The 57,671-nt window shown below is 71.7% G+C and carries 50 protein-coding genes (1 of these 50 cut by a window edge); 30 read left to right on the forward strand and 20 right to left on the reverse strand.

The genetic code is table 11. The features are described 5' to 3' along the window. The first annotated feature begins 34 nt into the window (after positions 1-34). The 4 genes from qcrC to AC07EQ_RS07610 all read left to right on the forward strand — a co-directional run bounded on the left by qcrC (position 35) and on the right by AC07EQ_RS07610 (position 4,129). The gene (gene qcrC, locus AC07EQ_RS07595) at positions 35-841 is read left to right on the forward strand and encodes a cytochrome bc1 complex diheme cytochrome c subunit (RefSeq protein WP_478387172.1); all 807 of its coding nucleotides are present in this window, start codon (positions 35-37) and stop codon (positions 839-841) included. Beyond that, positions 838-1,962, forward strand: a complete 1,125-nt coding sequence (qcrA, locus tag AC07EQ_RS07600) for a cytochrome bc1 complex Rieske iron-sulfur subunit (protein WP_358570382.1) — start codon at positions 838-840, stop codon at positions 1,960-1,962. The genes qcrC and qcrA overlap by 4 nt, the downstream gene beginning before the upstream one ends. Then, positions 1,959-3,611: a cytochrome bc1 complex cytochrome b subunit gene (gene qcrB / locus AC07EQ_RS07605; RefSeq protein ID WP_478387174.1), complete on the forward strand. Its 1,653-nt coding sequence runs from the start codon at positions 1,959-1,961 to the stop codon at positions 3,609-3,611. The genes qcrA and qcrB overlap by 4 nt, the downstream gene beginning before the upstream one ends. Positions 3,612-3,703: 92 nt before the next feature. After that, positions 3,704-4,129: a PPOX class F420-dependent oxidoreductase gene (locus AC07EQ_RS07610; protein WP_478387176.1), complete on the forward strand. Its 426-nt coding sequence runs from the start codon at positions 3,704-3,706 to the stop codon at positions 4,127-4,129. A gap of 40 nt (positions 4,130-4,169) precedes the next feature. On the opposite strand, the gene AC07EQ_RS07615 is transcribed toward AC07EQ_RS07610, so the two are convergent. Further along, complete coding sequence (locus AC07EQ_RS07615; RefSeq protein WP_478387178.1) at positions 4,170-5,888, reverse strand: DEDD exonuclease domain-containing protein; 1,719 nt, start codon at positions 5,886-5,888, stop codon at positions 4,170-4,172. Between the two features lie 132 nt (positions 5,889-6,020). On the opposite strand from AC07EQ_RS07615, the gene AC07EQ_RS07620 reads away from it, so the two are divergent. The 3 genes from AC07EQ_RS07620 to AC07EQ_RS07630 all read left to right on the forward strand — a co-directional run bounded on the left by AC07EQ_RS07620 (position 6,021) and on the right by AC07EQ_RS07630 (position 10,130). Next, positions 6,021-7,337 (forward strand): NYN domain-containing protein, encoded by a 1,317-nt coding sequence (locus AC07EQ_RS07620; protein WP_478387180.1) that lies wholly within the window; start codon positions 6,021-6,023, stop codon positions 7,335-7,337. A gap of 451 nt (positions 7,338-7,788) precedes the next feature. After that, positions 7,789-8,760 (forward strand): C40 family peptidase, encoded by a 972-nt coding sequence (locus AC07EQ_RS07625; RefSeq protein WP_478387182.1) that lies wholly within the window; start codon positions 7,789-7,791, stop codon positions 8,758-8,760. Positions 8,761-8,855: 95 nt separating this feature from the next. Further along, on the forward strand, positions 8,856-10,130 hold the full coding sequence (locus AC07EQ_RS07630) for a basic secretory protein-like protein (RefSeq protein ID WP_478387184.1): 1,275 nt from the start codon (positions 8,856-8,858) through the stop codon (positions 10,128-10,130). Positions 10,131-10,273: 143 nt separating this feature from the next. Here the strand turns inward: AC07EQ_RS07630 and AC07EQ_RS07635 are convergent, their stop codons facing one another. Beyond that, positions 10,274-12,082: an AMP-dependent synthetase/ligase gene (locus tag AC07EQ_RS07635; RefSeq protein WP_478387186.1), complete on the reverse strand. Its 1,809-nt coding sequence runs from the start codon at positions 12,080-12,082 to the stop codon at positions 10,274-10,276. 247 nt (positions 12,083-12,329) lie between these two features. Here AC07EQ_RS07635 and AC07EQ_RS07640 point away from each other — a divergent pair, with 247 nt between their 5' ends. From AC07EQ_RS07640 to AC07EQ_RS07660, 5 genes are all read left to right on the forward strand, one after another. Then, entirely contained in the window at positions 12,330-13,118 is a 789-nt protein-coding gene (locus tag AC07EQ_RS07640; protein ID WP_358570577.1) for a metallophosphoesterase family protein, read from the forward strand. Between the two features lie 64 nt (positions 13,119-13,182). Continuing rightward, a complete protein-coding gene (locus AC07EQ_RS07645) occupies positions 13,183-13,626 on the forward strand; it encodes an SRPBCC family protein (RefSeq protein ID WP_132482786.1) in 444 nt (147 codons plus the stop codon). Positions 13,627-13,637: 11 nt separating this feature from the next. Then, positions 13,638-14,855, forward strand: a complete 1,218-nt coding sequence (locus AC07EQ_RS07650) for an ArsA family ATPase (protein WP_478387189.1) — start codon at positions 13,638-13,640, stop codon at positions 14,853-14,855. A 14-nt stretch (positions 14,856-14,869) separates the two neighbouring features. Continuing rightward, positions 14,870-15,238, forward strand: a complete 369-nt coding sequence (locus AC07EQ_RS07655) for a hypothetical protein (RefSeq protein ID WP_478387451.1) — start codon at positions 14,870-14,872, stop codon at positions 15,236-15,238. Next, positions 15,232-16,167, forward strand: coding sequence for an ROK family protein (locus tag AC07EQ_RS07660; protein WP_478387191.1), 936 nt, complete (start codon positions 15,232-15,234; stop codon positions 16,165-16,167). Before AC07EQ_RS07655 ends, AC07EQ_RS07660 begins: the two co-directional genes overlap by 7 nt. Positions 16,168-16,290: 123 nt before the next feature. On the opposite strand, the gene AC07EQ_RS07665 is transcribed toward AC07EQ_RS07660, so the two are convergent. Further along, positions 16,291-16,770, reverse strand: coding sequence for a DUF308 domain-containing protein (locus tag AC07EQ_RS07665; protein ID WP_478387193.1), 480 nt, complete (start codon positions 16,768-16,770; stop codon positions 16,291-16,293). Beyond that, positions 16,767-17,534, reverse strand: a complete 768-nt coding sequence (locus tag AC07EQ_RS07670) for an alpha/beta hydrolase (protein WP_478387195.1) — start codon at positions 17,532-17,534, stop codon at positions 16,767-16,769. Before AC07EQ_RS07670 ends, AC07EQ_RS07665 begins: the two co-directional genes overlap by 4 nt. A gap of 198 nt (positions 17,535-17,732) precedes the next feature. On the opposite strand from AC07EQ_RS07670, the gene AC07EQ_RS07675 reads away from it, so the two are divergent. The 4 genes from AC07EQ_RS07675 (at position 17,733) to AC07EQ_RS07690 (ending at position 21,987) form a co-directional block, all read left to right on the forward strand. Next, positions 17,733-18,482, forward strand: a complete 750-nt coding sequence (locus AC07EQ_RS07675) for a lysophospholipid acyltransferase family protein (protein ID WP_478387197.1) — start codon at positions 17,733-17,735, stop codon at positions 18,480-18,482. A gap of 45 nt (positions 18,483-18,527) precedes the next feature. Next, positions 18,528-19,028 (forward strand): polyadenylate-specific 3'-exoribonuclease AS, encoded by a 501-nt coding sequence (locus AC07EQ_RS07680; protein ID WP_132482799.1) that lies wholly within the window; start codon positions 18,528-18,530, stop codon positions 19,026-19,028. Between the two features lie 167 nt (positions 19,029-19,195). Continuing rightward, positions 19,196-20,221: a 6-phosphofructokinase gene (locus AC07EQ_RS07685; protein ID WP_478387452.1), complete on the forward strand. Its 1,026-nt coding sequence runs from the start codon at positions 19,196-19,198 to the stop codon at positions 20,219-20,221. A gap of 305 nt (positions 20,222-20,526) precedes the next feature. After that, positions 20,527-21,987 (forward strand): MFS transporter, encoded by a 1,461-nt coding sequence (locus tag AC07EQ_RS07690; protein ID WP_478387200.1) that lies wholly within the window; start codon positions 20,527-20,529, stop codon positions 21,985-21,987. 1 nt (position 21,988) lies between these two features. Here the strand turns inward: AC07EQ_RS07690 and AC07EQ_RS07695 are convergent, their stop codons facing one another. Then, positions 21,989-22,771 carry a hypothetical protein gene (locus AC07EQ_RS07695; RefSeq protein WP_478387202.1) on the reverse strand — a complete coding sequence of 261 codons (783 nt, stop codon included), beginning with the start codon at positions 22,769-22,771 and terminating at the stop codon, positions 21,989-21,991. A 164-nt stretch (positions 22,772-22,935) separates the two neighbouring features. Here AC07EQ_RS07695 and AC07EQ_RS07700 point away from each other — a divergent pair, with 164 nt between their 5' ends. Continuing rightward, positions 22,936-23,412: a PPOX class F420-dependent oxidoreductase gene (locus AC07EQ_RS07700; protein WP_132482807.1), complete on the forward strand. Its 477-nt coding sequence runs from the start codon at positions 22,936-22,938 to the stop codon at positions 23,410-23,412. Positions 23,413-23,493: 81 nt separating this feature from the next. Then, the gene (locus tag AC07EQ_RS07705) at positions 23,494-24,882 is read left to right on the forward strand and encodes a class II 3-deoxy-7-phosphoheptulonate synthase (RefSeq protein ID WP_132482809.1); all 1,389 of its coding nucleotides are present in this window, start codon (positions 23,494-23,496) and stop codon (positions 24,880-24,882) included. Between the two features lie 130 nt (positions 24,883-25,012). On the opposite strand, the gene AC07EQ_RS07710 is transcribed toward AC07EQ_RS07705, so the two are convergent. The 3 genes from AC07EQ_RS07710 to pknB form a co-directional block, all read right to left on the reverse strand. Further along, a complete protein-coding gene (locus AC07EQ_RS07710) occupies positions 25,013-25,708 on the reverse strand; it encodes an aspartate/glutamate racemase family protein (protein WP_478387205.1) in 696 nt (231 codons plus the stop codon). Between the two features lie 128 nt (positions 25,709-25,836). Then, a complete protein-coding gene (mptB, locus tag AC07EQ_RS07715) occupies positions 25,837-27,426 on the reverse strand; it encodes a polyprenol phosphomannose-dependent alpha 1,6 mannosyltransferase MptB (protein WP_478387206.1) in 1,590 nt (529 codons plus the stop codon). A gap of 224 nt (positions 27,427-27,650) precedes the next feature. Beyond that, on the reverse strand, positions 27,651-29,633 hold the full coding sequence (gene pknB / locus AC07EQ_RS07720) for a Stk1 family PASTA domain-containing Ser/Thr kinase (protein WP_478387208.1): 1,983 nt from the start codon (positions 29,631-29,633) through the stop codon (positions 27,651-27,653). Positions 29,634-29,804: 171 nt separating this feature from the next. Between pknB and AC07EQ_RS07725 the strand changes: the two genes are divergently transcribed. Then, complete coding sequence (locus AC07EQ_RS07725) at positions 29,805-30,170, forward strand: Rv2175c family DNA-binding protein (RefSeq protein WP_207954243.1); 366 nt, start codon at positions 29,805-29,807, stop codon at positions 30,168-30,170. Positions 30,171-30,297: 127 nt separating this feature from the next. Here AC07EQ_RS07725 and crtI read toward each other — a convergent pair whose 3' ends face one another. Then, on the reverse strand, positions 30,298-31,761 hold the full coding sequence (gene crtI, locus AC07EQ_RS07730; protein WP_478387210.1) for a phytoene desaturase family protein: 1,464 nt from the start codon (positions 31,759-31,761) through the stop codon (positions 30,298-30,300). Then, a complete protein-coding gene (locus tag AC07EQ_RS07735; RefSeq protein WP_478387212.1) occupies positions 31,761-32,891 on the reverse strand; it encodes a polyprenyl synthetase family protein in 1,131 nt (376 codons plus the stop codon). The genes crtI and AC07EQ_RS07735 overlap by 1 nt, the downstream gene beginning before the upstream one ends. Positions 32,892-32,994: 103 nt before the next feature. Between AC07EQ_RS07735 and metF the strand changes: the two genes are divergently transcribed. Continuing rightward, entirely contained in the window at positions 32,995-33,873 is an 879-nt protein-coding gene (metF, locus tag AC07EQ_RS07740) for a methylenetetrahydrofolate reductase [NAD(P)H] (protein ID WP_478387214.1), read from the forward strand. A 36-nt stretch (positions 33,874-33,909) separates the two neighbouring features. Here the strand turns inward: metF and AC07EQ_RS07745 are convergent, their stop codons facing one another. Then, on the reverse strand, positions 33,910-34,575 hold the full coding sequence (locus tag AC07EQ_RS07745) for a DUF3153 domain-containing protein (protein WP_478387216.1): 666 nt from the start codon (positions 34,573-34,575) through the stop codon (positions 33,910-33,912). A 318-nt stretch (positions 34,576-34,893) separates the two neighbouring features. On the opposite strand from AC07EQ_RS07745, the gene AC07EQ_RS07750 reads away from it, so the two are divergent. Continuing rightward, positions 34,894-36,576: a DUF885 domain-containing protein gene (locus tag AC07EQ_RS07750; protein WP_478387218.1), complete on the forward strand. Its 1,683-nt coding sequence runs from the start codon at positions 34,894-34,896 to the stop codon at positions 36,574-36,576. A 121-nt stretch (positions 36,577-36,697) separates the two neighbouring features. Here AC07EQ_RS07750 and AC07EQ_RS07755 read toward each other — a convergent pair whose 3' ends face one another. Continuing rightward, positions 36,698-37,267 (reverse strand): GNAT family N-acetyltransferase, encoded by a 570-nt coding sequence (locus tag AC07EQ_RS07755; RefSeq protein ID WP_132482821.1) that lies wholly within the window; start codon positions 37,265-37,267, stop codon positions 36,698-36,700. A gap of 316 nt (positions 37,268-37,583) precedes the next feature. On the opposite strand from AC07EQ_RS07755, the gene AC07EQ_RS07760 reads away from it, so the two are divergent. After that, the gene (locus tag AC07EQ_RS07760; RefSeq protein WP_478387220.1) at positions 37,584-38,030 is read left to right on the forward strand and encodes an SAV_6107 family HEPN domain-containing protein; all 447 of its coding nucleotides are present in this window, start codon (positions 37,584-37,586) and stop codon (positions 38,028-38,030) included. Beyond that, positions 38,027-38,797, forward strand: a complete 771-nt coding sequence (locus AC07EQ_RS07765) for a maleylpyruvate isomerase N-terminal domain-containing protein (RefSeq protein ID WP_478387222.1) — start codon at positions 38,027-38,029, stop codon at positions 38,795-38,797. Before AC07EQ_RS07760 ends, AC07EQ_RS07765 begins: the two co-directional genes overlap by 4 nt. Before the next feature lie 151 nt (positions 38,798-38,948). Here the strand turns inward: AC07EQ_RS07765 and AC07EQ_RS07770 are convergent, their stop codons facing one another. After that, the gene (locus AC07EQ_RS07770; protein ID WP_478387224.1) at positions 38,949-43,565 is read right to left on the reverse strand and encodes an ATP-dependent helicase; all 4,617 of its coding nucleotides are present in this window, start codon (positions 43,563-43,565) and stop codon (positions 38,949-38,951) included. 124 nt (positions 43,566-43,689) lie between these two features. Here AC07EQ_RS07770 and AC07EQ_RS07775 point away from each other — a divergent pair, with 124 nt between their 5' ends. Next, positions 43,690-45,513, forward strand: a complete 1,824-nt coding sequence (locus AC07EQ_RS07775; RefSeq protein ID WP_478387226.1) for an Hsp70 family protein — start codon at positions 43,690-43,692, stop codon at positions 45,511-45,513. 13 nt (positions 45,514-45,526) lie between these two features. Here the strand turns inward: AC07EQ_RS07775 and AC07EQ_RS07780 are convergent, their stop codons facing one another. Further along, positions 45,527-45,658, reverse strand: a complete 132-nt coding sequence (locus tag AC07EQ_RS07780; protein ID WP_478387228.1) for a hypothetical protein — start codon at positions 45,656-45,658, stop codon at positions 45,527-45,529. Between the two features lie 37 nt (positions 45,659-45,695). Between AC07EQ_RS07780 and AC07EQ_RS07785 the strand changes: the two genes are divergently transcribed. Beyond that, positions 45,696-45,890 carry a DUF3046 domain-containing protein gene (locus tag AC07EQ_RS07785; protein WP_132482831.1) on the forward strand — a complete coding sequence of 65 codons (195 nt, stop codon included), beginning with the start codon at positions 45,696-45,698 and terminating at the stop codon, positions 45,888-45,890. On the opposite strand, the gene AC07EQ_RS07790 is transcribed toward AC07EQ_RS07785, so the two are convergent. Beyond that, entirely contained in the window at positions 45,887-46,657 is a 771-nt protein-coding gene (locus AC07EQ_RS07790) for a DUF4383 domain-containing protein (RefSeq protein ID WP_478387231.1), read from the reverse strand. The genes AC07EQ_RS07785 and AC07EQ_RS07790 overlap by 4 nt on opposite strands. Positions 46,658-46,915: 258 nt before the next feature. Between AC07EQ_RS07790 and recA the strand changes: the two genes are divergently transcribed. From recA to AC07EQ_RS07805, 3 genes are all read left to right on the forward strand, one after another. Continuing rightward, entirely contained in the window at positions 46,916-47,956 is a 1,041-nt protein-coding gene (recA, locus tag AC07EQ_RS07795) for a recombinase RecA (RefSeq protein WP_190817403.1), read from the forward strand. Between the two features lie 38 nt (positions 47,957-47,994). Continuing rightward, a complete protein-coding gene (locus tag AC07EQ_RS07800) occupies positions 47,995-48,603 on the forward strand; it encodes a regulatory protein RecX (RefSeq protein WP_478387233.1) in 609 nt (202 codons plus the stop codon). A gap of 233 nt (positions 48,604-48,836) precedes the next feature. Then, positions 48,837-49,496: an HAD family hydrolase gene (locus AC07EQ_RS07805; protein WP_478387235.1), complete on the forward strand. Its 660-nt coding sequence runs from the start codon at positions 48,837-48,839 to the stop codon at positions 49,494-49,496. Positions 49,497-49,499: 3 nt separating this feature from the next. Here the strand turns inward: AC07EQ_RS07805 and AC07EQ_RS07810 are convergent, their stop codons facing one another. The 5 genes from AC07EQ_RS07810 to AC07EQ_RS07830 form a co-directional block, all read right to left on the reverse strand. Continuing rightward, positions 49,500-50,240, reverse strand: a complete 741-nt coding sequence (locus AC07EQ_RS07810; RefSeq protein WP_478387237.1) for a hypothetical protein — start codon at positions 50,238-50,240, stop codon at positions 49,500-49,502. Further along, a complete protein-coding gene (locus AC07EQ_RS07815) occupies positions 50,228-51,562 on the reverse strand; it encodes a polysaccharide deacetylase family protein (RefSeq protein ID WP_478387239.1) in 1,335 nt (444 codons plus the stop codon). The genes AC07EQ_RS07810 and AC07EQ_RS07815 overlap by 13 nt, the downstream gene beginning before the upstream one ends. A 372-nt stretch (positions 51,563-51,934) precedes the next feature. Continuing rightward, complete coding sequence (gene eda, locus AC07EQ_RS07820) at positions 51,935-52,561, reverse strand: bifunctional 4-hydroxy-2-oxoglutarate aldolase/2-dehydro-3-deoxy-phosphogluconate aldolase (protein WP_478387241.1); 627 nt, start codon at positions 52,559-52,561, stop codon at positions 51,935-51,937. 105 nt (positions 52,562-52,666) lie between these two features. Then, positions 52,667-54,514 (reverse strand): phosphogluconate dehydratase, encoded by a 1,848-nt coding sequence (gene edd, locus AC07EQ_RS07825; RefSeq protein ID WP_478387243.1) that lies wholly within the window; start codon positions 54,512-54,514, stop codon positions 52,667-52,669. Between the two features lie 135 nt (positions 54,515-54,649). Continuing rightward, positions 54,650-56,161, reverse strand: coding sequence for an MFS transporter (locus AC07EQ_RS07830; protein WP_478387245.1), 1,512 nt, complete (start codon positions 56,159-56,161; stop codon positions 54,650-54,652). A 172-nt stretch (positions 56,162-56,333) separates the two neighbouring features. Here AC07EQ_RS07830 and AC07EQ_RS07835 point away from each other — a divergent pair, with 172 nt between their 5' ends. Next, positions 56,334-57,458 carry a questin oxidase family protein gene (locus tag AC07EQ_RS07835; RefSeq protein WP_478387247.1) on the forward strand — a complete coding sequence of 375 codons (1,125 nt, stop codon included), beginning with the start codon at positions 56,334-56,336 and terminating at the stop codon, positions 57,456-57,458. A gap of 22 nt (positions 57,459-57,480) precedes the next feature. Continuing rightward, positions 57,481-57,671: the 5' portion of a helix-turn-helix transcriptional regulator gene (locus tag AC07EQ_RS07840; protein ID WP_478387249.1), read on the forward strand. The gene runs 2,476 nt beyond the window's last position; 191 of the gene's 2,667 nt are visible here — the first part of the coding sequence; it begins with the start codon at positions 57,481-57,483; the stop codon falls past the right edge of the window.

The raw sequence follows: 57,671 nt of genomic DNA on the forward strand, positions 1-57,671 counted from the left end.
CACCCCGAACCGGACAGCAAGGGTTGCCGCTCTCATGACCACCAACAAGAAACGGAACCGCGCGGGCTCGAAGCTTAAGCGGCGGATCTCCGGTGTACTGGCGCTGGGCATCGCGCTGGTGGGTGCCGGTGGGCTGTACACCGTCGTGACTCCCGAGCCGCAGACCGCGCACGCCGCCGCGGACCCGGCTCTGGTGAGGCAGGGCGAGCAGCTCTACAACAACGCCTGCATCTCCTGCCACGGCTCGAACCTGCAGGGCGTCCAGGACCGCGGCCCGAGCCTGGTCGGCGTCGGCGAGGCCGCCGTGCACTTCCAGGTCGCCTCCGGCCGGATGCCGATGGTCCGCCAGGAAGCGCAGGCGACGCGCAAGCCGCCGAAGTTCAACCCGGAAGAGATCGACGCGCTCGCCGCCTACGTGCAGACCTACGGCGGTGGGCCGGAGTCGCCGAAGCAGACGGGCGAGGCTCTGCAGGGCAGCAACACCGCGCGCGGCGGCGAGCTCTACCGGCTCAACTGCGCGTCCTGCCACAACTTCACCGGGCGCGGCATCGCGATGTCCTCCGGCAAGTTCGCGCCGAACCTCCACGAGGCCACCGAGCGCGAGATCTACGAGGCGATGCTCACCGGCCCGCAGAACATGCCGAAGTTCTCGGACCGGCAGCTCACGCCGGAGGAGAAGCAGGACATCATCGGCTACATCAAGTCGGTCACCGACGGAAACAACAACCCGGGTGGCAACGACCTGGGCGGCTACGGGCCAGGGCCGGAAGGCGTCATCGCCTGGGTGGTCGGGCTCGGCGCGCTGATCGGCCTCACCCTGTGGATCGGAGCCAGGGCATGAGTGAGCAGAAGAAGGAATACACAGAGGCCGAACTGGCCGAGATGAGCCGCGACGAGAAGGTCCGGCTGGGCTTGGCGCTCGACGACGTCGAGCTCGTCGAGTACCGGGACAACTTCCCCGTCCAGGGGACCCGGGCCGAGCGCCGCGCGGAGCGCGCGGTCGCCGCCTGGTTCACCCTCGCCGGGCTGTCGGCGCTGGCGTTCATCGCGGTCTTCGTGTTCTGGCCGTGGAGCTACCAGCCGCCGTCGGACGAGCGCGCGCACTTCATCTACTCGCTGTACAACCCGCTGATCGGTTTCTTCTTCGGCCTGTCGATCCTGGCCGTCGGCATCGGCGTCGTGCAGTACCAGAAGAAGTTCATCCCGCACGAGGTCGCCGTCCAGCAGCGGCACGACGGTCACGGCTCCGACGAGGTCGACCGGCAGACCACCGCCGCGCTGCTCGCCGACTCGGGCGTCCGCAGCGGCATCTCCCGCCGGTCGATGATCCGCCGCACCGCGGGCTTCGGCGCCGGTGCGTTCGGCGTCGGCGCGGGCGTGTTCGCGATCGGCGGCCTGGTCCGCAACCCGTGGGCGACCGAGGGCCCGGAGTCGCTGCAGCACACCGAGTGGCTGTCGGAGAACGGCGAGAAGACCTACCTGCGCCGCAACACCGGCAACCCGCACGAGATCTCCCTGCTGCGGCCGGAGGACATCGACGCGGGTGGCTTCGAGACCGTCTTCCCGTTCCGCGAGTCCATGCGGCACGACGAGCACGAGCTCGAGGCCTCGATGAAGAAGGGCGACGCGCCGGTCATGCTGATCCGGCTTCGCCCCGGCAGCCAGCCGGTCAAGCGCAAGGGGCAGGAAGACTTCAACTACGGCGACTACTACGCCTACTCGAAGATCTGCACCCACGTCGGCTGCCCGACCTCGCTGTTCGAGCAGCAGACCGGGCGCCTGCTCTGCCCGTGCCACCAGTCGCAGTTCGACGTGGTCAACACCTACGCCAAACCGGTGTTCGGTCCGGCCACCCGGGCACTGCCCCAGCTGCCGATCGCGGTGGACGAAGAGGGCTATTTCGTGGCCAAGGGCGACTTCATCGAACCGGTCGGCCCGGCATACTGGGAGCGTAACGCATGAGTTCGATCACTCGACCGACGAAGTCGGAGAGCGCTGCGTACCGCAAGGTGGCCACGGCGGCCGACGAGCTCGACTCGCGGTTCCAGCTGGCCAAGGGCATGCGGCGGCAGCTCAACAAGGTCTTCCCCACGCACTGGTCGTTCCTGCTCGGGGAGATCGCGCTCTACACGTTCATCATCCTGATCGTGACGGGCGTCTACCTGACGCTGTTCTTCGACCCCTCCATGGAGGAGGTCGTCTACAACGGCGTCTACCAGAACCTCCAGGGCGTCCCGATGTCGCGGGCGATGGAGACGACGCTGAACATCTCGTTCGAGGTGCGCGGCGGCCTGTTCATCCGCCAGCTGCACCACTGGGCGGCGCTGCTGTTCGTCGCGGCGATGGCGGCGCACATGTTCCGGGTGTTCTTCACCGGTGCGTTCCGCCGCCCGCGCGAGAGCAACTGGACCATCGGTGCCCTGCTGTTCATGCTGGGCATGTTCGAGGGCTTCTTCGGCTACTCGCTGCCGGACGACCTGCTCTCCGGCACCGGTATCCGGGCGACCCTTTCCGGCATCGTGCTGTCGATCCCGGTGCTCGGCACCTGGATCCACTGGGCGCTGTTCGGCGGTGAGTTCCCGGGCACGGAGATCATCCCGCGGTTGTACGTGCTGCACGTGCTGGTGATCCCGGGCGTCATGCTCGGCCTGGTCGCGGTGCACCTGGCGCTGGTCTGGTACCAGAAGCACACCCAGTTCCCCGGCGTGCGGCGCAAGGAGAACAACGTCGTCGGCGTCCGGATCATGCCGACCTTCGCGCTCAAGGGCGGTGCGTTCTTCGCGCTGGTCACCGGCGTCTGCGCGATCCTGGCCGGCGTCTTCCAGATCAACCCGGTCTGGAACATCGGCCCGTACAACGCCTCGCAGGTGTCGGCGGCCTCGCAGCCCGACTGGTACCTGATCTGGGCGGACGGCATCCTGCGGATCTGGCCCGCGTGGGAGCTCTACCTCGGGCCGTACACGGTTCCGCCGGTGTTCTTCGCTGGTGTCATCGGCATGGGCATCCTGTTCACGCTGCTGATGGCCTACCCGATGATCGAGCGCAAGCTCAGCAAGGACAACGCGCACCACAACCTGCTCCAGCGGCCGCGTGACGCGCCGGTCCGCACCAGCCTCGGCATGATGGCGCTGACGCTGTTCGGCGTGCTGATGATCTCGGGTGCGAACGACATCGTCGCGTTCCAGTTCAACATCTCGCTGAACGCGATGACCTGGGCCGGCCGCATCGGCCTGCTGGTGCTCCCGCCGCTGGCGTACTACATCACCTACCGGGTCTGCCTGGGCTTGCAGCACAGCGACCGCGAGGTGCTGGACCACGGCGTCGAGACGGGCATCATCAAGCGCCTGCCGCACGGCGAGTTCATCGAGGTCCACCAGCCGCTGGGCCCGGTGGACGACCACGGTCACCCGGAGGCGCTGCCCTACCAGGGCGCTCCGGTGCCGAAGAAGATGAACAAGCTCGGCGCGGCCGGCCACCCGGTGAAGGGCAGCCTGCTCAGCCCGGACCCGTCCGAGGAGACCGCAGCGCTGGAGCGCGCTCGGCACGACGACGTGGCCCGCGACGCGGAGCGCGAGCTGACGGCCGGCAAGCCGCAGCAGCCCACCGAGTAAGGCGAGTACGAGCGAGGCCCGGTACCCGAGAGGGTGCCGGGCCTCGTCGTTTCCGGGGGCGCGGCGGGCTAGAGGCGACTACGTTCTCCGGCGTGGCAACGATCAAGGATCCAGAAATCCGCGCCTTCCTCGAAGCGGGCACCCGCACCGGCAAGCTCGGCTTCACCGCCGGCGATGGGCGACCGCTGGTCGCACCGGTGTGGTTCGTGCTGGACGGCGACGAGGTGGTGTTCAACACCGGCAAGGACACCGCGAAGGGCCGTGCGATCGCCCGCGATCCCCGGCTCGTGCTGTGCGTCGACCTGCCCGAGCCGCCTTACGCCTTCGTGCAGGTGCAGGGCGTCGCGGTGACGTCAGAGGAGCCCGGCGAGCTGCTGCGGACGGCGACCGAGATCGGCGGCCGCTACATGGGGCGGGACCGGGCGGAGGAGTTCGGCCGCCGCAACGGGGTGCCCGGCGAGCTGGTGGTCCGCATCCGGCCGACGAAGGTGATCGCCGCCCTGGACATGACCGGGTGAGGCGGAAGTCGCAGTAGGCCACGCATGCAGCCGGAAACGTTCAGTCGATGGCGGCGTAGGGGGTCCGGCCGGTGGTGGCCTTCTCCAGCCAGGTGCGCCAGGAGCCGGCGGCACCGGCCGGTTCGGCCCACGGGATGCTGCAGCGGACCATGCGGGTGCCCCCGGTGGTCAGCCAGCGGTAGACGACGCGAGCCTCGTCGGCGGTCGTGCCGTGCAGCGGCCCGGCGCCGGGGATGACGGTCTCCGCCGATGCCTGCAGCAGGTCCACGATCGGCATCGGCGGGACGCCGCGCCGCGCGTTGCCCGCGGCCGCGAGCCGCCCGTGCCGGATCACCGACAGGTGCCAGCCGCCGCGGCCGTCCGGCCGGGCCGCCACGAGCTCGGGTACGCCGGTCAGGGCGGCCAGCCGCTGCCCGCGGTCCAACGACCGCACGAGCGCGGCCAGCTGGTCGCGGTGCACGGCGGCGTCTTCGAAGCGCTGTGCCTCGGACAGCCGGTCGAGCTCGCCCCGCAGCTGCTCCAGCAGATCGGAGCTGCGGCCGCGGATGACGTCCTGGATGGAGATGACCGCGGGCTCGTACTCGGCGGCGCTCTGCCGCCCCGCGCAAGGCGCTCCGCAGCGCCCCAGCTCGTACAGGGCGCACGGGCGGCCGCTGGGGTCGCGCGCCGAGATGCGTTCAGTGCACCGGCGCACCGGCACGGCGGATTGCAGCGCCTCGACGGCGGCGGCCGCCGCCTGGCGGGAGCCGAACGGCCCCAGCGCATCGGGTTTCGGGACGCGCACCACCGACAGGCGGGGGAACGGTTCGTCGGTCAGCACCACCCACCAGGCCCGCTGCGGGAACTTCGACCGCCGGTTGTAGCGGGGCTGATGCGCGGCCAGCAGCCGCAGCTCCCGCACCTCGGCCTCCAGCGGGTGAGCGCACTCCACGTGATCGACCCGCTCGGAGATCAGCACCATCTCCTTGACGCGGCTGCGCCGCTCTCCGGCGGTGAAGTACTGCCGGACCCGCCGCCGCAGGTCGGTCGCCGTGCCCACGTAGAGCACCTCGTCCTTCGGCCCGCGGAAGAGGTAGACGCCCGGCGAGTTCGGCAGCCCGTCGGCGAGGCCGCGCTTTCGCCGCTGCTGCGGCGCGACGTCGGGCAGATGACCGAGCAGGTCCTCCAGCGTTCGCACCCCGAGCGGGCCCACTCGCTCCAGCAGGGCGTGCAGCACGTCCACGGTGGCGCGCGCGTCGTCCAGCGCGCGGTGCACCGGAACGGTGCGGGCGTTGAGCACCCGGGCGAGGGTGCCGAGCTTGTGGTTGGGCGTCTCGTCCCTGGTCAGCACCCGGCGGGACAGCCGCACGGTGTCCACCACCTGCGGCTTGGGCCACCGCAGCCCGAGCCGCTCGCAGTTGGCGCGGAGGAACCCGATGTCGAACGGCGCGTTGTGGGCCACCAGCACGCTGCCGCTGCTGAACTCGAGGAAGGCGGGCAGCACCGTGTCGAAGCGGGGCGCTTCGACCACCATCGCCTCGGTGATGCCGGTGATCGACACTACTGCGGGCGGGATGCCGCGCTCCGGGTTGACCAGCGTGGCGAACTCGCCGAGCACTTCGCCGCCGCGGACCTTGACGGCGCCGATCTCGGTCACCGCGTCCTCGTTGCGGTCACCGCCGGTGGTCTCCAGGTCGACGACGACGAAAGTCACCTCGTGCAGCGGGACTTCCTCGGCGGTGAGCAGCTCGTCGAAGGACAGTTGCGGGTGCGCGGACATCGGCGATCACGTTACGTCCCGCTACCGACAGGCCCGGTGGATGCGGGGTTCTGGGACCTGGGCCATTAGCCTGTGGGGGTGGTACCGCCGAAGCCAGGGGCAACCGACGCCCCAACGCCCGACGAGTCTGCTGTGGACAGTGCACAGCAGGCCGGCGGTGGCCCGCCCGTCGACTGGGACGCGCTGCCCGGTCCGCTGCGCCTGCGGCTGGCGGAACTCGCGGCCTGCTCGCTGGGCGAGATGCGCGCGTCGGACGTGCCGGCCCAGCTCCGCCCGGTGGTCCGCTTCGCGCCGGCCAAGCGGGCCAAGCTCGGCCAGCCGGCGCTGATCGCGGCGCTGCGCGACTCCGGGGTGTTCCGCACCGCGGTCGTGGACTGGTGCGGCAACCACCGCCCGGAGGCGCTCGCCCTGGACGCCCCCGATCCGGTCGTGGTCGCCGCGGCCGCCGTGCTGCTCGGCTCGCCGATCGCGCCGCACTACGTGGAACTGATCGCGTTCCGCGCGGAGCAGGGCCAACTGCGCGGCGAGCGCGACTCCGCGACGGCGCGGGTCGAGCGGCTGACCGCCGACGTCGAGCGCCTGCGCGGAGAGCTCGCCGAGGCCAAGCACGCTGCCGAGCGCGTAGGCGACGAGAACAGCTCGGAGGCGGATCGGCTGCGCAAGCGCCTGCGCGAGCAGGGCGTGCGGCTCAAGGAAGCCAAGGACGCCGCGGAGCACGCGCGCGGCGAGCTGGAGAAGATCCGTGCGGAGCACGAGGCGGAGATCGAGGAGATCGCCGCGGAGCGCGACCGCGAGCGGACGCGAGCGCAGGACGAGCGGCGGCGCGCGGAGCGCGCGAGCTCCGAGGTCGAGGTGGCGCGGCAGTCCGCCCGAGAAGCCCGTCAGGGCGACGAGGTGCGGTTGGCGCTGCTGCTGGAGACGCTGGAGGGCGCCGTAGGCGGCCTGAGGCGCGAGCTGGGGGCGAGCGGGAGCGGGCCTCGGCCCGCGGACGTCGTGCAGCGCGTCAGGGCGCATTCCGGCGCGACCGGTGAGGTGCCGGACGTCGCCGCGCTGGACCGGTTGCTGGCGCTGCCCGCCGTGCACCTGATCGTCGACGGCTACAACGTGACCAAGACCGGGTACCCGGAGTTGCCGCTGTCCGATCAGCGGGACCGGTTGGCGCACCAGCTCGCCGCGTTGTCGGCGCGGACCGGCGCCGAGGTCACCGTCGTCTTCGACGGCGCCGACGTGCTGGCGGTGCCGACCGCCGGCCCGCGCGGGGTCCGGGTGCTGTTCAGCGAGCCCGGAGTGCAGGCCGACGACGTGATCCGGGACCTCGTTTCCGCCGAGCCGAAGGGGCGGCAGGTGGTGGTCGCGACCTCGGACCGGGCCGTGGTCACCTCGGTCCGCCGGCGCGGCGCCTACGCCGTTTCGTCCGCGATGTTGCTGGCCCGGCTCAACCGCGTCTAGCAGCTTGCCGACGCAATCGACCGCCTGGCGATTCGCGGGCACGTGGCCGATGTCATACCCGATCACCAGCGTGTCGTGCGTCTCTCGATCGAGTGGGTTCGAATACAACAATTCCAGGTGACCGGCCTGCATGATCCGTCACCGTGAGCGCATGACTCTCGTCCGTTAGAGGTCTTGTGCACGAAGGCACAAATTTTTGGACCCACTTCTGGACCTTGCGGCTCACCTTTCGTAACCTACTCGGGACCTCGTGGCGATCAGTTGCCCAGACCGGGCGGCCCGCGGGGCACCGTTGAACCGGCTTGTCGGGGAGTCGGGCCGTGTCGGGCAGGGGGCAACCGACCGGTAAGCGGGCGAAGCAGAAGGAGCAGTGCGCGACGTGGAGTCGCACCGACTTAAGCGCTCTTTGCGAGGTGCCCTGGCCGCAACCGCGGTCGCAGCCGTCGTTGGCATGACCTCCGGGCCGGCGCTCGCAGACCCACAACTCCCGAACAACGCGTCGGACGCGGCGAAGCAGGTGCAGGAACTCCAGCACCAGGCCGAGCAGCTCACCGAAGAAGCGAAGAAGGCCGAAGACGACCACGACGCCAAGAAGGCGGAGCTGGATCGGGCGAACCAGGAGGCCGGCCAGGCCGAGCAGGTCGCCAACCAGGCCCGCGCCGAGGAAGAGCGGTTCCGCGGCCAGGTCGACCAGCTCACCCACGCGTCCTACCAGGGTGCCCGGCTGAACAAGCTGTCGGCGCTGCTGGTGAGCGAGACCCCGGAAGACTTCCTCAACCGCGCGTCCGCGCTGGACGCGCTGGCCAAGGACAACAACGACGCGGTCAAGGCGCTGTCCACGGCCCGGCAGCAGGCGGAGACCGCCGAGCGCGCCGCGCAGGACGCCCGCAACCGCGCCGTGCAGGCCGAGGCCGATGCCGCGCGCATCGCCGGCGAGCTGGACCAGAAGACCAAGGCGATGAACGACCAGATCGCCAAGGCCAGGCAGCGCTACAACCAGCTCAGCGGTGCGGACCAAGCCTCGCTGAGGTCCGACGGCGACACCGGTGTCGGTTCGATCGCCGGTGCCGGTGCGGCGGTCCAGGCGGTCAACGCCGCGCTGGGCAAGCAGGGCTCCGACTACGTGTGGGGCGCCAAGGGGCCGTCGGACTTCGACTGCTCCGGGCTGACCTACTGGGCCTACAAGCAGGCCGGCGTGACCATCGGCGGCTCGACCAAGACCCAGGTCACCCAGGGCCGCAGCGTGTCGGCCGGCGACCTCAAGCCGGGCGACCTGATCTTCTACTACAGCCCGGTCAGCCACGTCTCCATGTACATCGGCAACGGCAAGGCGGTGCACGCCCCGACCGAGGGCGACGTCGTCAAGGTGACCGACTACAAGAAGATCGGTCCGGTGACGGCGATCCGTCGCGTCGCGGGCTGAGCTGACGTTCCGCATTCGGGGCCGGCGCCACCAGGTGCCGGCCCCGAAAGCATGTCGGGGGACCCCGGCGGGTCGCCGATGTGATCGGGAATACCATGCGCCCCGTGCATGCACCGGGGGTGTTTCGGGCGTGGCTGGCGGTAGTCGCCGCCGGCGCCGTGCTGGCCGGGGTTTCCACGATTCCGCTGCCGTTGCCGGACCTTCCGCGCACCGCGCCGGTGCGCGCCGGCTTCGCCGTGCCGGCGACGCCGGACGCGGCGGTGCGGGACCTGCTGGAGCGGCGGGCCGCCGCAGTCCGGGCCGGTGACGAGGCGGCGTTCGCGACCACAGTGGACCCCCAGTCGCCGCCGGACTTCCAGCGGCGCCAGCACGAGCTCTTCCGCAACCTCACGACGATCCCGGCGACCGAGTGGACCTACGAGCTCGACGGCGCGGCCGGTGACCGGCCGCCGGTGCCCGCGGCGGACGAGACCTGGGCCCCGCGGGTGGTGCTGCGCTACGCGCTGACCGATGTGGACGGTGCGCCGACCCGGCGGACGCTCGGCTACGTGTTCGCCCGGCGCGGCGCTTCCTGGTACCTCGCGGACGATGCCGGCGCCTGGCGGGGCCCGTGGGACTTCGGGCTCTGCCACGTGCGCCGCACCGCCACCGGCATGGTCATCGGCCACGACCCGGAACCGGTGGAGCGGGTCTCCCGGCTGCTGGACGCCGCCGTGGCGGACGTGACGGAGGTCTGGGGGCCGGACTGGCCCCGGCGCGTGGGCGTGCTGGTCCCGGCGTCCCAGGAGGAGCTGCGTTCGCTGGTGGGGCCGGAGTTCGCGGTGGACGGCATCGCGGCCGTCGCGGTGGCCGACCGGGTGGACACCGACGCTCGCCGGGCGGAGGGCCAGCGGGTGGTGCTCAATCCCAAGGCGGCCGACCGGCTCTCGGACCAGGCCCTGCGCGTGGTGCTGCGGCACGAGATCACCCACGTCGCGGCCCGCGCGGACACGGTGTCCGACGCTCCGATGTGGATGCTGGAGGGCTTCGCCGACTACGTCGGCTACCGCGACAGCGGGGTGGCGCCGAAGGACATCGCCCCGGACCTCATCCGCAGGCTCCACGAGGCCGGGCCGCCGGCGAGGCTGCCCGACGACCGCGAGTTCCACCAGGCCGGACGTCGCCTGGAGCTGGCCTACCAGCAGTCCTGGTCGGTGGTGAGCCACCTCGCCGACCGGCTCGGCGAGCGACGCCTGGTGGACCTCTACCGCCGCGTGGCGGCCACCGGCTCACCGGCCGAAGTGGACGATGCCCTGCGCGAGGCGACGGGCCTCACCCGGGCCCGGCTGGTGGCCGACTGGCGAGCCGACCTCCGTCACACCTTCGGTTGATCTCCGGGGGCTAGCCGAGGTTGGTCAAGGTGTCGTCGGCGATCCGGAGTACGACGACGGAGCACTCGCATAGCCGGGCCAGGAGCGCCGAGGGCCGCCGATTTCGCGGGAAATCGGCGGCCCTCGGCGCTGCAACGAGCCTGCTACGAGTAGATCGCCTCGATGGTGGCCGCGTGGTTCTCGGCGACCTTGTTCCGCTTGAGCTTCATGCTCGGCGTCAGCTCGCCGGTGGCCTCGGTGAAGTCCTCCGGCAGGATCCGGAACTGCTTGATCTGCTCCGCCCGCGACACCGCCTTGTTGGCGTTGTCGACGGCCTTCTGCACCTCGGCGCGCAGGTCCGGGTCGTCGACCAGCTCGGTCGCCGGGGTGTTCTCCGGCCGGGAGTTGTTCGCCAGCCAGGACGGCAGGAACTCCGGGTCGAGGGTGATCAGCGCGCCGATGAACGGCTTCTGGTCGCCGACCACCATGCACTGGCTGATCAGCGGGTGCGCCCGCAGCGCGTCCTCGAGCATCGCCGGGGCGACGTTCTTGCCGCCCGCGGTGACGATGATCTCCTTCTTCCGGCCGGTGATCTTCAGGAAGCCCTTGTCGTCCAGCGAACCGAGGTCGCCGGTGTGGAACCAGCCGTCCTCGAGGGACTCCTTGGTGGCGGTCGGGTTGTTCCAGTACTCCTTGAACACCACGTCGCCCTTGATCAGCACCTCGCCGTCCTCGGCGATGCGCACCGACGTGCCCGCCACCGGCTTTCCGACGGTGCCGACCTTGAACGCGCTCTCCACGTTCACCGCGGCCGCGGCGGTCGTCTCGGTGAGCCCGTAGCCCTCCAGCACCGGCACGCCGACGCCGCGGAAGAAGTGCGCGAGCCGCTCGCCCAGCGGCGCGCCGCCGGATACCGCCGCGATGCAGCGACCGCCGAGGGCCGCCCGGAGCTTGCCGTACACGAGCTTGTCGAACAGCGCGTGCTTGAGCTTCAGCCCCAGGCCCGCGCCGCCCTCCTCCTGGGCGCGGCTGAACGCGACCGCGGTGTCCTCGGCGACGTCGAAGATCCGGCCCTTGCCGCTGCCGTGGGCCTTCTGCTTGGCGGTGTTGTAGACCTTCTCGAACACCCGCGGCACCGCCAGCACGAACGTCGGCCGGAACGAGCCGAGGTCGGTGACGAGGTCCTTGATGTCGCTGGTGTGGCCGAGGGTGACCCTGCCGTACACGCACATCACGGTGATCGCGCGGGCCAGCACGTGCGCCATCGGCAGGAACATCAGCATCGAGCTGCCGGGCCGGGTCAGCTGCGGGAAGGCCTCGATGTCCGCACGCACCTCGGCGAGCATGTTGCGGTGCGTGAGCACGCAGCCCTTGGGACGGCCGGTGGTGCCCGACGTGTAGATCAGCGTCGCGACGTCCTCGGCACGCACCGCGCGGCGGCGCAGGTGCACGTCGCGGTCCTCGACCTCCGCGCCGAGCGCGGTCAGCTCGTCTATCGCGCCGGCGGCTCCGCCGCTGGTCGGGCCGTCGATCTGCCAGACGTGGGAGACCTCGGAGAGCCGGCCCACGACCTTGTCCACTTCGGCGCGGTGCGCCTCGCTCTCCACGATCACGGCCTTGGCCGCGGAGTCGGTGAGGATCCACTCGACCTGGTCGGCCGCGGACGTCTCGTAGATCGGCACCGTGACGCAGCCGGCCGTCCAGATCGCGAAGTCCAGCAGGCTCCACTCGTACCGGGTCCGCGACATCAGGCCGACGCGGTCACCGGGCTCCAGGCCTGCGGCGACCAGGCCCTTGGCCACGGTCAGCACCTGCGCGGCGAAGTCGGCGGCGGTGACGTCGACCCAGGTGCCGTCCACCCGGCGCCGGAAGCTCACCGTGCTCCCGAAGCGCTCCGCGTTGGCCCACACCATGTCGGTGAGGTTCTCGTCCTCGGCCACAGTCGTTGTGGCGGGTGCGCTGAACTCTCGCACGTCGAAACCTCCGAAAACACACCAGTCAGCAGTGGGGCACAACCTAACGCTGATAGTTACTGAGCGGTAGTCCCCGTTGCGCGCCCGCTCCAGCCAACACAGCGTAGTTGCCCCGGTGATCGGCATGGTGCCGCCGGTCGGCGGCTTGTGCCGCCCGAACGGTGCAGGTCGGCACCGGGTGCTCCCAAAGCGGCCCTCGAACGGATTAGGTTCGGGGGGAGGAGTTGTCGGCGGAGGGGAGTTGGACTTGCGCGTCCACGTCGTTTCGGACGTCCACGGCAACGTCGAGGACCTCAAGCGGGCCGGGGACGGCGCCGACGCGCTGGTGGTGCTCGGTGACCTGATCGACTTCGTCGACTACCACGACCACGGCAAGGGCATCCTCGGGCGGGTGTTCGGCCCGGAGAAGGTGGCCCGGTTCGCCGAGCTGCGGCGCAGCCAGCGCGGCCCGGAGTTCGGCGCCTACGTGCGCTCGCTGTGGGCCGGGCTGACCGATCCGGCGGCGGTGGTCGAGGAAGCCGTGCGCGAGCAGTACGCCGAGCTGTTCGCGGCGCTGACCGCGCCCACCTACGCCACCCCGGGCAACGTCGACGCGCCGCACCTGTGGCCGGAGTTCGTCCGCGACGGCATCCGGGTGCTCGACGGCGAGAGCGCCGAAATCGGCGGCCTGACCTTCGGTTTCGTCGGCGGCACCGTGCTGCCGGCGGGTGCGACGCTGCGCCGCCACGCCGCCTGGGTGCCGTACCTGCGGCCCGAGGACGAGTACGACGCGGCCGTCGCGGCGCTGCCCGAAGTGGACGTGCTGTGCACCCACCTGCCGCCCGCGGTGGCGGAGCTGACCTACGACGTGGTGGCGCGGCGGCCGGAGAGCGGCTCGGCCGCGCTGGTCCGGCGGATCGCCGCCGACCGGCCGCGGTGGTCGCTGTTCGGGCACGTGCACCAGCCGCTGGCGCGGCGCATGCGGATCGGGCGCACCGAGTGCGTCAACGTCGGGCATTTCCAGCGCACCGGGCGGCCCTACGTGCTCCGCTGGTGAAGGTGAGCAAAAACCCTGCTCCTCCACGCCGCTGCCGCTGCCCGCACCCGGTAACCTGCGGCGCATGGTCGATCAGTCCACCCAGTCCATCGTGATCGAGGCGCCGGCCGCGCAGATCATGGCAGCCATCGCGGATTTCGGCGCCTACCCGGAGTGGGCGGAAGCGGTGAAGGAGACCGAGGTGCTCTCGCAGACCTCGGGCGGTGACGCGGAGCGGGTGCGCTTCGTGCTGGACGCCGGAGTGGTCAAGGACACCTACGTCAACGTCTACGACTGGGCGGGCGACGGGCTGTCGGTGAGCTGGAACCTCGTCGAGGGCCAGGTGCAGAAGGCGCAGCGCGGCAGCTACCGGCTCAACCCGCTGTCCGGCGACCGCACCGAGGTGACCTACAGCCTGGCGGTGGACCTGGCGATCCCGATGATCGGCCTGTTCAAGCGGAAGGCCGAGAAGATGATCATGGATACGGCGCTGAAGGAGCTCAAGCGCCGCGTCGAAGGCGCGAAGTAAGCAAGCATCCGTTGCGAATCCTGCTGTTCACCGGAAAAGGCGGGGTGGGCAAGACCACCCTCGCCGCCGCCACCGCCGCCCGCGTCGCCGGGCATGGCGGCAAGGTGCTCGTCGTCTCCACCGACCCGGCGCACTCGCTGGGCGATGCGCTCGACGTCGGACTTGCCGCAGCACCGCGCGAGGTGCGGCTGGACGGTTCCCACGCGGTGCTGCACGCTGCCGAGGTGCAGACTCGCGGGCTGGTCGACGGCGCCTGGCGCGAGCTGCGCGAACACCTGCGGACGATGCTGCAGGGAGCCGGTGTCGACGAGGTCGACGCGGAAGAGCTCACGGTGCTGCCCGGCGTGGAGGACCTGCTCGCGCTGTCCGAGGTGCACCGGCTAGCGGTGAGCGGGCCGTGGGACACCGTGATCGTCGACTGCGGGCCGACCGCCGAAACGCTGCGCCTGCTCGCGCTGCCCGAATCGCTCGCCGGCTACCTGGAGCGGCTGTTCCCGGCGCACCGCCGGGCTGTGCGCGGCTTGCTCGCCGGCATCGCCGGTAGCGAGCAGGTGGAGCGCTGGGATTCCGTCGCTGACGGGCTGGGGCGGCTCGCGGAGCGGCTCGCGGATCTCAAGGACATGCTCGGCGACGCCGGAACCAGTGTCCGGCTGGTGCTCACCCCGGAGACGGTGGTGGCCGCAGAAACCCGCCGGACGCTGACCGCTCTCGCGCTCCAGCAGATCCGGGTGGACGGCCTGGTGGCCAACCGCGTGGTGCCGCACCCTGGATCGGCGCGCGGCGCCGCGGCGGGCTGGTTGCGCACCCGCCGCCACGAGCAGGAGAAGGTGCTCGACACGTTGCGGGCGGCGACGGATCTGCCGCTGCGCGTGGTCGAGCACCGCGCCGCCGAACCGGTCGGCGCGGGAGAACTGCTGGCGCTCGGCGACGAGCTCTACGCCGACGCCGATCCGCTGGAGAACCCGCCGAACCAGCCGTCCATGCAGGTCACCGGCGGTGGGCGCACGCTGGACGCGGAGTATTCCCTGCGGATCGCGCTGCCGCTGCACCCGGCGGCCGAGCTGGACCTGGCGCGGATCGGTGACGAGCTGGCGATCACCGTCGACGGCCGCCGGAGGCTGATCGCCCTGCCCGCGGTGCTCCAGCGGTGCGCCGTGACCTCGGCGGTCGCCGGCGACGACGGGCTGACGGTGCGGTTCCGGCCCGACCCAGAGTTGTGGATGCGGTGAGACCGGTGGACGAGATGCGCGACGAATCCCGGCACGACCAGCTCCTCGACGAGCTCCGGCAGCTGCTCGACGTGATCGCGGGCAAGGCGGAGGACTACCTGAGCAGCTGCGACCAGAGCGCCGAGCCCGGCAGCGGAACGGGCTGCGGCTGGTGCCCGCTGTGCGCGGCGGTGGCGCTGCTGCGCGGTCGCCGCCCGGAGCTCAACGACCAGCTCCTCGGGATCGTCCAGTTGCTGCGGCAGATGCTGTCCGATCAGCGTCCGGCCGAAGCGCCCGAGGAGTCCGAAGAGGACGTTCCGGCGCCGTCGAAGGTGCGGCGGATCGCGGTGCGGCGGGTCGCCGGCCCGGTCCTGGCGGACGGCGAGGCCGCGTCGAGGTGCTGACCATCGGAGTGGACGTCGGCGGGACCAGCGTGCGGGCCGGCGTGGTGGATCAGCACGGCGAGATCCTGGAAACCCACCGCGTGCCGACGCCGGCCACCGGACCCGAGCTGAACGCGGCGATCGCGGACACGGTTCGCGCGCTCGCCGACCGGTACCCGGTCGCCGGGGTCGGCCTGGCCGTCGCCGGCTTCGTCAGCGAGGACCGCAGGGTGGTGCGCTTCGCGCCGCACCTGGCCTGGCGGCACGTCGCGGTCGCCGACGAGCTCGCCGAACGGCTCGGGTTGCCGGTCGTCCTGGAGCACGACGCGAACGCCGCGGCCGTCGCGGAGCAGCGCTTCGGCGCGGCCGCTGGTGCGCGGGTGGCCGCGCTGGTGGCCATCGGCACCGGCATCGGCGGGGCGTTGGTGATCGGCGGCGAGGTGTTCCGCGGGGCCTACGGCGTCGCCCCGGAACTGGGGCACCTGCGGGTCGTCCCGGACGGCAGGCCGTGCTCCTGCGGCAAACGAGGCTGCTGGGAGCGGTATTGCAGCGGCACCGCACTGGCGGCCACCGCGGTGGAGCTCCGCCGGGAGGCGGGGGAACCGGTGCTGGTCGAGCCGACCGGCGTCGACGTCGCGCACGCGGCGGAGGCGGGCGACCCGCTAGCCCTCCGCGCGGTCGCGGACCTGGCCCGCTGGCTCGGCGAAGGCCTGGCGCTCGTCGCGGACGTCTACGACCCGGAGGTCGTGGTGATCGCGGGCGGGGTCTCCGACTCGGCGCGCCTGTTCCTCGACGCCGCCCGAGAGCACTACGCCCGGGCGGTCACGGGAGCCGGCCACCGCCCGCTGGCGCGGATCGCGGTGGCCCACTACGGGGATTCGGCGGCCATGATCGGCTCGGCGGCCCTGGCCCGAGAACACGTCCTCACCGAAGCCCCACACCTGACCTGACGCAATTTCAATGGAAATCGAAGGTCCGATTTCCATTGAAATTGCGGAAGTTGTCCACAGGTTCCGGTGTGTCGGGCTCCGACACACCGGAGGTCCGCAGTTTCAATTGAAACTGCGGACGCCTCAGACCTGGGCGCCGTCGTCGTTGCCGGTGTTCGGCGGCGGGCCCTGCCGCAGCCTCAGCAGGAGCCAGCCGATGCCCGCGCTGATCAGCACCAGGCCCAGCGGCATCGAGAGCGAGCTCGACATCCCGGCGAGGCCGGGCACCAGCAGGACCAGCACCCCGACCGCGATCACCGCGATCCCGAGCAGCGTCGTCGGTCGCGGCGTGGGCAGCGGCGGCGGCTCCGGCGGGACGAAGTGCTCTTCCTCCTCCTCGGAGTCCGGCGCCCAGTCCCGCGGCCCCGCGTCGCGCGCGGCCTTCGGCTCGACCTCGGCGACGTCGGCGACCGCGCTCGCGGTGCCTGCGGTGTCGGTGGTCTCCCCGGGGGCGTCCTCGGGCCACCGCGCGAACGTCGAGTCCCGCTCCAGATCGGCGACGATCTCGGCGAATGCGGCGTCGATGTCCTCCGGCCCGTCGGGGTTGTCGCGGCGCGTGTTCATACGACTTCCTCGGCCCGTTCGCTGTGGATGCGTTGCAGGAATTCGGCGCTGCCGCTGAAGATCGCGGGCGCGTCGTGGTCCAGCGTCGCCACGTGGAAGCTGTCGGCCAGCACGACCTCCGCGAGATCGCTGCTGGCGACCCCGTCCAGCACGAGCGCGGAGTTGACCGGCTCCACGATGTGGTCGACGGCCGACCGGAACAGCAGCAGCGGCTGGCGCACCCGGCCGAGGTCGGCGCGCACGAGGCCCCAGAACTCCTGCAGGCTGGCCATCGCGCGCAGCGGCAACCGCTGGTAGGCGAGCTCGAACCCGCCGGGTTTCGCGATGTCGCCGGGGATCCCGCCGATCGCGGGCCACACCCGGCTCAGCAGCGGCAGCAGCCGGGCGCCCCTGCGCAGCGTCGTCACCGACGGGTTGACCAGCACGATCCCGGCGATGTCGGGATGCTGCTCGGCCAGCCGCAAGGTGAGCGTGCCGCCCATGGACTGGCCGAACACGAACACCGACCGGCAGCGCCCGCGCAGTTCGGCGAGCTCGGCCTCAGCCGCGGCGTACCAGTCCCGCCAGCTCGTCCGGTTCAGGTCCGGCCACCGGGTGCCGTGGCCGGGAAGCAGCGGGCAGCGGACCGTGAACCCCTCCGCCGCCAGGTGCTCGCCCCAGGCGCGCATGCTCTGCGGGGTGCTGGTGAACCCGTGGCAGAGCAGCACGCCGATGTCCTCCGATCCGTTGTGCGTGAACGGTTCGGCACCGGGGAGCACGGGCACCGCGGCCTCCCAACAGCATCGGCGAGCCAGTACCTCTTCATCGTCGCATGCGCGGCCGACATGTGGGGCGGATTGGCGGCGCCGTCGTGATCGTTCCGGGGAGAGCGCGAGATCGCCACATCGAGCCCGCATTGTGCCCGATGTCGCGGCTCCGTAGGCTGAGCAGGGAAGTCGGCGGGGCAAGGAGGCGGCAGCGCGGTGTTGTACTGGGTGATGAAGCACTTCTTGCTCGGGCCCTTGATGAAGCTGTTCTGCCGTCCGAAGGTCGAAGGTGTCGAGCACGTGCCGGCCACCGGCGGCGCGATCCTGGTCAGCAACCACCTAGCGGTCGCCGACTCGTTCTTCATGCCGCTGATGATGCCGCGCCGGGTGACGTTCCTGGCCAAGCGCGAGTACTTCACGGGCAAGGGCGTCAAGGGCAAGTTCAAGAAGTACTTCTTCTCCGGCGTCGGGCAGGTGCCGATCGACCGCTCCAGCGGCGCCGCCGCGCAGGCCGCGCTGGACACCGGCGTCCGCCTGCTGCGCGAGGGCAAGCTGCTGGGCGTCTACCCGGAGGGCACCCGGTCGCCGGACGGCCGGCTGTACAAGGGCAAGACCGGGGTCGCGCGGATGGCGCTGGAGTCGAAGGCGCCGGTGATCCCGATCGCGATGTTCGGCACCGACCGGGTCAACCCCATCGGGTCGAAGATGTGGTACCCGCACAAGGTCGTGGTGAAGGTCGGGCCGCCGCTGGACTTCTCCCGTTACGAGGGCATGGCGGGCGACCGGTTCGTGGAGCGGTCCATCACCGACGAGATCATGTACGCCCTGATGGAGCTCTCCGGTCAGGAGTACGTCGACGTCTACGCCGCCAAGGTGAAGGACGACCTCGCCGCGCAGGGCAAGCACGTCGCGGGCTGGAAGGAGCCGAAGCCCGCCGAGCGGCTCCCGGAGTCCAAGGCCGGCTGACGGCCCGCATACGCTGCTGGAACGGCGGGCACCTACCCTTGCCCGGTGCGGTACTTCTACGACTGCGAGTTCATTGAGGACGGACACACCATCGAGCTGGTGTCGATCGGGATGGTCGACGAGTCCGGCCGCGAGTTCTACGCGGTGTCCACCGAGTTCGACGCGTCTCGGGCCGGTGCCTGGGTGCGGCAGCACGTGCTGCCGCAATTGCCGCCGCCCGCCGATCCGTGCTGGCGCTCCCGCGCCCGGATCCGCGAAGACCTGTACTCCTTCCTGACCGCCCGCAACGGGAACGTCGAGCTGTGGGCCTGGTACGCCGCCTACGACCACGTGGCGCTGGCGCAGCTGTGGGGCGCGATGCCGATGCTGCCGTCGCGGATCCCGAAGTTCACCCGCGACCTGCGGCAGCGCTGGGAGGACGTCGGCAAGCCCAAGCTGCCGTCCGCGCCGGACAACGCCCACGACGCCCTGGCCGACGCCAAGCACAACCTCGAGCGCTGGAAGGTGATCGAGGAGGTCCGCCGCAAGCGCGGCTTCGTCTGGTAACTGACTCGCGGACCTCGCACGTTCCCAGCTCCGCCGTCGCGACCGGTAACTTCCCGGATACTTGCTGCAACGATCCAGTTCGTGCCACGCTGTGGCCAGGGGGAGATGCAGATCACGTCCTTTCTGGGCTGAATTCGAGGAGGCGGCGAAAAGCGATGCCGGCTGGAATGCGTGTCGGAGTGCTCACCGGTGGCGGCGACTGCCCCGGGCTCAACGCGGTGCTCCGCGCGGTGACCCGCAAGGGGATCTCGGTGCACCAGCACGAGATCCTGGGGTTCCGCAGCGGGTGGCTGGGCCCGGTGGAGGGCCTGACCATGCCGCTGACCCTCGACAAGGTGGAGGAGATCCTCAACCGGGGCGGCACCATCCTGGGCTCGTCGCGCACCAACCCGTACAAGGTCGACGACGGGATCGCCCGGCTCAAGGCGACCCTGGAGGAGAACCGGGTGGACGCGCTGATCGCGATCGGCGGCGAGGACACCCTCGGCGTCGCCGAGCAGCTCACCCACGACGGCGTGCCGGTGGTCGGCGTGCCCAAGACGATCGACAACGACCTCGACGCCACCGACTACACGTTCGGCTTCGACACGGCGGTGCACATCGCCACGGAGGCCATCGACCGGCTGCGCACCACGGCGGAGTCGCACCACCGGGCGCTGGTGGTCGAGGTGATGGGCCGGCATGCCGGGTGGATCGCGCTGCACTCCGGGCTGGCGGGTGGCGCGAACGTCATCCTCGTGCCGGAGCAGCCGTTCAGCGTCGAGAAGGTCTGCGCCTGGGTGGAGCAGCGCTTCGAGCGCCAGTACGCGCCGATCATCGTGGTTGCCGAGGGAGCGGTCCCGGAGGGCGGCAAGGAACTGCTGCTGACCGGCGAGAAGGACGCCTTCGGCCACGTCCGGCTGGGCGGTGTCGGCACCTGGCTGGCGGAGGAGATCGCGGCGCGGACGGGCAAGGAGTCGCGCGCGGTGGTCCTCGGCCACGTGCAGCGCGGAGGCATGCCGACGGCCTACGACCGGGTGCTGGCGACCCGCTTCGGCCTGCACGCGATCGACGCGATCACGGAAGGCGACTACGGAAAGATGGTGGCGCTGCGCGGCACGGACATCGTGCGGGTGCCCCTGAGCGAAGCGACGGCATCCCTGAAGACGGTGCCCCTGGAGCGCTACGCGGAAGCCGAAGTCCTCTTCGGCTGAAGCCCGGCGAAGGGGCGTCGCCCAGCATGGCGGCGCCCCTTCGTCCATGAGGTGCTCGAGAGTTCTTCCCCTGGCTGTGCGCGATCCTCGCCCGAGTCGGCACTCGTGTATTCCACTGTGGACACCCTGGTTCCGGCGTACCGGTATCCCGCCGATATCTGGCGCGAAGGCGTGCGCGTCGACCGGTCCGTCGGTGCCGTGCGCTGGAGGTGTTCCAGCATGTGGACGCACTCGTTCCACCGGTTAGGCTAACCCCTCGCTCGCGCCTGCGGGCACGATCCAAGAACTTTCGGAGGGGTGCAGCCGTGTCCACGCAGCCGGTCGCCGAGCGGGAGCCCGTGCTCATTCGCTCGGCTCGGGACGTCACCGAACTGGTCAACTCGGGTGCGGCGCGGGGCAGCCACGCGAAGATGATCGTGCTGCTGGCCCTCGGCGGGATCTTCCTGGACGCCTACGACCTCACTTCGCTGGCCTACGGCATCACCGACATCAAGCAGCAGTTCGGGCTCTCCCCGGCCGGGGCCGGCGCCGTCACCGCCTCCATCAGCGTCGGCGCGATCTTCGGCGCGTGGCTCGGCGGCCTGCTGGTGGACCGGCTCGGCCGCTACCGCGTGTTCATGGCCGACATGCTGTTCTTCGTGGTCTCCGCGCTCGGCTGCGCACTCGCGCCGAACATGGAGGTCCTGATCTTCTTCCGGTTCCTGATGGGCTTCGGCGTCGGCATGGACATCCCGGTCGCGATGGCCTTCCTGGCCGAGTTCTCCCGGCTGAAGGGCAAGGGCAGCAAGGGCTCCCGCACCGCGGCGTGGTCGCCCGCCTGGTACGTGGCCACCAGCGGTTGCTACCTGGTGATCATGGCGCTGTACTTCGCGCTGCCCGACGAGCACCACGGCCTGCTGTGGCGGTTCACCGTCGGCTTCGGCGCGGTGCCCGCGCTGGTGATCCTGCTGGTGCGCAACAAGTACATGAACGAGTCGCCGTCCTGGGCGGCCAACCAGGGCGACCTGGAGCGGGCCGCGAAGATCCTGCGCAAGTCCTACGGCGTCAACGCCGTGGTGGCGCCGGACGCGGAGGTGGTGAAGCCCCAGGCCGAGCGCCGCGGGCTGCGGGACTTCGCGCGGCTGTTCCACCGCCGCTACCGCGCCCGGACGTTCCAGGCGCTGGCCATCGGCCTCGCCCAGACCTTCGGCTACAACGCGGTCGCCTACGGGCTGCCGATCATCATCGCGAGCATCCTCGCCCAGGGCGCGCTGAACACGATCACCGCCTCGCTGGTGCTCAACCTGGTCTTCGCGGTCACCGGTGGCCTGCTCGGCATCCGGCTGGCCAACACGGCGGGGGCCTGGAAGATGACGTTCATCGGGTTCGGCGTGCAGCTGGCGTCGATGGTGGTGCTGGCGCTGATCGGCAAGCCGTCGGCGACCGCGTACGTGCTGTTCGCGATCTTCGCGCTGGGCGCGTTCATGTTCGCGCAGGCCTCCGGGCCGGGCGCGCACTTCATGAGCTTCGCGTCCCTGAGCTACCCGACGACGATGCGCGGGACCGGGATCGGCTTCAACCAGGGCACCCTGCGCGTCGGCTCCACGCTGGCGCTGTTCTTCTTCCCGGTGCTCAGCGCGGCGCTGGGCAGCGGCGTGTTCTGGGTGATCGCGCTCGCCCCGCTGATGGGCCTGGTGGCGCTGCTGGCCAAGCGCTGGGAGCCGGTGGGCTACGACGCCGACGCGGTCGAGACCGAGTGGCAGCCGGAAAAGGCCGCTGCGAGCTGAGCTAGCTCGGCGTCTTCCAGACGACGACGTCCAGTGTCAGCTCTGAGTCCTTGGCCTCGCGGACGACGATCCGCGCGTAGTTGCCGTTGGTCGTCTTCACGCAGAACGCGGAGCCGGTGATGACATCGTCGCTGCTCACGTAGTCGTAGTAGCCGGCCCGCGCGCAGTCTTCGAAGGTCGCCTGGCCGGTGGCTACCGCGATGTCCCCGCGCGCGTAGAGCGTGCCGGAGCTGTTTTCGAGGTCCTGCCTGGAACCCCCCGTCGGGTTGGCGATCCAGAGCGGGTCGGTGGAGTCGAGATCCAGGGCGTAGCCGCTGGTCAGCACTATCGGCTTGTCGCCGGTCTCGCGGCTGATCGCGGGATCGCCGGGCGCGGAGCTGGTCGGCGACGCCGAGGTGGTCGACGGCTGCCGTGTTGTCGGGTCGGCGGTGGCCGGGCCGGTCTGGGGCGGCAGCTCGGTCGCCTGGCGGCTCGGCTGATCGGGCACCGCCACCAGCGATCGGGTGGCCACCACGGTGATCAGCACCGCGCCCGCGACGACCCCGATGATCGAGAGGACGACCCAGCGGTCCATCTGCCTGCCGAAGCTCGCCCACAGGTGCACCACGCCCAGCAGCAGCGCGACGGCGGCGATGACCACGGCGACGTTCTGCGTCGAGCTCATCAGCAGCGCGACCACCGCGGCGACGTCGGCGAGGATGCTGATCGGCCACAACCGCTGGTGCATCGGCTTGCGCCCCGGCTGCGGTTCCTGCGGTGGCTGCTGGCCAGGTCCCCACGTCACCGGCTGCTCCTCTCGCGTGATCGACGGGGCGAGAGCCTAGCGCCGGCGGTGTCGCGTCGGGGCCGGTTCGGGTGATCGTCGGCGACCGGTCTTCCGTTGACGCGGTGGGGTGTTCCGGAACAAGATCGGCACACCACCGGTCCAGCGGGAAACGGAGCGCTGCAATGTCGCGTCGCGGCCAGATCACCATGTCCGAGGACGAGATCGTCGACTTCATCGCCCAGCGCCGGGTCGTCGTGCTGGCGACGCTGAAGGCCGACGGGCGACCGCACCTGGTGCCGATGTGGTTCGTGCACGACGGCCCGGTGATCGAGGTGTGGTCCTACGGCCGGTCGCAGAAGACGCTGAACCTGCGTCGCGATCCGCGGGCCACGCTGCTGGTGGAGACCGGCACGGAGTACGGCGAGCTGCGCGGCGTCTCGCTGGAGTGCGACGTGCAGCTCCTGGACGCGCCCGAGGACGTCGAGCGCATCGGACTGGGCCTGGCGGAGCGCTACGGCACGGCGGCTCCGGGCGAGCTTGCGGCGAGCGAGGAGGCCCGGGCCGTCCTGCGCGCCAAGGCCGCGAAGCGGGTCGGGCTGCGTTTCACCCCCACCCGGACGATCACCTGGGACCACCGCAAGCTCGGCGGAGGCTACTGAATCGAAGCCCGCAGGGCTTCCGCGATGTGGGACGGCTCTCCCGGCGTTAAAGGTGTAGCGCGCAGCCCCTATTCTGGGAATGTGAACTGGACCGTCGACGTCCCCGTAGATGACCTGCCCGAGCTGCCGCCGTTGCCGCCGGAGATGCGCGCCCGCCTGGACGACGCGCTGGCCCGCCCTGCCGCGCAGCAGCCGCAGTGGCCGAACCCGGACCAGGCCGGCAGCGTCCGGAAGGTGCTGGAGAGCGTCCCGCCGGTGACCGTGCCCTCCGAGGTGGACGAGCTGCGCCGGCACCTCGCGGCGGTCGCCCGCGGCGAGGCGTTTCTGCTACAGGGCGGCGACTGCGCGGAGACCTTTGCGGACAACACCGAGCCGCACATCCGCGGCAACATCCGCACGCTGCTGCAGATGGCGGTGGTGCTGACCTACGGCGCGAGCATGCCGGTGGTCAAGGTCGGCCGGATCGCCGGGCAGTACGCCAAGCCGCGTTCCAGCAACACCGACGCGCTGGGCCTGCAGTCCTACCGCGGCGACATGATCAACTCGCTGGTCGCCACCGAGGACGCGCGCCGCCACGACCCGTCGCGGCTGATCCGCGCCTACGCCAACGCCAGCGCCGCGATGAACCTGTCCCGCGCGCTGACCAGCGCCGGGATGGCCGCGCTGACCAAGGTGCACGACTGGAACAAGGACTTCGTGCTCAACTCGCCGGCCGGCGAGCGCTACGAGTCCGTCGCCGCCGAGATCGACCGCGGCCTGCGCTTCATGGCGGCCTGCGGCGTGGACGACTCCAGCCTGCACTCGGTGGAGTTCTTCGCCAGCCACGAGGCGCTGGTGCTGGACTACGAGCGCGCCATGCTCCGGCTGGACACCACCGGCGACCGGCCGCGGCTGTTCGACCTGTCCGGGCACTTCCTGTGGGTGGGGGAGCGGACCCGCCAGCTGGACGGCGCGCACATCGCGTTCGCCGAGCTGATCTCCAACCCGATCGGCCTCAAGATCGGCCCGGGCACCACGCCCGAGCAGGCCGTGGAGTACGTCGAGCGGCTGGACCCGAACAACGAGCCCGGTCGGCTCACCCTGATCAGCCGGATGGGCAACGGCAAGGTGCGCGACGTGCTGCCGCCCATCGTGGAGAAGGTCACCGCCTCCGGGCACCAGGTGATCTGGCAGTGCGACCCCATGCACGGCAACACCCACGAGGCGAGCACCGGCTACAAGACCCGGCACTTCGACCGGATCGTGGACGAGGTGCAGGGCTTCTTCGAGGTGCACCACCGGCTCGGCACCCACCCGGGCGGCATCCACATCGAGCTGACCGGCGAGGACGTCACGGAGTGCGTCGGCGGCGCCCAGGAGATCTCCGACGCGGACCTGGCGGGCCGCTACGAGACGGCCTGCGACCCGCGCCTGAACACCCAGCAGTCGCTGGAGCTGGCGTTCCTGGTCGCGGAGATGCTGCGCGGCTGAACCAGCGGGAAGCATTCGGGAGGGCCCGGAACCCAAGCGGTTCCGGGCCCTCCTCGCGTCTGGCGTGGGCACGGGGCCGTGAGTCTTTTGCGCTGCCATGGCAACGCAAAAGACGCACGGCCGGCGATGGTCACACGGCGAGCGCGATGTCGAGGGCGTGCGAGACGTGCAGGCGGGTGGAGTCGAACAGCGGCAGCGGGCTGTCGCCCGGACCGATCAGCAGGGTGATCTCGGTGCAGCCCAGGATCACGGCCTGGGCGCCGCGCTCCGCCAAGCGCTCGATGACGCGCACGTACTGCTCGCGAGAGGCGTCCTCGACGCGGTTGCGGGTCAGCTCCCGGTAGATCACGTCGTGCACCACGGTGCGGTCGGGTTCCTCCGGGACGAGCACCTCGATGCCGTGCCGGTCGTGCATCCGCGTCCGGTAGAAGTCGAGTTCCATCGTGTAGCGGGTGCCCAGCAGGCCGACCCGGGTGAGGCCGGCGGCCGCGATCCGCGCGCCGGTGGCGTCGACGATGTGCACGAACGGCACGTCGATCGCCGCCTCGATCTCCTCGGCGACCTGGTGCATCGTGTTGGTGCAGAGCAAGACCAGATCCGCCCCGGCCCGGCGCACCTGGCGCGCGGCGTCTGCCAGGCGCCGGCCCGCCGCTGCCCAGTCCCCGGCCTCCTGCATGGCCACGATCTCGGCGAAGTCCACGCTGTACAGCACGCTCGGCACGGTGTTGTAGCCGCCGAGTCGAGTGCGGCTCTCCTCGTTCAGCAGCCTGTAGTACTCGGCGGAGGATTCCCAGCTCATCCCGCCGAGCATCCCGATCGTGCGCATGCGTCCTCCTCGTCGAACGGCGTCGTGCCGGACAGCCTCGCCTGCGGCAGCCGGTGCCGGTGAGCCGGGTCTCGCTCGTCGCGGCCTGATGAGCGACGAGGAACGACGCCTGGCGCAGGACGAACGGGTCAGGGCCGCGATTCGTGCACTTCGCGCGGCAGGTGGGCGGTCGTGACCGTGCGCGAGAACTTGCCGAAGGTGCTGCTCAGGCTCAGCGGGTCGAAGCGGACTAGAGACAGCGCGCCGAGAACGGCGGCGCCGATGCCGACCGCGACGAACGGCCAGTTGTACATCGCCTGCTCGCCGTCGGGGTAGTAGGCCAGGACCAGCGCGATCGAGGCGCCGACCACGTAGGACAGCGCACGCGGCGTCCAGGCGAAGCCCGCACCCAGCGCCAAGCCCCACGTCGTGTACCACGGCAGCAGGACCGGCGACAGGAATGCGCCGAGGCACAGCACGATCGCCGCGCGGCGCACCGCCTCTGGCCCGCCGTCCCGCGCCTGCCACCAGTTCCAGGCCAGGATCGCCACCAGCAGCACCGAGCCGAGCGTGCGCGTGGTGCCCACGAACGGCCAGATGTTGGTTTCGCCGAAAATCTGCACCAGGCTGTGCAGCGCTTGTCCGACGGCGGTCGGCGCGGAGAGGTAGTTGACGATCATGCCGGGCGCCGACAGCGCGGAAAGCCACCCGAACCCGACCTTGGCGAGCGCCGTGCAGGCCCCGAAGACCACCACGAACACGCCCACCGCCGGGAACACGGCGCGGACGAACCGCCGCCACAGCGGCCCCTCCAGGCGGGACGCCCAGATCCACACCAGGAACGGCAGCGCGAGCCCGGCGGTCGCCTTGATCGCCATCGCCGCCGACACCAACGCGATCCCGGCGACGTTCCTGCCCTCGAGCATCAGCAGCGTGCCGACCGCCAGCAGCCCGATCATGAGCATGTCGTTGTGCGGGCCGCCGACGAGGTGCACCACCGTCATCGGGCTGGCCGCGACCAGCCAGAGCGCGACCGGCAGCCGGCCGCCGAGGTGCCGGACCAGGCCGGGGAGGGCGCAGATCAGCAGCGCCAGGCCGCCCAGCAGCACCAGCCGCATCACGATGACGCTGGCGATGACGTCGTGGCCGGCCAGCAGGATCACGCCCTTGGCCACGCCCATGAACAGCGGGCCGTACGGCGCTGGCGTGGTCTGCCAAGTGGGGTGCACGTTCTCCGGGATCGGCCCGGTCAGCGCGGACGGGCCGACGCCGTAGGGGTCGAGGCCGTTGAGCGCGAGCAGGCCCTGGCCCAGGTAGCTGTAGACGTCGCGGGTGAACAGCGGCGGTGCGACGAGCATCGGGCCGAGCCAGGCGGCGGTCGCCCACAGCACGCCGCGGGAGGTCACGAGGTTCGCGATGACCCCGCGGCCGAGCCGCACCCACGCCCACACCAGCAGCGCGAAGCCGACGTAGACGACCGTGACCGCGACGTCGCGCCCGTGCCCGTAGCGCAGCACCGAAAGCGGCCCGGAGCCGAGGACGGGATCGTGGACGAGCGTGCCGGCGGCGCCGAAGGATCCGATCAGAAGTAGCGCGGACCCGATCGCGCCCAATGCGATGGTGCGCAGGGGCAGCGGGCGCCGAGGCCGGCGTCCGCCGAGACTGGGCTGGCCGGCTGTGGTGTTGGCGGTCCGTTCGGACCAGTCGGGAGCCGACTCGATCGAAACACTCGGGGGCATTGTGCCGCCAATAATTCCACAACCGGCCGCTCGAGCCGCTGTGACCAGGCGAGATCCGTCGTGTCGTGGGCAACGCTCCCGCTTTTCGGTGATCGCCGGACGCCGAGTACGCGCTGGTAGACACCGGCGGCGGGAAAATGTTACACCGCCAAGAAGAGATCAGGATCACATTGCGGATCGTGCGGTTCTACCGGGTCGTGGACGCGGACCCACGACCCGGTGACTCAGAACGCGGTCACGTGGATCGTCGACCCGGGCTCGACCTTGCTGCCGGGGAGCGGCAGCTGCCCCAGGATCATCATGCCGTCGCGCTCGAAGAACGCCTGCACGTCCAGCTGCAGGCCCAGCGCGGCGACCTGCTGCTTCGCCTCGTCGACCCGGACGCCGTTGAGGCTGGGCACCTCCACCGCGTTGGACAGCACCACGCCGATCCGCGGCTTGCCGACCAGCCGGATCTCGCTGCCGATGGCCGGATCGGTGCTGATGACGTGGTCGCCGGCGACGTCGGAGTCGAACTGACGGCCCGCCTCGTAGGGATCGAACCCGGAGTTGCGCAGCGTGGTGAACGCGTCGTCCTTGCTCATCCCGCGCACGTCGGGCACCTTCACCGGCGGCGGGCCCTTGCTGACGATCACGGTGACCTCGGCGCTGATGTTCAGCGGCGTGCCGGCGCCGGGGTTCACGCTGATGACCCGGCCTTCGGGCACCGTCGTGTGGAACTGGTCGGCGGACTCGTCGTGCTTGGGTTGCAGCTTGACGTTGCGGATCGCGCTCTCCGCCTCGGCCAGCGTGGTGCCCTCGGCGATCTCCGGGACCTTGGGCTTGCCCAGCGAGACGACGAGGTCGACGGTGCTGCCGCTGCGCGCCTTGCTGCCCTCGTTCGGGTTGGAGCTGATCACCACGCCTTCCGCGACGGTGTTGTCGTAGGTCTTGGTGACGTTGCCGGTCAGCCCGGCGCCTTCCAGCGCCTGCTGCGCGACGGCCTCCTGCTCGCCGACGAGGCGCGGCACCTGGACCGAACTGCCGAGGCCCAGCCAGAACGCGGCGCCGCCGACCAGCGCGGCCAGCGCCAGGACCACGACGGTCCACACCAGCACCGTCCGCCTGCCGCGACGCCGGTCCCGCTGCGGGCCGGTGGCCGGGGCGGCGACGGCGGCGAACTCCTGGGTGTGGTCTCCGGTGGCGGGGCGGGCCATCGCGCGGGTGCGCTGCGGCCCGACGGGGTGCGTCTCGCGGACAGCCGGGATCTGCTCCGTCGGCGGGTCCTCGGCCGCGGGCGCCATCTGCGTGGTGCGCTCCTCGGACGCCGGGACCGGCACGGCGACCGGGGCGATGCCGAGGTCGGTGCGGACCTGCTGCAGCTCGGCGAGGAACACCTCGGCGTTCTCCGGGCGCTGCGCGGGGTCGCGGCGCGTCGCGCGGAACACGAGGTCGTCGATGGCCTGCGGGATCTCCGGCACCAGCTCGCTCGGCGGCGGGACGTCGTCGTTGACGTGCCGGTACGCCACCGACAGCGCGGTGTCGCCCACGTAGGGCGGGCGGCCGGTCAGCATTTCGAAGAGCACGATCCCGGCGGCGTACACGTCGGAGCGCGCGTCGGCGGCCCCGGTGGTCACCTGCTCCGGCGACAGGTACGCGACGGTGCCCAGGATGATGCTGCCGCTGGTCGTGCCGGCTTCCGCCGCGGCCCTGACCAGCCCGAAGTCGGCGACCATGACCGAGCCGTCCCGGCCGATCAGCACGTTCTCCGGCTTGACGTCGCGGTGCACCATGCCCGCCTGGTGCGCGGCGCCCAGCGCCGAGAGCACCGGCGCCATGACGCTCAGCGCCATCGCCAGCGGCAGGCGGCCGCCGCGGTCCATGATCAGGTCCCGCAGCGTGCAGCCCTCGACGAGCTGCATCACCAGGAACACGTGGTCGCCGTCGGGGCGGTGGTCCACGCCCTGGTCGTAGACGGCGACGACGTCGGGGTGGTGCAGCCGGGCCGCGGCGCGCGCCTCGCGCTCGAAGCGGTCGACGAACGACCGGTCGCCGGAGTACTGCGCGTCCATCACCTTGATCGCCACCGGCCGGTCCAGCCGGGTGTCCAGGCCGCGGTAAACCGTTGACATGCCGCCGCGAGCGATCAGCGAATCGACCCGGTAGCGGCGTTCGAGCATGGCTCCGACGAGGCTCGCGCCACCGCTCGAACGTGTCTCAGGAGTCATCTTCCGCCTACCGCCGGGTACCTTTCCAACCCCGATTGTGGCAGGCCGCGCGGGCGGCACCGGGGATGGCTCCGCGGTCGGGCTCGGGATGGATCACGATCATGATCGTATGCCGGGCGCGACCGGTGCGGTGTGCGGCGTCGCGGTCGGTCATGTGGCAAGGTGTTCAGCGTGAGTGCGATCCCTGCTGCCCCGGATGTGCTCGCTCCCGATGTGGAGGTCGTCCCGCTGCCCGACGTCGCCGAGCGACTCGGTCAGCCAGTGACCCGGGTGCACCAACTGATCCGTGATGGACATCTGCTCGCCCTGCGCAGGAACGGAGTGCTGGGCGTGCCCACCGCGTTCCTCGTCGACACCGAAGTGGTGAAGGGCCTGGCGGGCACGATCACCCTGCTCCGGGACAACGGCTACCAGGAGGACGAGATCCTCCGGTGGCTGTTCACCCCGGACGACTCGTTGCCCGGCACGCCGATCGACGCGTTGCGCGGCGACCGCGGTCGAGAGGTGAAGCGGAGGGCCCAGGCGATGGGCTTCTGAGGTCCGGCCGGCCGGACGACGAAACGCTGCTCAGCCTGCTCAGGGCTCGTGAGCACTTTGGGTCGCCGTAGCGATCCAAAGTACTAACGAGGCTGTTGAGCTGCGCGAACGCGGCAATCGGCGCCGGTCAGCCGGTGATGCGCCGGGCGGCGAGCTTGCCGGACAGCAAGACCGGCGGAACGCCCACGCCCGGCGTCGTGCCCGAGCCGGCCAGCACCGCGTTGGCCAGGCCGCGCACCAGGTTGCGCGGCCGGAACGGACCTGTCTGCGCGAACGTGTGCGCGGCCGAGAACGGTGTTCCGGCGGCGTGGCCCTGCGCCGCCCAGTCCGCCGGGGTGATCAGCTGCTGCTCCTCGATCGCCGCGCCGAAGCCGGTGAACCCGCGCCGCTCCAGCTCGCCCAGCAACTCGTCGCGGTAGGCGGGGCCGATCCTGCCCCAGTCGATCGGCCCGGTGCGCAGGTTCGGGCAGGGCGCGAGCACGTAGTGCAGCTCGCGGCCGTCGGGCGCCAGCGACGGATCGGTCGCGGTCGGCCGGGTGATCAGCAGCGACGGGTCGGTCATCAGCCTGCCGTCGCGGATGATCTCGGTGAACGTGCTGTGCCAGGCCGCGCCGAAGGAGATCGTGTGGTGCGCGTCGGACCAGCCGCGGGTGGTCCCGGCGTGCAGCACCACCGCCGACGGCGACCAGCGCAACCGCCGGCGCGGGCGGTGGCCGAGGAGCTCGTGCACGACCGGCAGGTCGGGCGTGAGCACGAACGCGTCGGCCGCGATGCGGGTGCCGTCGGACGTCCGGACCGCGGTGATCCGGTCGCCGCGCCGCTCCAGTTCCGCCACTTCGGCGTTGTAGTGGAACGCGACGCCCGCGCCCGCTGCCGCATCGGCCAGCGCGGTCGGGACCGCGTGCATGCCGCCGCGCGGGAACCACACGCCGTTGACGGTGTCCATGTACGAGATGACGGCGTACAGGGCGAGCGCTCGGCGCGGGTCCAGGCCCGCGTAGAGCGCCTGGAAGGAGAAGACCCGGCGCAGCCGCTCGTCGGCGAGGAACCGGCCGATCGCCGGGCCGAGCCGGCCGAAGCCGCCGAGCGCCGCGAGGCGCGCCAGTTCGGGCGAGAGCAGGTCCAGCGGTGAGTCGAAGTTCGCGTCGATGAAGCGGGTCATCTCCGCCCGGTAGACCTCGGTCAGCCAGCGCCGCAGCCGCCGGTACCCGGCCGCTTCCGCAGGCCCGGCGAACCGCCGCACCTCCTCTTCCATGGCGGCGGCATCGGTGTGCACGTCGAGCGCCGAGCCGTCCGCGAACCGCGCCCGGTAGGCCGGGTGCAGCGGGATCAGGTCGAGGCGGTCCGCCACCGATTCGCCGACCGCGTGCAGTGCCTCGTCGACGAGCTCGGGCATGGTCAGCACGGTCGGGCCGGTGTCCATCCGGTACCCGGCGACCTCGTGCAACCCGGCCCGCCCGCCCGGCAGGCCCGCCCGTTCGACGACCGTCACCCGCCGCCCGGCGCCCGCGAGGTGCAAGGCCGCGGTCAGCCCGGCCAGCCCCGCACCGACGACCACGACGTGATCGGTGCGGCCGGCGACGGTGCGCATCAGTGGCTGCGGTCGGTGACGGCGATCGCGAGCTCCGCCAGCCGCGACGCGGCCGGTTCGGCCAGTCCCGCGGTGTGCAGCGCGAGCATCGCCGAGCCGGTCAGGTCGGTGATCCGCTTCTCGACGGCCGCGACCGCGCCGAGCCTCGTCAGCACCTGCCGGGCCTGCTCGACGCGGTCCGCGTCCAGTTCGGGATCGCCGAGCACGTCGCGCAGCAGGTCCAGCGCGGGCTGGTCGGCCTGCTCGCGGGCCGTCGCCACGGCCTCGGCGATCAGCACCGTCCGCTTGCCTTCGCGCAGGTCGTCCCCGGCGGGCTTGCCGGTCACCCCGGGGTCGCCGAAGACGCCGAGCAGGTCGTCGCGGAGCTGGAAGGCGACGCCGATGCCGGAGCCGAACCGGCGCAGCGCCTCCAGCGCGCCCGGGCCGGCCCCGGCGGCCTCCGCGCCGAGCTCCAGCGGCCGCTGGACGGTGTAGGACGCGGCCTTGAGCTGGCAGATCTGCAGCGCGGCCTGCGGTGTCTCGTCGCCGCGGAACTGGCCGAGCACGTCGAGGTACTGGCCGGCCAGCACCTCGGTGCGCATCGCGCGCCACGGGCGCAGCGCCCGGGCCAGCGCCTCCGGCGGGATACCGGCGCTGTGCAGCAGGTCGTCGGCCCAGGACAGCGCCAGGTCGCCGAGCAGCACCGCGGCGGCGCGCCCGAACTGGATGCCGGTGCCGGAGAACCCGGACTCGCGGTGGATCTGCTCGAACTTGCGGTGCACGGTCGGGTTGCCGCGGCGGGTGTCCGATTCGTCGATCAGGTCGTCGTGCACCAGCGCGCAGGCCTGCAGCAGCTCCAAGGCGCTCGCGGCCCGCAGCATCGCCTGCGCCGCTGGGCCCTCGGCGGGCCCGCCAACCGCGCGCCAGCCCCACCAGGCGAAGGTGGGGCGGATCCGCTTCCCACCGCCGAGGACGAACCCGGCCAGCTCGGCCACCGCGGTCGCGAACGCCGGGTCGAGGTCGGCTGCCTCGGCGCTGCGGGTCTGCAGGTAGTCGGTCAGCGTCCGCTGGACCTGACCGGGGAGGTCGGTTTCCACGACGACGGTGTCCTTGCCGGTCGCTTGCAGGGCGGTCGAATTCGAGGGGGGCACACCTCCATCCTCCGCGACGCCATCGGGTGACGGCCGCCGGGTCCGCTCCCAGCCGCTGGGACGATGCCGGAGGAGCCCGGGAACCGTCCTTATCCTGTTCGGCATGACGGCGGTGGTGGATCGGTTGCGGACCGAGAAGACGACCTTCTCGGTGGAGTTCTTCCCGCCGCGAGGCGACGACGAGGAGCGCGTCCTCTGGCGGGCCATCCGCGAGCTGGAGCCGCTGGACCCCGCCTTCGTCTCGGTGACCTACGGCGCTGGCGGCTCCAACCGGGACCGCACCATCCGGACCACCGGCCGCATCGCGCAGGAGACCACCCTGACGCCGATGGCGCACCTGACCGCAGTGGACCACTCCGTCGCCGAACTGCGCAACGTCATCGGCTGGTACGCCGCGTCCGGCGTGCAGAACGTGCTGGCCGTGCGCGGTGATCCGCCGGGGGACCCGAACGGCGAATGGCGCCGGCACCCCGAGGGCCTGACCTACGCGGAGGATCTCGTCCGGCTGGTGCGGGAGCTCGGCGATTTCTGCGTCGGTGTCGCGGCCTTCCCGCACGGCCACCCGCGCTCCTCGGACCTGGAAACCGACGCCGACCACCTGGTGCGCAAGATCCGCGCGGGCGCGGGCTTCGCCATCGCCCAGCTGTTCCTGGAGCCGGAGTACTTCCTGCGGCTGCGCGACCGGATGGCCGCCCGCGGCTGCGACGTGCCGCTGCTGCCGGGCATCATGCCGATCACCACGCCGCGGGTGCTGGGCAAGTTCGGCGAGCTCGCCGGGGTGCCGGTGCCCGCCGAGGTGTCGGAGCAGCTGCTGCCGCTGGCGGAGGATCCGGCGGGATTCCGCGCCGCAGGCGTGGATCTGGCGACGCGGCTGTGCGAGCGGCTGATCACCGAGGGTGTCCCGGCGCTGCACTTCTACACCCTCAACCGTTCGAAGGCGACGCGCCAGGTGGTCGCCAACCTCGGCCTGGGAGCCGGTTAGCGACTGTTCAAGACGAAGAACAGAACCAGCAACCCGCTAGGCGTTCTGGTCCGCCCGGCTGCGCAAGTGGGCGCGCAGCGCGAGCACCGCCACGACGGCCGCGGCGCAGAACGTGAGCCCGCCGACCAGTAGCGCCCAGCCGATCCAGTCCATCCCGGTGGCGTTGGCGAACTGGTAGGTCGCCGACATCTCGCTGACCGCGCCGGGCTCCAGCGACCAGGAGACCGTGCCGGCGCTCTCCTCGCCGTTGGTGTTGGTGATCTCGCCGGGCGCGCTGATCTTCAGGTCGACGCCGGAGTCGGTGTCGGCCAGCGGCGTCAGGTCCGCCGAGCCCTCGAAGATCACCAGCGAGCCGGACCGGGACAGGTGCAGCCGGTAGCGGGCATCGGGGCTCATCGCCTCGGCGAGCTGCTCGACCTCCGGGAAGGTCAGGTCGTGGAACGACAGGTGCGAGCCGACTCGGGGGCCGTCGCGGAACGGCGTGATCTGCACCCGGTCGGCGAGGTTCTCGGGCGGCTGCAGGCGGAGCGGGGCCTGCCCGTCGGCGACCTGGGTGACGAGCACGATCTCGCCGGACACCTGGTCCTCGCCGGAGATGTTCAGCGAGGCGTTGGCATGCAGGCACCCGCTGAGCAGCGCGCCGAGCACGGTGATCAGGACCAGCAGGAGCGCGGTGCGGCCGCGCGGGGTCTTGTCCTCCACCCGGGCGATCTTCCCATCCGGCGAGCCTTTTCGCCGCCTGCGAACGCCCCCTTTCGTCGAGGTGCGTGACCGCCGTCGCCGCGCGATCGCGGATTGTTGTTCTTGAAGCGGCGCATCCGATCGGCCCACGCACGCAGCTTGCACCGCCGCGGGTTTCTCGGGTGCCTTCTCGCGAGGACCGCCCCGACGTGGTGAATTCGGCATTCACGATGCCGGGGATCCCGGAGTCGAGAAGGCGACCGCAATTCCCGCAGGGCGGCTGCTACCCGCACCGTTGCGCAGAACGAGTTCTCCAACAGGTTCGATAGCGTGGCGGGTATGGGAGTTGACCACAGCGGTGTGCACGAAATCAGCGACCAGTTCGTATCCGAGCTGGTCGCGCTCGACCCGGTCGCCGGAACCTACCTGGGCGTGCCCGGCCGGGACGAGGAGCTGACCGACTACTCGCCGGACGGGCACCGGGCTCGCGCGGAACTCGCCCGCCGCAGCCTCGCGGCGGTGCAGGCGGCCGATCCCGCCGACGATTCCGAGCGGGTCGCGCAGGCGGTGTTCGCCGAGCGCGTCGGTCTGGACCTGGAGCTGCACGAGGTCGGCGCGGACATGGCCGCGCTGAACGTGATCGCCAGCCCGGTGCAGGAACTCCGGCAGGTCTTCGACCTGATGCCGACCGACACCCCGGAGCAGTGGCGCACCATCGCCCGCCGCCTGTCGGTGATGCCCGAAGCGGTGCTGGGCCTGCGCGCCGGGCTGCTGGCGGCGGCCGCGGACGGCAACGTGTCGGCGACCCGGCAGGTCCGCAAGGTCGCGGAGCAGTGCGACACCTGGTCCGGGCGCGGCGGGCAGTCGTCGTTCTTCGCGGCGATGGTCGGGCGCGCCGAGGGCGTGGACGAGTCGCTGCGCCGCGACCTGGACACCGCGGCCGAATCGGCCGCCGAGGCGTACGCCGGACTCGCCGACTTCCTCCGCGGCGAGCTGCTGCCGAAGGCCCCGGAGAAGGACGCCGTGGGCGAGCAGCGGTACCGGCTGTGGTCGCGCTACTTCACCGGAGCCCGCCTCGACCTGCGGGAGGCGTACGAGTGGGGCTGGCAGGAGTTCTCCGGCATCGAGGCGGAGATGAAGCAGATCGCGAACCGGATCAAGCCGGGGGCGACGCTGGCCGAGGCCGCGGCCGTGCTGGACGCCGATCCGCGCTACCAGGTGCACGGGCAGGCCCGGTTCGAGGAGTGGATGCAGCAGCTGTCCGACCAGGCGCTGCAGGACCTGCGCGGCACGCACTTCGAGATCCCGGACCCGCTGATGCGGCTGGAGTGCCGGATCGCCCCGCCGGGCGGCGGCGTCGGCGCCTACTACACCGGCCCGACCGACGACTTCTCGCGGCCCGGCCGGATGTGGTGGTCGGTGCCCGCCGACCGGCAGGACTTCCCGACCTGGCGCGAAGTTTCCACCGTCTACCACGAGGGCGTGCCCGGGCACCACCTGCAGGTCGCGACCGCGGTGCACGAGGCGCAGCGGCTCAACAAGTTCCAGCGGCTGGCCTGCTTCGTCTCCGGGCACGGCGAGGGCTGGGCGCTGTACGCCGAGCGCCTGATGCGCGAGCTCGGCTACCTCGAGGACGACGGCGACCTGCTCGGCATGCTCAACGACCAGCTCTTCCGCGCGGCGCGCGTGGTGGTCGACATCGGCATGCACCTGGAGCTGGAGATCCCGGCGGGTACCGGCTTCCACGAGGGCGAGCGCTGGACGCCGGAGCTGGGCCTGGAGTTCATGCTGAGCCGGACCATCACCGACCCGGCGCAGGTCCGCGACGAGATCGACCGCTACCTGGGCTGGCCGGGCCAGGCGCCGTCGTACAAGCTCGGCGAGCGGCTGTGGCGGGCGGCCCGCGACGAGGCCAAGCAGCGCCACGGCGCCGCCTTCGACGTGAAGGAGTTCCACACGCAGGCCCTGCGGATGGGTGGCATGGGCCTCGACACCCTCCGCGAGCAGCTGGCCCTGCTGTAACGGCCTCGGCATCGACCCGGGCCGTGGGTCTTCTGGAGTACCAGGAGACCCACGGTCCCGTGGTCGGAAATCGAAACCCTGCTCCGGCGTCAGCCGCGGGCCACGTCGTCCGCCGGCGCGATCAGCTGGGTTCCAGGGGGAGCGAGCGCCCCAGGACCGCGAAGGGGCGCGGGTCGCCCGTGAAGCGGTAGTTGCGCAGGACGTCCGCGAAACCCACCCGGCGGTACAGCTTCCAGGCGCGGGTCGGGCCTTCCGGCGTGGAGAGCAGGACCTTGCCGCCCTGCGCGCCGGAGAGCAGGCGGCGCAGGATCTCCTCGCCGAGGCCGCCGCCCTGGCTTCCCGGGTGCACGTGCAGCTCGGTGAGCTCGAAGTAGTCGTCCAGCCAGCTGTCGGCGTCGCCGCCGCTGCTCAGCAGCCCGCGGCGGACCTGCTCGTGCCACCACTGCCCGGGGGCGCCCAGATAGCCGTAGCCGATGCCGATGAGCTCGTCGTGGTCGCTGAACGCGCCGATGCAGCGCCAGCCCGCGCGCAGCATGTGCGCCGACCACATCGGGGCGCGCTGCTGGGCGGTCGTGGGCGGGTAGTTCATCGCGGTCACGTAGATCTGCAGGGCCTCGGGCAGCCGGGCCCGGAGCTGCTCCGTGGTCAGCTCGGTGATCCGGTCACAACGGGGGGATGGCGCGGCGGTCACGGGCCGAACATTAGACCCTCCGCGGCGTGCGGTCCTTTCCGCGGCCGATCCTGCCGCCGCGGCGTCCCGGCCGGGTACCTGATTCGGCCACTCGGGTGATCATCTTGGCTGGTCATGACTCGAACAGGTGAGCTAGGGCTCATTGCTTGAGTCCGTCGGTGGTGCGCGCTAATCTGAAGGCGTTCGAACGGAAGTTCGATGAACGTTTGTTCGAACATCGAGTCCGGCGGTGGGGTGGGGGAAGCACCCCGCCGCCGGACCTGCCGGCTCCCCACGGCAGGCGTGGACGGCTTCGTCGTGCAGAGGAGATACGCCGATGTCTTTTTCCACTGACTTCTCGATTCCGGCTCCGCGGCAATCCGTGGAGAACCACGAACCGACGCCCGAGGCGGACACGCCGGCCGGTTCCCTGTCGTTGCTGCTCGACGCCCGCAGCCGCCTGCACGAAGCGGAGGCGGCGGACCGGCCGAGCGAGCGGTACGTGGCCGCGCACGTGGCGGCGTTACGCGCCGCGACGGCGGTGGTGGTGGCGCGTTCCTGGCGGCGCGAGAACAGCCGCCCGGCCAGCGTGTGGACGATGCTGACCGCCGCCGCCCCCGAATTCCGGGAGTGGGCGGCCTACTTCGCGGCGCGCTCGGACCGGCGGGCCGCGGCGGAGGCAGGGGTGCCGACCATCACCCGGCTGGATGCCGACGGGCTGTTGGCGCGCAGCCGCGAATTCCTCGAAATCGTGGGCCGGAGCCTGCTGGGGGTGGCTCGATGAACGGAACCGAAGTGGGGCTCGACTACGGGCGGATGCTCGATCTGCTCGGCATCGAGGCGCAGCTGCTCACGGCGGCGACCCACGACGCGCACGTCGACGCGCCGGTGTGGGGCGCGTCCGGCCGGACCTTGGGGCAGACGATCCGGCACCTGGGCGATCTGTGCGAGGACACGCTGTCCTGGCTGGGCGCGACGGCGGCCGAACAGCGCTGGGACCTGCCGGATCGGCCCGCGCTGCGCGAGGTGACCAGCAGGTTCGCCGTTCGCCTTGCCGACCTGCTCGCCGAGCTCGGCTCCCGGCCGCCGCACGACCGGTGTCCGACGTGGTGGCCCGAGCAGCACACCGTGCGGTTCTGGCTGCGTCGAATGCTGCACGCCACGACGGTGCACCGGGTGGACGTGCAGGCCGCGGCGGGAGTGCTGCCGACGCCGATCGAGCCGGATGTGGCCACCGACGGCGTCGACGAGGTGCTGCGGCTCTGGTTCGGCTACCGGCTGCACGCGCTCGGCATCACCGCGACGCGGCCCTCTTCGGTCGGGGTGTACGTGGCCGACCGCAACTGGCTGGTCACCGCGGACCAGAACGGGACCGCGGTGGTGAGTTCGGAGGACGTGTCGACCACGACGCCCGACGCGGTCGTCGGCGGCGATGCGCCCGCCGTCTACCTGTGGATGTGGGGCCGGCTGCCCGATCGAGCGGTGGAGACCAGCGGCGATCTCGATGCGATCGCGCAGCTCTGGGGCCTGCTTCAACTGGCCACCCGCTGAGCCCTCGAGGCTCGTTCTGCGTGGCGGCGCGGGCCTCGTCGCGGCGGAAGATCTCGCCGATGAGCGCGACGGCTCAGTCCGTTTGCGTTGCGGAGGCGGCCAGGTCAGCGCGTGCGGGTGCTGATTCGACGTGCGGAGTTGGCGAACGGAGTCAGGCGCGCAGTCGCAAACCCTTCGGCGTGGCGCGGAATCCTGCTTCGGTGAGCACGTCGGCCAAGCGGGATCCCCAAGCGCCCTCGCCGTCGGCGCGCTGCACCGCGAGCTGCTCCAACCAGCCGTCCCGGACAACGCGGGCCAAGCCCGCCGCGGCGCTGCGCAACGCGGATTCGTCGTCGGTGAAGGACAACAACGACTTTCCGCCGCGCTCGACGTAGAACACCGCTTCGCCGGACACGAGGACCACGAGCGCTCCGGCCTTGCGGCCGGGCCGATGCCGGGTTTCGCCCATCACCGCAGGCCATTCCAGCGCGCCCCCGTAGGGCTGCGCCGGGTCGGCGGCCGCCAGCACCACAGCCTCGCCGTCGCCATCCTCGCGAGACAGCGCGCGCAGGCGGTCGATCGCGCCGGGCACCGCGAACTGCGCGGCCCCGAGTCCCTCGACGACGTATCCACGCCTGCAGCGCCCGGATTCCTCCATTGCCCGAAGCACCTTGTACACGGCGGAAAATCCGCCCGTGACGCGCTCGATGTCCAGCGCTCCCCGCGTCAGCACCCCGTGCCGTTCCAAGAACGCCTCGGCCCGCGCATGCGCCCGTCGCGTCGGTTCGCTGGACGGCTGCGGCGCCAGCGACCAACGCCCCGACACCGTCGGCGGTCCGCTGCGGCTGGGCATCGAAGGCCGGCCCGCGCGCAACCTCGCGTAGCGGCCACGAGGCGCGCTGCGGCGCGGTTTGTGCGCTGCGCCGCGTCCGGACACCAACGCTCGCAACGGCGCCAGGGTGTCGTTCGTGACCGCGCCGGACCAGACCAGATCCCACAACGCCGAAGTGACCGCATCGTCGGCGGGCGCGCTCTCGCCCTGCTCCAGCAGCAGCGCCGCCGACCGATCCGCCAGCTGGCGGAAGAACAGCGCGCCACCGTCCAATGCGGACACGACAGCGCGGTGCAACGGGGAATCGGCGGTGGTTTCCTCCGGCAGGTCGGGCAACAGCAGGTCGGCGACATCGGTGGGCGCCAGCGCGATCCAGCCGTCGCCGCCCGCCAGCGAGCCCGAGCCGACCCAGCTGACCTCGCCGGTCGCGGTCAGCTCGTCGAGCAGCGCGGGGGAGTAGCCGGGCAGCCGGGCGGGCAGGATCAGCGACTCCAGGCCGCTCGCCGGAACCGGCGCGCCAGCGAGCTGTTCGACCACGGCGTACACGTCGTCGACCGTCGGCGCACTGCGCAGCCGCGCCCCGATGCCGTGCCACGCGGGCAGGAACCGACCCAGCGCGGCCGGTTCCACCGGCTCGACCTCGGCGCGCAGCCGGGCCAGCGACGCCCGGCGAAGCCGCCGCAGCACGTCGGCGTCGCAGTACTCCAGCACGCCGCCGCCACCGGCCTCCAGCGGCCGCAGCTCGCCGCGGACCAGCCGCCCGGTGCCGGTCAGCCGGTCCAGCACGCCGTGCACCACGGCCACGCCCAACCCGAATCGCTGCGCCGCGGCGTCGGCGGTGAACGGCCCGCGGCAGCGCGCGTAGCGGATCAGCAGGTCGCCCAGCGGGTCGGCGACCGGCTCGGTGAACGCCTCCGGCACGCCGACCGGCAGCGCGACGCCCAACGAATCGCGGACCTTGCCCGCGTCCTCGATCGCGATCCAGCGCTCGTCGCCCGCGATGCGCACCCGCAGCACCCGACGCTGTTCCGCCAGGTCCGCCAGCCACTCCGGCCGCACGCCTCGCGCCTCGGCTTCGGCGGTGGACAGATCTCCCAGGAACCGCAGCAGGTCCACCGCGGACTCGGCGTCGCGGGCTTGCCGATCCGGGGCGAGCCGCTGCAGCTGCTGCTCGATCTCGTCGAGCGCCTCGGGGTCGAGCAGCTCCCGCATCGCCTCCGAACCGAGCAGCTCCGCCAGCAGCGTCGAATCCAGGCTCAACGCGGCCGATCGGCGTTCCGCCAGCGGTGCATCGGTCTCGTACAGGAACATGCCGATGTAGCCGAACAGCAGGCTGCGCGCGAACGGCGACGGCGTCGGCGTCTCGACCTCGACCACCCGCACCTTGCGCGCCGCGACCTGCGACATCAGCTCGGTCAGCCCGGGCAGGTCGTAGACGTCCTGAAGGCATTCCCGCATCGCTTCGAGCACGATCGGGAACTGCTCGTACTGCGCAGCCACCGTCAGCAGCTGCGCGGCCCGCTGCCGCTGCTGCCACAACGGCGTGCGGCGACGCGGATCCCGGCGCGGCAGCAGCAGCGCCCGCGCCGCGCACTCCCGGAACCGGGCCGCGAACAGGGCCGAACCGCCGACCTCGTCGGTCACCACCTGCTGCACCTCATCCGGCGGAAGCAGGACGTCTTCGGCGGTCGGCAGGACCTCCGCACCGGAGTCGTCCAGCGCGTCGGCCAGCCGCAGCACGATCCCGTCGTCGGACGAGGCCACCTGCGGCTCGATCCCGCGCCGTTCGCGGATCCGGGCGCCGATGGCCAGCGCCCACGGGCCGTTGACCTTGGCGCCGAACGGCGAGTGCACCACCATTCGCCAGTCGCCGAGCTCGTCGCGGAACCGCTCCACCACGATCGTGCGGTCGTCCGGGACGTGCCGGGTCGCCTGGCGCTGTTCGTCCAAATAGGACAGAAGGTTGTCGCGGGCCCACTCGTCCAGCCCGGCGGCCGTCACGCGGGACCGCGCCGCCTGGGTGTCCGCGCTGGTCAACTCCCGCACGAAGGCGCCCAGCGCGCGCCCGAGCTCCAGCGGCCGCCCCGGCGAATCGCCCTTCCAGAACGGCATCCGGCCCGGCTCGCCCGGCGCGGGAACCACCACGACCCGGTCGTGGGTGATGTCCTCCACCCGCCACGCCGAGGTGCCCAGCAGGAAGGTGTCGCCCACCCGCGACTCGTAGACCATCTCCTCGTCGAGCTCGCCGACCCGCACCCCGCCCTTGCCCGCCTCGTCGGCGGGCGTGGTCACCACGAACAGGCCCCGGTCCGGGATCGTGCCGCCGGAGGTCACCGCGAGCCGCTGCGCGCCCGGCCGCGCGCGCAGCTCGTCGTTCACCCGGTCCCAGACGATGCGAGCCCGCAGCTCGCCGAACTCCTCGCTGGGGTAGCGGCCCGCCAGCATGTCCAGCACCGCGTGCAGCGCCGAGTCCGGCAGCCCCGCGTAGGGCGCGGCGCGTCGCAGCAGCGCCGCCAGCTGCGGCACCGGCCAGGTGTCCATCGCGACCATCGCCACGACGTGCTGGGCCAGCACGTCCAGCGGGTTGCGCGGGAACGACAGCGACTCGATCAGCCCGTCCGCCATCCGCTCGGACACCACGGCGCAGCCGACGAGATCGCCCCGGAACTTCGGGAACACCACGCCCCGCGACACCGCGCCGACCTGGTGCCCGCCGCGCCCGATGCGCTGCAGCCCGGATGCCACGCTCGGCGGCGTCTCCACCTGGACCACCAGGTCCACCGCGCCCATGTCGATGCCCAGCTCCAGCGACGAGGTGGCCACCACGCAGGCCAGCCGCCCGGACTTCAGCTCCTCCTCGACCACCGCCCGCTGTTCCTTCGACATCGAGCCGTGGTGCGCCTTCGCGACGATCGGCGGGGCGCCGCCGCCGATCCCGGAGCCGCCCACCGCCTCGGCCGGGAACCGCTCCAGGGGCACCGGCTCCTCGGCCGCGAGCTCGTTGATCCCGGCGGTGAGCCGCTCGGCCAGCCGCCGGGAGTTGGTGAACACGATGGTCGACCGGTGCTCGCGGATCAGCTCCAGGATCCGCTCCTGCACCGACGGCCAGATCGACGTGCGCTGCTCCGCGCCCGCCGCCGGGCCCTCGACCTCGCCGGTCGGCGCGCCCAGCTCGGCCATGTCCGGCACCGGCACCTCGACCCGGACCTCGACCTCCTTGGCGTTCGGGGGCTGGATGGTGCGCACCGGCCGACCGCCGGCCAGGAATGTCCGCACCTCCTCCACCGGGCGGACCGTCGCGGACAGCCCGACGCGCTGCGCCGGCTTCGGCAGCAGCTCGTCCAGCCGTTCCAGCGAAAGCGCCAGGTGCGCTCCGCGCTTGGTGGCGGCGACCGCGTGCACCTCGTCGACGATCACCGTCTCGACGCCGCGCAGCGACTCCCGGGCCGCCGAGGTCAGCAGCAGGAACAGCGACTCGGGCGTGGTGACCAGCACGTCCGGCGGCGTGCGGGCGAACGAACGGCGCTGGTCGGCCGGGGTGTCCCCGGTGCGGATGCCGACCCGGATGTCCGGCGGGGCGCTGCCGAGGCGCTGCGCGGCCTGCCGGATCCCGGCCAGCGGCGCGCGCAGATTCCGCTCCACGTCGACGACCAGCGCCTTCATCGGCGACACGTAGAGCACCCGGCAGCGCTGCTTCGCGTCGGCGGGCGTGCCTTCCGCGGCCAGCTTGTCCAGGGCGGAGAGGAACGCCGCGAGCGTCTTGCCGGAGCCGGTCGGCGCGACGACCAGCGCGTGCTCGCCCTCCGCGATCGCCTCCCACGCCCCGCGCTGCGCCTCGGTGGGCGCGGCGAAGGCCCCGCGGAACCAGTCGCGGGTCGCCGCGGAGAAGCCGTCCAGCACATCGCTCACCACTACATGCTGGACCAACGCCCTGACACCGACACCCGCGACCGGCATCGGCCGACCGTCCACAAGGGCCTGCCGGGATGTGATTCGGCACGAATGCGGGGGATCGGTGCTTCTCGCCGCCGCTGACGTGGCAGCATTCGAGCCCGGAAGCTTCAGCGTGGGAGGGGGACGGGTGCGCGTCCTGTCAGTGGATCTCGGCACCTCGAACACCGTCGCGGTCCTGTCCGCGCACGGTCGGCCGCCGCGGGTGGTCGAGGTCGACGGCTCTGCGACCATGCCGTCCGCGGTGTTCGCCACCGAGGACGGCGGGATCATCGTCGGCCGCGACGCCGAACGCCGCGCCCGGCTCGACCCGTCCCGGTTCGAGCCGAACCCGAAGCGCCGGGTCGACGAGAGCACCCTGCTGCTCGGCGACAACGTCATCACCGTCACCGACGCGCTGGCCGCGGTGCTGCACCGGGTCGCGGAGGAGACCACCCGGCAGCTCGGCGGCGCCCAGCCCGACGAGGTCCGGCTGACCCACCCCGCGCAGTGGGGCACGGTCCGCCGCAACGTGCTGCTGTCCGCCGCCCGGTTGGCCGGTTTCACCTGCAACCTGGTGCTGATCCCGGAACCGGTGGCCGCGGCCGCGCACTTCGCGTCCTTCCCGGACCGCACCCTCGGCGCCGGGCAGGCGCTCGCCGTCTACGACCTGGGCGCGGGCACCTTCGACTGCGCGATCGTCGGCGCCACGCAGAACGGGTTCGCGGTGCTGGCCGAGGACGGCCTGGCCGATCTCGGCGGGTTGGACGTCGACCAGGCGCTCCTGGAGCACGTCGGGCGACAGGTCTCCAACAAGGACCCGCAGCGCTGGCAGCGGCTGCTGCGCCCGGAGAGCACCGGCGACCGGCGGGCCCAGCGAGCCCTGCGCGAAGACGTCCGCGCCGCGAAGGAAGCACTCTCCCGGCACCCGCAGACCGAGGTGCCGATGCCGGAGCCCTTCGAGGACGTGCTGGTCACCCGCGCGGAGCTGGAAGCGCTGGTGCGGCCGAGCATGCTGCGCAGCGTCGAGCTGCTGGCCGCCGTGCTGCGCTCCAACGCGATGAACCCGGAGCACCTCGCCGGCGTGTACCTGGTGGGCGGTTCCAGCCGGTTGCCGCTGGTCGCCAGCCTGATCGGCGAACAGCTGCGGATCGTGCCGACGACGCTCGACCAGCCGGAGACCGCCGTCGCGCTCGGGGCGCACCACGTGTCCCGCGACGGTGCCGCGATGTGGACCCAGGACATCCGGTCCAGCCCGCAGTCGGGCCCGGTCGCCATCCCGCAGACCGGCCAGCCGCAGGCGCCGTACCGGGAGCCCGACACGGTCCGCACGTACCCCGTCGCGCCGCCCCCGCAGCAGCCCCACCCCCAGCCGCCCGCGGACGTGTCCCGGCGCAACCGCAACATGCTGATCGGCCTCGGCGCGGTCGCGGCCGTCGCGGTGATCGTCGCGATCGTGGCGATCGTGTTCCGCGCCACCAACGGCTCCAGCGCGCCCAGCGCGGCGGATTGCTTCCAGCCCGGCACCGTCAACGCCGAGGGCTTCACCGCCTGCCTGGGCAACCTCGCCGGCACCGTTCCGGAGCACGCCAACTGCGCGCCGGGCTGGCAGCGGATCATGCCCGGTCTGCGGGAGCTCGACGGCACCGTGGTGTCCTGCTCGATCGGCAACCCCAACGAGGGCACCCAGATCGTCTACACCCAGCTGGACACGATGGAGGCCGCGCAGCGGCGCGCCGACCTGCTGCTGGAGTTCAACGGCGTGACCAGCGACCAGGTCGAGGCGGACTGGAGCGGCAACGGCCTGACCGGCACCTACCGCGCGGTCACCAGCGACACCTTCGGCACCCTGGTGTTCACGGTCGGCGACCGCCCGCTGGTCGGCATGGTGCTCAAGCCCAACGGCGACAAGCAGCTCGACCCGAACAAGCTGGCCGACGAGTTCGAGAAGTCGGTCCAGCCGGGAACGGCCTGATTCGGCGCCTGGTTCAGCGCCGGTTGCGGCGCTCCCACAGGAAGCGCACCGCGAGCACGATGACCGCCAGCAATCCGGCGCCGATCACCACCTGGCCCAGCGGCGTCGACAAGCCGGTCGGATCGGCCTGCAGCAAGAGCAGCACATCACCAGGGTACGGCCGCCGCGTAGGCTGGCGGGCGATGCGCCACACTGCTTTCCGCCAACGCATGGCCGACGAATTCGGCCGGGTCCGCGCCGAGATGCTGGCCCAGGACCACGTGTTCTCGTCCCTCGACGGGCGGACCGTCGACCAGGCGCTCGAGGCCGGGTTGTCGACCAAGGAGGTCTGGCAGGCGGTCTGCGACGCCTTCGAGGTGCCCGCCGAACGGCGCTAGGACCCCGCTTCCTCCTTGCGCTCCGTGGTGCGGGGCTCCGCGGGCCGGCGTTCCGGGACTTCGAAGTCGGCCCACAGGTTCTGCGCGCTGATCTGCTGCTCGGCGCTGCGCCCTGCTTCCAGGTAGTGCTGGTAGGCGCGGCGCCGCTCCTCCTGCATGTGCCGCCACGTCTCGGCCTGCACCAACCGGCTCTGCTCCGGTGTGGGGTGGCCGTCGGCCACGGCCTTCTCGGCCTTGCAGAGCGGTTCGATCTCGGCGATCCGCCGCTCGTCGGCGAGTCGCTGCTCGGGGACCTCCTCGGCGGGCGGTTCGTGGTGCCGGTAGCGGACGTAGGGGTTGTCCTGCGGCAGTCCGCCGCTGACCCGGCCGTAGAACCCGAGGAACATCAGCAGCATGCCCGCGATCAGGCTGAACACCACGTTCTGCAGCTTGAAGGCGAACACGTTCCAGGGCGTGTTCAGCAGGCCCAGGTTGATCAGCCCGGACAGGAAGAACAGCACCCCGACCGCGGCGGTGGTGGTGGAGGCGACCGGTCCGCCCCAGGCGGCGGCGCCGACCAGGATCGCGCCGACCACCACCGAGACCACGGCCAGCAGGCCGTTGCTGGACAGGCCGATGACGTCGATGCCACTGGTGGTGAACAGCGGCACCTGGTTGGCCAGCCCGAGCACGCCGAAGGCGAGCAGGAACGCGCCGAAGATGGCCGCCCCGACCCGGTAGAACCGGCTCAGCGGGTGGTCTGGTGGCAGGTAGCGGTCCATTCGCATGGTCGGCACCTCCTCGGGACCCGGGCGGGTTCGCCAGTTGGTCTTCCGAGTGTCCGCCTCGAACACGGTGATCGCACCGTCACACGGTCGGGTGACATCGCTGGCGTGTCGGGAAGTTGATCGAACATCCGTTCGTCTAAGATGAGGCGCGTGGGATCGGACCACCGGCGCACCCCGCGACGGAATTGTCGGTCCCTGCCCGTAGCGTCTGATCTGACACACGACGACGAAGTTCGACTCGACCGAGGTGGACCCCCGATGGCAGCGACACCGGACAAGGGCAAGGCGCTGGAGCTCGCGCTCGCCCAGATCGACAAGCAGTACGGCAAAGGGTCGGTCATGCGGCTCGGCGACGAGTCGCGCGCACCGATCGAGGTCATCCCGACCGGTTCCATCTCGTTGGACGTCGCGCTGGGGATCGGCGGTCTGCCGCGAGGCCGCATCGTGGAGATCTACGGCCCGGAGAGCAGCGGTAAGACCTCCGTCGCGCTGCACGCCGTGGCCAACGCGCAGAAGCTGGGCGGCACCGCGGCGTTCATCGACGCCGAGCACGCGCTGGACCCGGAGTACGCCAAGGCGATCGGGGTGGACACCGACGCGCTGCTGGTGTCCCAGCCGGACACCGGTGAGCAGGCGCTGGAGATCGCGGACATGCTGATCCGCTCCGGCGCGCTGGACGTCATCGTCATCGACTCGGTGGCCGCGCTGGTGCCGCGCGCCGAGATCGAGGGCGAGATGGGCGACAGCCACGTGGGTCTGCAGGCCCGGCTGATGAGCCAGGCGCTGCGCAAGCTGACCTCCGCGCTCTACAACGCCAAGACCACCGCGATCTTCATCAACCAGCTCCGCGAGAAGGTCGGCGTGATGTTCGGCTCGCCGGAGACCACCACCGGTGGCAAGGCGCTGAAGTTCTACTCGTCGGTGCGCCTGGACGTGCGGCGGATCGAGACGCTGAAGGACGGCTCGGACGCGGTCGGCAACCGGACTCGGGTCAAGGTGGTGAAGAACAAGGTCGCCCCGCCGTTCAAGCAGGCCGAGTTCGACATCATCTACGGCATCGGCATCAGCCGCGAGGGCTCGCTGATCGACATGGGCGTCGAGCAGGGCATCATCCGCAAGTCCGGTGCCTGGTACACCTACGAGGGCGACCAGCTCGGCCAGGGCAAGGAGAACGCCCGCAAGTTCATGCGGGAGAACCCGGACATCGCCAACGAGATCGAGAAGCGGATCAAGGAGAAGCTCGGCATCGGCGCGACGCTGGACGCCGAGAATGCCGAGCCGGCGCCGGTGGACTTCTGATCCGGCCGACCACCTGTTGATCGCCTTTTGGACATTGGGTGCAGATGAACGGTGACGGTACGCGTCGGGGGAGCGGTGCACGGCGCCGCTCTTCCGGCGACGCCCCGCCGGAAGCCGCGGCCGACGAGAAGCCGCGGCGCAAGCCGGACGATCCGGAGCAGTTGGCCCGGGACACGGTGTACCGGCTGCTCGCGGCCCGCGCGCGCAGTCGTTCGGAGCTGCGAAAGGCCTTGCTGCGCAAGGAGATCGACGAGGAAGTCGCCGACGCCGTGCTGCAGAAGTTCGTCGACGCGGGCCTGGTCGACGACGCCTCGTTCGCCGAGGAGTGGGTGCATTCGCGGCAGCGGTACCAGGGACTGGGGCGCAAGGCGCTGGGCTTCGAGCTGCGCCGCAAGGGCGTCGACGAGCACCTGGTCGACGCGGCGTTGTCCACTGTGGATGTCGATGCGGAGGCGGAGCGGGCGCGGGAGCTGGTGCAGCGCAAGCTCCGGGCGATGGCGAACCTGGACCACGCGACCAAGATGCGCCGCCTCGTCGGGATGCTGGCACGCAAGGGCTATTCCGAAGGTCTCGCCTTCCGCGTGGTACGGGAGGAAATCGAGCGCTCCGGCGACGACGCTCCGGACCCGGACCTCGAATCCCCGTGACCGACAGCGTCGCGGCTTCGTCCGCCTGCTGAGCGAGCAGACCTGCCGAGCGGCCGTGCGCGATGACGCGCCGCCCGCTCGGCTTTGCAGGCACCCGGGATGCGCTGCTGGAGGTCATGGCCGAGGTCGGCACGGGCGGGGTGTGATCCAGCCGGGCGGGTCGCGTGTGGGCCGCCTCTCAGAATGGGACGGCGGTACCGGAATGTCGCCGCCGGCTCGTAGAGTCGCCAGCCATGACGACCTTCGCCGACGTGCGGCACATCGTGTGGGACTGGAACGGCACGCTCCTCGCGGACAACGACGCAGTGGTGGCGGCGGTGAACGCGGTCTGCACGGCCTACGACCGCGAGCACATCGACATCGACGAGTGGCGATCGGTGTTCAGCCGCCCGCTGCTGCAGTGCTACGAGCGGCTGCTGCGGCGATCGCTCGGCGAACAGGACTGGGCGCGCATCGACGTGCTCTACCACGAGGCATACCGGGAACTGCTGCACACCTGCGGACTCGCGCAGGGCGTGCCGCACGCGCTGAAGGACTGGGCGACCGCCGGCCGCACCCAGTCGCTGCTTTCGATGTGGTTCCACGACGAACTGGTCCCGCTGGTGACCGACATGGGCCTGCACCCGCTCTTCGAGCGCGTCGACGGGCTCCGCGACGACATCGGCGGCGGGTCCAAGGCCGAGCACCTGCGCCGCCACCTCGCGGCGCAGGAAATCGACGCACGCGACGTGGTGCTCATCGGCGACGTGCTGGACGACGCGTACGCGGCGGAGCAGGCCGGCACCAAGTGCGTCCTGGTGACCACCGGCGTGATGAGCCGGGCGGCGCTGGAGACGTCCGGATTCCCCGTGGTGGACTCGATTCCCGAGGCGCTGACCACCATCGCCGCCTGATCCTCACCAGGCCGACGGCGGGCTCGTCGTGACGATCCGGGTCCACGGCCCCGGCGGCACGTCGACGTCGTCTACGAACCGCCAGTCGACGACGTCGTGCTCGCCGTCGAGCTCGCGCAGGCCGAGGCAGCCGTTCAGCGCGGGGGAGACGTCCATGCCCGCGCCGTTGAACCGGGTGTTGGCGGGTCGGCGGTCGTCGGCGCCGAACACGTAGGCCGCGTCGGTGTACTCGCCCGGCCCGGCGTCCTCGATCTGCCCGAAGCAGACCGCGGCGCCGTGCTGGATCCGAACCCAGCGGTTCTTCATGAGGCTGGTGGAGCGGTCCGCGGCGCGGCCCGCGTAGCCCGGATCGCCGGCCCACGGCACCACCCGGCCGCGCTGCTCGAACGCGGCCGGGTGGTTGCGGTCGTCGAAGGGCAGGTCCAGGTAGAACGGGTTCTGCCGCGGCGTCATCCTGGTGGGGAAGAAGTCGTTGGCGGCGGTGCGCCGTTCGGTGTCGCACCGGCTGTCCCGCTCCACGCCGTCGCAACCGCCGTAACTCGCCAGCCAGTCGGCGTCGTAGGCCGACAACCGCTGGCTGCCGTCCGGCGAGTCCGGGTCGAGCACCTCGCCGACCCAGAACGTGGTGGCCACGATGCCGGTGTGCGGCGGATACGCCCGGCCGTCCGGTTCCGCCGCGTCTCCGCCGCAGGCCGCCGCGATCAGGACGGCGACCGCGACCATGCTCGCCGTCAGCAGAGCCATCTCAACAGGTAGGTCCACGGCAGGCGGGCGCAGACGGCCTCGGCCTTCGGCCTGACGTTCTCCTGCAGCCGGTAGTCGTCCGTGGTCAGCGAACCGGCGCGGGTCAGGGTGAGCCCGAAGCTCAGCCCGGTCGTGCCGTCCGGGGCTGCCGGTGTCGTCCACGCCGCGGACGCCCAGTTCGCCGAGGCGGCGAACCACGGGCTGGTCGTCCAGTAGCGCCAGATGCCGTCCTGATCGCGGCGGTAGACGGCGAGCTGGGTGGGCGCGGTCGACTTGTACCAGGTGCTGAGCTCGTAGGTGTTGTTCGGGTGCGCGGCCGGCGCGGCCTCGCCCATGTCGAGCTGCTGCAGGAGTTTCGCCTCGCCGCTGGCGTATTCGGTGATGTCCAGCCGCTGCGCCCAGCGCCCGTCGTGCGCGTCGGCGATACGGGTCCATTGTGGATTGTTCTGGCCCCAGCTGCTCTGCACCCAGCCGCGCGGGCCCGGCTCTTCCAGCGACGCGTTGACCAGCCCGTCGCGCGGCGCGGGCGCCGGCGGGCGGACCAGCGGGCGGAACCCGCCGCCGATCACCTGGTCGACCGTGCGCACCACCGTGCCGTGCGCCTGCCGCTGCGCCAGCCAGGACGCGAACTGGTCCAGCACGGCCGGGCTGATCGACAGCGACCCGCAGAAGTCGCAGGTCTGGTGCAGCACCAGCGGAACCCAGCCGCCGCCGGAGGCTTCGGCCCGCAGCACCACCTGCTGCAGGTCCGCCAGCGTCCAGTCGGGGGTGACCGTGTCGGTGCCGCGCACCACCAGCGGGTTCACCGGCGGTATCGACTCGGCCGGGGCGCAGTCCGGGCAGCTGTTCTTGGTCAGGAGGCTGCCGGTGACCCGCGCGCTGTTGTAACCGCAGTCCGCGGCCGCCTGCTCGGCCTCGCGGCTGAAGCTGCCGTACGGGTAGGCGAACGAGGTCGGCCGGAAGCCCCAGCCGGCGAGGTTGGCCCGGTCCTGGCAGATCTCCCGGCGGGCTTCGTCCGGTGCACCCTCGGCGAGGTCGGGGTGGTTGACGGTGTGCCCGCCGATCTCGTGCCCGGCCGAGGCGAGCGAGCGCAGGTCGTCGAGGCTCAGGTAGCCGCGCGTGCCGATCGATCCGGACACGACGTAGAAGGTGCCGTGCATCCCGTGCTTGCTGAGGATCCGGGCGCCGGAGGTCTGTGAGACGCTCCCGTCGTCGACGGTGAAGGTGACCACGGTGTGCGGTGTCTGGGCGTCGGCATCGCCTGGCATGCCGAGGAAAACGGCCAGCAGGGTGGCGCTGGCGCAGGCGAGGGTTCTGCTCAAGCCTCTGCGGACCGCGCGTGTTCCGTCCATCGCACCTGACCGCCAACCGGTCGACGGATACTGACCGGCATCACGCTACGGACGGCACAGGCGGAGGCGGAACCAGTCGCTGCGGGGCGCCGGTTACCGCGTTTGACGGAGGCCGTGAGGCTTTTCGGGCTGCTGCAGCGGCTGTTCACAACTCGCCTCGCGCCTGCGGAGGCTGTGCACGCTTGGTTTGAAGTCAACGGCCTGTTCACCGCGATAGGCGAGGTGAGCGGCCCGTTCGCGCCACTTGACTCGCGCAATCGATTTGCGGTGAACGGCCCGTTCACCTCGATAGACGAGGTGAACGGGCCGTTCGCGCCATCCGCTCGACGCGGCCTGGCCCGGCTAGGGGCGCAGCGCGGCCGCGTCGCGGGCGAGCTGCTCGATCTGCGCCCAGTCGCCGGCGGCCAGCACGTCCTTCGGCGCCAGCCACGAGCCGCCGACGCAGCCCACGTTGGGCAGCGCGAGGTAGTTCGGCGCGGTCTGCGGGCTGATCCCGCCGGTCGGGCAGAACCGCAGGCCCGGCAACGGCCCGGCGATCGCCTTGAGGAACGGCACGCCGCCGCTGGGCTCGGCGGGGAAGAACTTCATCGCCGTCGCCCCGCGCTCGGCCAGCCGCATCGCCTCCGACACGGTGCTCGCGCCGGCCAGGAACGGCACCCCGGATGCCTCGACGTCGTCGAGCAGCCGGTCCGTGATGCCCGGCGTGACGAGGTAGCGGGCGCCGGCGTCGGCGGCCCGCTTGGCCTGCCCGGGTTCGGTGATCGTGCCGGCTCCGGCGACCATCTCGGGCACCTCGGCGGCGATGCGCTCGATCGCGGGCAGCCCGGCCGGGGTGCGCAAGGTGACCTCGATGGTGCGGATTCCGCCGCGCAGCAGCGCCTCGGCCAGCGGCACCGCGTGCGCGACGTCGTCCAACGCCACGACCGGCACCACGGGCGCGAGTTCCAGCACGTCAGCTGCAGTGTTCATGGGTGGTTCATCCGTTCCTAGTGCGTGTGACGCTCGGCCGGGGACCCGTGCGTACTTCGTGTCGCCATGGCAGCTCAAAGTACTCACGGGTCCTGACCAGCGCTGTCATGCTGTCACGTCGGCGGGCTGCGCAGTCGGCGGCGCGAACACGCTGGCGCCGCGATCGGCCCGCCCCACGGCCTGCCGGAACGCCGCGAACAGTTCCCGGCCGGTGCCGTACTGCGCCCCGGGCGCGGCCGGTGCGTTGTCGCGCGCGGCGAGTTCGTCGTCGGGCACCAGCACCTCCAGGGTGCCGCGGTCGGCGTCGAGCCGGACCACGTCGCCGTCGCGGACGCGGGCCAGCGGCCCACCCGCGCTTGCCTCCGGGGTCAGCTGGATCGCCGCCGGGATCTTGCCGGAGGCGCCGGACATCCGGCCGTCGGTGACCAGCGCGACCTGGTGGCCGCGGTCCATCAGCACGCCCAGCGCGGGCGTCAGCCCGTGCAGCTCCGGCATCCCGTTGGCCTGCGGACCCTGGTTGCGGATCACCACCACGACGTCGTGGTCCAGCTCGCCGGCCTGGAACGCGGCCGTGAAGCCGTGCTGGTCGTCGAAGACCCGGGCCGGGGCGGTGACGGCGCGGTGTTCCGCGCTGACCGCGGAAACCTTGATCACCGACCGCCCGAGGTTGCCGTCGAGCACCCGCAGCCCGCCGTCGGGGGCGAACGGCTCGTCGACGCCGCGCAGCACGTCCGGGTCCAGGCTCTTCGCCGGCGCGTCCCGCCAGACGAGCTCGCCGTCCTCCAGGAACGGCTGCTGCCGGTAGCGGTCCAGCCCAGGGCCGGCGACCGTCTTGACGTCGGGGTGCAGCAGGCCCGCGTCGAGCAGCTCGCCGACGAGCGTCTGCACGCCTCCGGCGGCGGCGAAGTGGTTGATGTCGGCGGAACCGTTGGGGTAGACCTTCGCCAGCGACGGCACGACGGCGGACAGGTCGGAGAAGTCGTCCCAGGTCAGCTCGATGCCGGCCGCGGCGGCGATGGCCACCAGGTGCAGTGTGTGGTTGGTCGAACCGCCGGTGGCCAGCAGCGCGACGACGGCGTTGACGATGGCCCGCTCGTCGATGATCTCGCCGACCGGCGTGCGGTCGGCGTCGCGGCCGAGCTGCACGACGCGCCGGGCGGCCTCCTCGGTGAGCGCCTTGCGCAGCGGGGTGCCCGGCGGCACGAAGCTCGACCCCGGCAGGTGCAGGCCCATGACCTCGACGACGAGCTGGTTGGAGTTGGCGGTGCCGTAGAACGTGCAGGTCCCGGGCGAGTGGTACGACGCCGACTCCGCTTCCAGCAGGTCCTCGCGGCTGGCCTTGCCCTCGGCGAACAGCTGCCGGATGCGGCTCTTCTCCCGGTTGGGCAGCCCGGAGGGCATCGGCCCTGCGGGCACCAGCACGGTCGGCAGGTGGCCGAACGACAGCGCGCCGATGAGCAGGCCAGGCACGATCTTGTCGCACACCCCGAGCAGCAGGGCGCCGTCGAACATCTCGTGGGAGAGCGCGACGCCGGTGGCCATCGCGATGACGTCGCGGGAGAACAGCGACAGCTCCATGCCGGTGCGGCCCTGGGTGATGCCGTCGCACATGGCGGGCACGCCGCCCGCGAACTGCGCGACGCCGCCCGCTTCGCGGACCGCGTCCTTCAGCCACGCCGGGTATTCGGCGTACGGCTGGTGCGCGGAGAGCATGTCGTTGTAGGCGGAAACGATCGCGATGCCGGGCTTGACCGCTCCGCGCACCGCGAGCCGGTCCGGGCCGCTGCACGCGGCGAAGCCGTGCGCGAGGTTGCTGCAGGGCAGTTCGGTGCGGGCCGGACCGACGGCCCCGGCCGCGCGGATGCGCTCCAGGTACGCGGCGCGGGACGCGGAGCTGCGGTCCGCGATCCGCTGGGTGACCTGGTCGACGACGTGCTGCATTGGCGGCGCCATTGATCGCCTCCGGAAGAATTGCGAAATGCGGGGCGGCGACGACGGTGGCGCCTCATGACGGCCATCACACTAACGGGTGTGGCCTGCATTTCACAATCGATACAGCTTGTTTACCTGCGGCGACCTCGACGACTCCTAGCCGACTCGGCGCCGGTGGACGCCCCACACCCCCACTGCGGCCGCGGCGAGGATCACGGCTCCGATAGCGGTGCTGACGTGCAATGCATCGGTCCACGCCTGGCGGGCTTGGTCGAGCAGCTCGGCGCCCTGCTCCCCGGGCAACCGGGTGGCCAGCTCGACCGCAGCGCCGATGCCACCGCGGGCGGCTTCGGCGGCTTCCGGTGCCACCGAGCCGGGGATCGCCCCGCCCAACCCGGCGCGGTACACGGCGGTGCAGATGCTGCCGAGAACGGTGACCCCGAGCGCCAGCCCGAGCTCGCCGCAGGTTTCCTGGAGTGCGGTGGCCGAACCGGCGCGCTCCGGCGGCGCCGCGCCGACGATCGCGTCCGTGCTCGAGATCATCACCGGAACCACGCCGACGCGGAGCACGATCGTGCCGATGACCAGGACCGCGAGCGCGGCCGGGCCGTCGGCCTGGGTGAGCACGCCGGTTCCGGTGGCGGCGATGACGAGGCCGGTGGTCAGCAGGACCGATGGCCGGAACCGGCGGGCGAAGGTGGCGGAGCAGGCGGACAGCGCGATTCCGGCCACTGTGGACGGAAGCAGCCAGAGCGCGGCCTCCAGCGGTGGCAGCGCGAGCACGCCCTGCAGGTGCTGGGCGAGGACGAAAGTGGTGCCGGCGTTGGTGAAAACGGTGAGCGTCACCGCGACCAGCGGAACGGCGAACGCGCGGTCGGCCGGCAATCCCAGGTCGAGCATCGGATGTGCCAACCGGCGTTGGCGGCGGATGAAGGCGTGACCGAGCCCTAGGCCGCCGGCGATCGCGATTCCCGGCACCAGCTGCTCGTTTCCGGCCGACAGCTCCTTCAGCCCGTGGACGAGGACGAGCACGGCACCTGCCGACAGCAGCGCGCTGGCGAAGTCCGGGCGGTCGCCGGCGCGGTCGCGGTGGGCGGGGAGCAGGAACGGGCCGGTGATCAGCAGCAGCGCCATCACCGGGATGGCCAGCAGGAAAACCGAGCCCCAGTCGGCGAATTCCAGCACCAGCCCGCCGGCGACCGGGCCGAGCGCGTTGCCCGCGGTGAAGCTGGCGACCCACCAGCCGATCGCGACCGTGCGCTGCTCGGGGAGCGGGAACATGGCGCGCAGCAGCGCGAGGGTCGCCGGCATCAAGGTCGCGCCGGCCGCGCCGAGCAGCGCTCGCGCCAGGACCAGCACCTCGGCGCTGGGGGCGAACGCGGCGAGCAGCGAGGCTGCGCCGAACGCCACGGCGCCCGCGAGCAGCAAGCGGCGGTGCCCGATCCGATCGCCGAGCGATCCCATCGAGATCAGCAGCGCGGCCATGACGAACCCGTAGACATCGACGATCCACAGCAATTGCGGCCCGGTGGCGGCGAGATCGGCGCTCAGCGTCGGCAACGCCAGGTGCAGCGCGGAGTTGTTGATGGCCAGCAGGGCGGTCGGCAGGGCGAGCACGGCCAGCCCCGCCCACTCCCGCCGCCCGGCTGCCCGTTTCGGCTGATCCATGGGCCTGCACGCTAGGAAGCGCGGCCGGTGGAGCGCCTCTGCCGACCGACCGGGATGCGTGGGCCGGCGAAACCAGGTCGGTCGACAGAGGCGGTCGTGCGGCGCGCATCCATAGCGTTGGCGGCGTCGGATCGAATGCCGGACCGCGACGGGACGGCGCAGCGGAAGGCTCGTGGACGTGGACCGATACGCGGACATCCTCAACAGCGCGCTGGAGCGCGTGGCCGACCTCGGTTTCGAGCGCACCGGCGGTGAGCTGGCGAACCACGCGCCGATGGGGGCCGAGGCGATCGCCGTGCTCGGCTACTTCGACGAGGTCGCCCCGTGGATCGAGCGGTACCGCACGGGGCAGGAGCACTACGACCCGCCGGAGGGCTCGAACCGGATCGACGCGGCGGACGAGTCGTCGTGGCGATCGGCGCTGGGGTCGTTCGGGCAGGTGGGGGACTGGGAACAGCTGTTCCGGCGGGAGCTGGCCGGCGAACCGTGGCGCGCGGTGCTCGCCCGGTGGTGGCCGAGGCTGACCCCGGGGATCTTCGCCGGGATGACCCACGGCGTGATCCGCACCGCGCACGCCGTGCGCGGGCTGGCGTCCGTGGCCGAGCCGAGCAGCCTGCAGCTGGACGAGCTCGCGCGGGGCATGGCCTACTGGGCGGCTCGCTTCGTGCACCTGCCGGGACGCGTCGGCTTCGACGGCACGGCGGCGTTGTCCGACGCCATCGCGACCCTTCCGCGGCGTGGCCTGCCGGAGGCGCGCAACGTCGAGGAGTTCCAACGCGCCTGGGCCCGGATGGACCAGATCCCCGGGTACGACGCGGCGTTGCGCGCCCCGGCGCCGGCCGATCCGCAGCGGCTGCTGAGCGAGATGACCGCCGAGTTCGCGGGGGTCTTCCTCGCCCACCCCGACTTCGTCCCGGCGCCCGCGCTGGTCCACGCCGTCACCGCACCTGCCGCGGTCCGGCTCGTCCTGCCGCACCTTCCGGCGGAGCAGCACCTGCCGTCGGTGGGCGAGTTGTGGAAGATGCAGGCGGCCCTGCTGACCACGTTCTCCGTCGGGCGCAACGAGAGGGAGGCTTCGAGGACGCTGGCCGCCGAGGTCGAGACGCCCGGTTTCGGCGAGCTCGCGGCCAGGGCGGTCGAGCACGGCGACGAGCACGTCATCAAGTTCACCGAGGCATGCATGCGAGAACACGCGTTGCGGCCCGATGACCGCTACGCAGCGGCCGCCGCTTCTGCGCTGCAGCGCACGCCGCGCGGAGCTGGAGTCGCTGCCCGTCGAATCGTCACGGGCAGCTGACGGTCCGGGCTAGCCTGCGAACATGATCGTGGGACGAGCGGACGAGCTGGCTCGCATCGACGAGCTGCTGGTCGCCGCCCGGGCCGGCCGCGGCGGCGCCCTGGCGATCAGGGGCGAGGCGGGCATCGGCAAGACCGCGCTGCTCGCCCATGCCGATACCGGGGGCATGCAGGTGCTGCGCATCGCTTGCGCGGACGGCGAAGCCGAGCTGCC

This window comes from Saccharopolyspora sp. NPDC045839 (assembly GCF_056431645.1).

Bases quoted from the DNA above. Each gene is read 5' to 3' on its own strand.
- qcrC (WP_478387172.1), top strand. From the start codon at position 35: ATGACCACCAACAAGAAACGGAACCGCGCGGGCTCGAAGCTTAAGCGG.
- qcrA (WP_358570382.1), top strand. From the start codon at position 838: ATGAGTGAGCAGAAGAAGGAATACACAGAGGCCGAACTGGCCGAGATG.
- qcrB (WP_478387174.1), top strand. From the start codon at position 1,959: ATGAGTTCGATCACTCGACCGACGAAGTCGGAGAGCGCTGCGTACCGC.
- AC07EQ_RS07615 (WP_478387178.1), bottom strand. From the start codon at position 5,888: ATGTCCGCGCACCCGCAACTGTCCTTCGACGAGCTGCTCACCGCCGAG.
- AC07EQ_RS07625 (WP_478387182.1), top strand. From the start codon at position 7,789: ATGACCTCCGGGCCGGCGCTCGCAGACCCACAACTCCCGAACAACGCG.
- AC07EQ_RS07630 (WP_478387184.1), top strand. From the start codon at position 8,856: ATGCGCCCCGTGCATGCACCGGGGGTGTTTCGGGCGTGGCTGGCGGTA.
- AC07EQ_RS07645 (WP_132482786.1), top strand. From the start codon at position 13,183: ATGGTCGATCAGTCCACCCAGTCCATCGTGATCGAGGCGCCGGCCGCG.
- AC07EQ_RS07655 (WP_478387451.1), top strand. From the start codon at position 14,870: ATGCGCGACGAATCCCGGCACGACCAGCTCCTCGACGAGCTCCGGCAG.
- AC07EQ_RS07665 (WP_478387193.1), bottom strand. From the start codon at position 16,770: ATGAACACGCGCCGCGACAACCCCGACGGGCCGGAGGACATCGACGCC.
- AC07EQ_RS07685 (WP_478387452.1), top strand. From the start codon at position 19,196: ATGCGTGTCGGAGTGCTCACCGGTGGCGGCGACTGCCCCGGGCTCAAC.
- AC07EQ_RS07700 (WP_132482807.1), top strand. From the start codon at position 22,936: ATGTCGCGTCGCGGCCAGATCACCATGTCCGAGGACGAGATCGTCGAC.
- AC07EQ_RS07710 (WP_478387205.1), bottom strand. From the start codon at position 25,708: ATGCGCACGATCGGGATGCTCGGCGGGATGAGCTGGGAATCCTCCGCC.
- mptB (WP_478387206.1), bottom strand. From the start codon at position 27,426: ATGCCCCCGAGTGTTTCGATCGAGTCGGCTCCCGACTGGTCCGAACGG.
- pknB (WP_478387208.1), bottom strand. From the start codon at position 29,633: ATGACTCCTGAGACACGTTCGAGCGGTGGCGCGAGCCTCGTCGGAGCC.
- crtI (WP_478387210.1), bottom strand. From the start codon at position 31,761: ATGCGCACCGTCGCCGGCCGCACCGATCACGTCGTGGTCGTCGGTGCG.
- metF (WP_478387214.1), top strand. From the start codon at position 32,995: ATGACGGCGGTGGTGGATCGGTTGCGGACCGAGAAGACGACCTTCTCG.
- AC07EQ_RS07750 (WP_478387218.1), top strand. From the start codon at position 34,894: ATGGGAGTTGACCACAGCGGTGTGCACGAAATCAGCGACCAGTTCGTA.
- AC07EQ_RS07760 (WP_478387220.1), top strand. From the start codon at position 37,584: ATGTCTTTTTCCACTGACTTCTCGATTCCGGCTCCGCGGCAATCCGTG.
- AC07EQ_RS07765 (WP_478387222.1), top strand. From the start codon at position 38,027: ATGAACGGAACCGAAGTGGGGCTCGACTACGGGCGGATGCTCGATCTG.
- AC07EQ_RS07770 (WP_478387224.1), bottom strand. From the start codon at position 43,565: ATGCCGGTCGCGGGTGTCGGTGTCAGGGCGTTGGTCCAGCATGTAGTG.
- AC07EQ_RS07785 (WP_132482831.1), top strand. From the start codon at position 45,696: ATGCGCCACACTGCTTTCCGCCAACGCATGGCCGACGAATTCGGCCGG.
- AC07EQ_RS07790 (WP_478387231.1), bottom strand. From the start codon at position 46,657: ATGCGAATGGACCGCTACCTGCCACCAGACCACCCGCTGAGCCGGTTC.
- recA (WP_190817403.1), top strand. From the start codon at position 46,916: ATGGCAGCGACACCGGACAAGGGCAAGGCGCTGGAGCTCGCGCTCGCC.
- AC07EQ_RS07805 (WP_478387235.1), top strand. From the start codon at position 48,837: ATGACGACCTTCGCCGACGTGCGGCACATCGTGTGGGACTGGAACGGC.
- AC07EQ_RS07810 (WP_478387237.1), bottom strand. From the start codon at position 50,240: ATGGCTCTGCTGACGGCGAGCATGGTCGCGGTCGCCGTCCTGATCGCG.
- eda (WP_478387241.1), bottom strand. From the start codon at position 52,561: ATGAACACTGCAGCTGACGTGCTGGAACTCGCGCCCGTGGTGCCGGTC.
- edd (WP_478387243.1), bottom strand. From the start codon at position 54,514: ATGGCGCCGCCAATGCAGCACGTCGTCGACCAGGTCACCCAGCGGATC.
- AC07EQ_RS07830 (WP_478387245.1), bottom strand. From the start codon at position 56,161: ATGGATCAGCCGAAACGGGCAGCCGGGCGGCGGGAGTGGGCGGGGCTG.